At 66.2% G+C, this 55,671-nt stretch carries 53 protein-coding genes (2 of these 53 running past the window's edge); 32 read left to right on the forward strand and 21 right to left on the reverse strand.

Going from position 1 to position 55,671, the window contains the following annotated elements:
- The 3 genes from glpK to EDF74_RS10615 all read right to left on the reverse strand — a co-directional run.
- Positions 1-1,199, reverse strand: partial view of a glycerol kinase GlpK gene (gene glpK / locus EDF74_RS10605; protein WP_123730097.1) — the 5' portion only. Its footprint begins 301 nt before the window's first position; only the first 1,199 of its 1,500 coding nucleotides appear in the window; its start codon is at positions 1,197-1,199; the stop codon falls past the left edge of the window.
- A gap of 48 nt (positions 1,200-1,247) precedes the next feature.
- Positions 1,248-2,741 (reverse strand): glycerol-3-phosphate dehydrogenase, encoded by a 1,494-nt coding sequence (glpD, locus tag EDF74_RS10610; protein WP_123730098.1) that lies wholly within the window; start codon positions 2,739-2,741, stop codon positions 1,248-1,250.
- Between the two features lie 148 nt (positions 2,742-2,889).
- Positions 2,890-3,522: an OmpW/AlkL family protein gene (locus EDF74_RS10615; protein ID WP_123730099.1), complete on the reverse strand. Its 633-nt coding sequence runs from the start codon at positions 3,520-3,522 to the stop codon at positions 2,890-2,892.
- A 192-nt stretch (positions 3,523-3,714) separates the two neighbouring features.
- On the opposite strand from EDF74_RS10615, the gene EDF74_RS10620 reads away from it, so the two are divergent.
- From EDF74_RS10620 to lpdA, 4 genes are all read left to right on the forward strand, one after another.
- Positions 3,715-4,236, forward strand: coding sequence for a DNA-deoxyinosine glycosylase (locus EDF74_RS10620; RefSeq protein ID WP_123730100.1), 522 nt, complete (start codon positions 3,715-3,717; stop codon positions 4,234-4,236).
- A gap of 200 nt (positions 4,237-4,436) precedes the next feature.
- The gene (locus tag EDF74_RS10625; protein WP_123730101.1) at positions 4,437-5,843 is read left to right on the forward strand and encodes a dihydrolipoyllysine-residue acetyltransferase; all 1,407 of its coding nucleotides are present in this window, start codon (positions 4,437-4,439) and stop codon (positions 5,841-5,843) included.
- The gene (locus EDF74_RS10630; RefSeq protein ID WP_428999152.1) at positions 5,840-6,487 is read left to right on the forward strand and encodes a hypothetical protein; all 648 of its coding nucleotides are present in this window, start codon (positions 5,840-5,842) and stop codon (positions 6,485-6,487) included. Before EDF74_RS10625 ends, EDF74_RS10630 begins: the two co-directional genes overlap by 4 nt.
- A 17-nt stretch (positions 6,488-6,504) precedes the next feature.
- Entirely contained in the window at positions 6,505-8,319 is a 1,815-nt protein-coding gene (lpdA, locus tag EDF74_RS10635) for a dihydrolipoyl dehydrogenase (protein WP_123730102.1), read from the forward strand.
- 494 nt (positions 8,320-8,813) lie between these two features.
- Here lpdA and EDF74_RS10640 read toward each other — a convergent pair whose 3' ends face one another.
- Positions 8,814-9,632, reverse strand: coding sequence for a hypothetical protein (locus tag EDF74_RS10640; RefSeq protein WP_123730103.1), 819 nt, complete (start codon positions 9,630-9,632; stop codon positions 8,814-8,816).
- A 536-nt stretch (positions 9,633-10,168) separates the two neighbouring features.
- On the opposite strand from EDF74_RS10640, the gene EDF74_RS10645 reads away from it, so the two are divergent.
- The 9 genes from EDF74_RS10645 to EDF74_RS10685 all read left to right on the forward strand — a co-directional run bounded on the left by EDF74_RS10645 (position 10,169) and on the right by EDF74_RS10685 (position 17,357).
- A complete protein-coding gene (locus tag EDF74_RS10645; RefSeq protein ID WP_184997288.1) occupies positions 10,169-10,537 on the forward strand; it encodes a hypothetical protein in 369 nt (122 codons plus the stop codon).
- Positions 10,538-10,568: 31 nt separating this feature from the next.
- Positions 10,569-11,363 (forward strand): F0F1 ATP synthase subunit A, encoded by a 795-nt coding sequence (atpB, locus tag EDF74_RS10650; protein WP_123730105.1) that lies wholly within the window; start codon positions 10,569-10,571, stop codon positions 11,361-11,363.
- Positions 11,364-11,430: 67 nt separating this feature from the next.
- On the forward strand, positions 11,431-11,733 hold the full coding sequence (gene atpE / locus EDF74_RS10655; protein ID WP_017354883.1) for a F0F1 ATP synthase subunit C: 303 nt from the start codon (positions 11,431-11,433) through the stop codon (positions 11,731-11,733).
- Positions 11,734-11,844: 111 nt separating this feature from the next.
- Positions 11,845-12,315, forward strand: a complete 471-nt coding sequence (locus EDF74_RS10660) for a F0F1 ATP synthase subunit B (protein WP_123730106.1) — start codon at positions 11,845-11,847, stop codon at positions 12,313-12,315.
- A gap of 3 nt (positions 12,316-12,318) precedes the next feature.
- On the forward strand, positions 12,319-12,846 hold the full coding sequence (locus tag EDF74_RS10665; RefSeq protein WP_123730107.1) for a F0F1 ATP synthase subunit delta: 528 nt from the start codon (positions 12,319-12,321) through the stop codon (positions 12,844-12,846).
- Positions 12,847-12,890: 44 nt separating this feature from the next.
- Positions 12,891-14,438: a F0F1 ATP synthase subunit alpha gene (atpA, locus tag EDF74_RS10670; protein ID WP_123730108.1), complete on the forward strand. Its 1,548-nt coding sequence runs from the start codon at positions 12,891-12,893 to the stop codon at positions 14,436-14,438.
- Positions 14,439-14,514: 76 nt separating this feature from the next.
- Positions 14,515-15,378 carry a F0F1 ATP synthase subunit gamma gene (gene atpG, locus EDF74_RS10675; RefSeq protein ID WP_123730109.1) on the forward strand — a complete coding sequence of 288 codons (864 nt, stop codon included), beginning with the start codon at positions 14,515-14,517 and terminating at the stop codon, positions 15,376-15,378.
- Between the two features lie 37 nt (positions 15,379-15,415).
- A complete protein-coding gene (gene atpD / locus EDF74_RS10680; RefSeq protein WP_121040078.1) occupies positions 15,416-16,822 on the forward strand; it encodes a F0F1 ATP synthase subunit beta in 1,407 nt (468 codons plus the stop codon).
- 112 nt (positions 16,823-16,934) lie between these two features.
- The gene (locus tag EDF74_RS10685; protein WP_005411127.1) at positions 16,935-17,357 is read left to right on the forward strand and encodes a F0F1 ATP synthase subunit epsilon; all 423 of its coding nucleotides are present in this window, start codon (positions 16,935-16,937) and stop codon (positions 17,355-17,357) included.
- A gap of 82 nt (positions 17,358-17,439) precedes the next feature.
- Here EDF74_RS10685 and EDF74_RS10690 read toward each other — a convergent pair whose 3' ends face one another.
- On the reverse strand, positions 17,440-17,823 hold the full coding sequence (locus EDF74_RS10690) for a GtrA family protein (RefSeq protein WP_123730110.1): 384 nt from the start codon (positions 17,821-17,823) through the stop codon (positions 17,440-17,442).
- Between the two features lie 84 nt (positions 17,824-17,907).
- Here EDF74_RS10690 and glmU point away from each other — a divergent pair, with 84 nt between their 5' ends.
- Complete coding sequence (gene glmU / locus EDF74_RS10695) at positions 17,908-19,272, forward strand: bifunctional UDP-N-acetylglucosamine diphosphorylase/glucosamine-1-phosphate N-acetyltransferase GlmU (RefSeq protein ID WP_123730111.1); 1,365 nt, start codon at positions 17,908-17,910, stop codon at positions 19,270-19,272.
- A 90-nt stretch (positions 19,273-19,362) separates the two neighbouring features.
- Here glmU and EDF74_RS10700 read toward each other — a convergent pair whose 3' ends face one another.
- From EDF74_RS10700 to EDF74_RS10730, 7 genes are all read right to left on the reverse strand, one after another.
- Positions 19,363-20,706, reverse strand: a complete 1,344-nt coding sequence (locus EDF74_RS10700; protein WP_123730112.1) for a sensor histidine kinase — start codon at positions 20,704-20,706, stop codon at positions 19,363-19,365.
- The gene (locus EDF74_RS10705; RefSeq protein ID WP_123730113.1) at positions 20,703-22,043 is read right to left on the reverse strand and encodes a sigma-54-dependent transcriptional regulator; all 1,341 of its coding nucleotides are present in this window, start codon (positions 22,041-22,043) and stop codon (positions 20,703-20,705) included. The genes EDF74_RS10700 and EDF74_RS10705 overlap by 4 nt, the downstream gene beginning before the upstream one ends.
- A 79-nt stretch (positions 22,044-22,122) precedes the next feature.
- Entirely contained in the window at positions 22,123-22,542 is a 420-nt protein-coding gene (locus EDF74_RS10710; RefSeq protein WP_123730114.1) for a PDZ domain-containing protein, read from the reverse strand.
- 1 nt (position 22,543) lies between these two features.
- A complete protein-coding gene (locus EDF74_RS10715; protein WP_123730115.1) occupies positions 22,544-23,764 on the reverse strand; it encodes an ABC transporter permease in 1,221 nt (406 codons plus the stop codon).
- 16 nt (positions 23,765-23,780) lie between these two features.
- Positions 23,781-25,082: an ABC transporter permease gene (locus tag EDF74_RS10720; protein WP_123730116.1), complete on the reverse strand. Its 1,302-nt coding sequence runs from the start codon at positions 25,080-25,082 to the stop codon at positions 23,781-23,783.
- A gap of 8 nt (positions 25,083-25,090) precedes the next feature.
- Positions 25,091-25,816 (reverse strand): ABC transporter ATP-binding protein, encoded by a 726-nt coding sequence (locus EDF74_RS10725; RefSeq protein ID WP_123730117.1) that lies wholly within the window; start codon positions 25,814-25,816, stop codon positions 25,091-25,093.
- A gap of 42 nt (positions 25,817-25,858) precedes the next feature.
- On the reverse strand, positions 25,859-27,124 hold the full coding sequence (locus EDF74_RS10730; protein ID WP_123730118.1) for an efflux RND transporter periplasmic adaptor subunit: 1,266 nt from the start codon (positions 27,122-27,124) through the stop codon (positions 25,859-25,861).
- Positions 27,125-27,328: 204 nt separating this feature from the next.
- On the opposite strand from EDF74_RS10730, the gene glmS reads away from it, so the two are divergent.
- Both glmS and EDF74_RS10740 read left to right on the forward strand, forming a co-directional pair.
- Positions 27,329-29,170, forward strand: coding sequence for a glutamine--fructose-6-phosphate transaminase (isomerizing) (gene glmS, locus EDF74_RS10735; RefSeq protein ID WP_123730119.1), 1,842 nt, complete (start codon positions 27,329-27,331; stop codon positions 29,168-29,170).
- 386 nt (positions 29,171-29,556) lie between these two features.
- Positions 29,557-29,988: a CBS domain-containing protein gene (locus tag EDF74_RS10740; protein ID WP_123730120.1), complete on the forward strand. Its 432-nt coding sequence runs from the start codon at positions 29,557-29,559 to the stop codon at positions 29,986-29,988.
- 62 nt (positions 29,989-30,050) lie between these two features.
- Here EDF74_RS10740 and EDF74_RS10745 read toward each other — a convergent pair whose 3' ends face one another.
- The 3 genes from EDF74_RS10745 to EDF74_RS10755 all read right to left on the reverse strand — a co-directional run bounded on the left by EDF74_RS10745 (position 30,051) and on the right by EDF74_RS10755 (position 33,311).
- Entirely contained in the window at positions 30,051-31,502 is a 1,452-nt protein-coding gene (locus EDF74_RS10745) for a UdgX family uracil-DNA binding protein (RefSeq protein WP_123730121.1), read from the reverse strand.
- 1 nt (position 31,503) lies between these two features.
- The gene (locus EDF74_RS10750; RefSeq protein WP_123730122.1) at positions 31,504-32,802 is read right to left on the reverse strand and encodes a putative DNA modification/repair radical SAM protein; all 1,299 of its coding nucleotides are present in this window, start codon (positions 32,800-32,802) and stop codon (positions 31,504-31,506) included.
- Between the two features lie 74 nt (positions 32,803-32,876).
- On the reverse strand, positions 32,877-33,311 hold the full coding sequence (locus tag EDF74_RS10755; protein WP_123730123.1) for a VOC family protein: 435 nt from the start codon (positions 33,309-33,311) through the stop codon (positions 32,877-32,879).
- A 156-nt stretch (positions 33,312-33,467) separates the two neighbouring features.
- On the opposite strand from EDF74_RS10755, the gene EDF74_RS10760 reads away from it, so the two are divergent.
- A complete protein-coding gene (locus EDF74_RS10760) occupies positions 33,468-33,857 on the forward strand; it encodes a hypothetical protein (protein WP_148045944.1) in 390 nt (129 codons plus the stop codon).
- Positions 33,858-33,905: 48 nt separating this feature from the next.
- On the opposite strand, the gene gloA is transcribed toward EDF74_RS10760, so the two are convergent.
- On the reverse strand, positions 33,906-34,433 hold the full coding sequence (gene gloA / locus EDF74_RS10765) for a lactoylglutathione lyase (RefSeq protein WP_123730125.1): 528 nt from the start codon (positions 34,431-34,433) through the stop codon (positions 33,906-33,908).
- A gap of 109 nt (positions 34,434-34,542) precedes the next feature.
- Here gloA and EDF74_RS10770 point away from each other — a divergent pair, with 109 nt between their 5' ends.
- Positions 34,543-35,655, forward strand: a complete 1,113-nt coding sequence (locus tag EDF74_RS10770) for a PLP-dependent cysteine synthase family protein (RefSeq protein ID WP_123730126.1) — start codon at positions 34,543-34,545, stop codon at positions 35,653-35,655.
- Positions 35,656-35,773: 118 nt separating this feature from the next.
- Complete coding sequence (locus EDF74_RS10775; protein WP_123730127.1) at positions 35,774-37,807, forward strand: M3 family metallopeptidase; 2,034 nt, start codon at positions 35,774-35,776, stop codon at positions 37,805-37,807.
- A 127-nt stretch (positions 37,808-37,934) separates the two neighbouring features.
- Here EDF74_RS10775 and EDF74_RS10780 read toward each other — a convergent pair whose 3' ends face one another.
- Both EDF74_RS10780 and EDF74_RS10785 read right to left on the reverse strand, forming a co-directional pair.
- Positions 37,935-38,735: an SDR family oxidoreductase gene (locus tag EDF74_RS10780; RefSeq protein ID WP_123730128.1), complete on the reverse strand. Its 801-nt coding sequence runs from the start codon at positions 38,733-38,735 to the stop codon at positions 37,935-37,937.
- Positions 38,726-39,304 (reverse strand): DUF1415 domain-containing protein, encoded by a 579-nt coding sequence (locus EDF74_RS10785; RefSeq protein ID WP_123730129.1) that lies wholly within the window; start codon positions 39,302-39,304, stop codon positions 38,726-38,728. Before EDF74_RS10785 ends, EDF74_RS10780 begins: the two co-directional genes overlap by 10 nt.
- A gap of 210 nt (positions 39,305-39,514) precedes the next feature.
- On the opposite strand from EDF74_RS10785, the gene EDF74_RS10790 reads away from it, so the two are divergent.
- From EDF74_RS10790 to EDF74_RS10800, 3 genes are all read left to right on the forward strand, one after another.
- Positions 39,515-40,978: a benzaldehyde dehydrogenase gene (locus EDF74_RS10790; RefSeq protein WP_184997206.1), complete on the forward strand. Its 1,464-nt coding sequence runs from the start codon at positions 39,515-39,517 to the stop codon at positions 40,976-40,978.
- A 14-nt stretch (positions 40,979-40,992) separates the two neighbouring features.
- A complete protein-coding gene (locus EDF74_RS10795; RefSeq protein ID WP_123730131.1) occupies positions 40,993-42,120 on the forward strand; it encodes an NAD(P)-dependent alcohol dehydrogenase in 1,128 nt (375 codons plus the stop codon).
- 88 nt (positions 42,121-42,208) lie between these two features.
- On the forward strand, positions 42,209-43,309 hold the full coding sequence (locus EDF74_RS10800; RefSeq protein ID WP_123730132.1) for a helix-turn-helix domain-containing protein: 1,101 nt from the start codon (positions 42,209-42,211) through the stop codon (positions 43,307-43,309).
- A 285-nt stretch (positions 43,310-43,594) separates the two neighbouring features.
- Here the strand turns inward: EDF74_RS10800 and EDF74_RS10805 are convergent, their stop codons facing one another.
- A complete protein-coding gene (locus EDF74_RS10805) occupies positions 43,595-44,077 on the reverse strand; it encodes a YajQ family cyclic di-GMP-binding protein (RefSeq protein ID WP_123730133.1) in 483 nt (160 codons plus the stop codon).
- 79 nt (positions 44,078-44,156) lie between these two features.
- Here EDF74_RS10805 and EDF74_RS10810 point away from each other — a divergent pair, with 79 nt between their 5' ends.
- The 3 genes from EDF74_RS10810 (at position 44,157) to EDF74_RS10820 (ending at position 46,879) form a co-directional block, all read left to right on the forward strand.
- Positions 44,157-45,053 (forward strand): DMT family transporter, encoded by an 897-nt coding sequence (locus EDF74_RS10810; RefSeq protein ID WP_123730134.1) that lies wholly within the window; start codon positions 44,157-44,159, stop codon positions 45,051-45,053.
- A gap of 132 nt (positions 45,054-45,185) precedes the next feature.
- The gene (locus tag EDF74_RS10815) at positions 45,186-46,193 is read left to right on the forward strand and encodes a methionine ABC transporter ATP-binding protein (protein WP_123730135.1); all 1,008 of its coding nucleotides are present in this window, start codon (positions 45,186-45,188) and stop codon (positions 46,191-46,193) included.
- A complete protein-coding gene (locus EDF74_RS10820) occupies positions 46,190-46,879 on the forward strand; it encodes a methionine ABC transporter permease (RefSeq protein WP_123730136.1) in 690 nt (229 codons plus the stop codon). Before EDF74_RS10815 ends, EDF74_RS10820 begins: the two co-directional genes overlap by 4 nt.
- A 148-nt stretch (positions 46,880-47,027) precedes the next feature.
- On the opposite strand, the gene EDF74_RS10830 is transcribed toward EDF74_RS10820, so the two are convergent.
- Positions 47,028-47,639 carry a lipocalin family protein gene (locus tag EDF74_RS10830; RefSeq protein ID WP_123730137.1) on the reverse strand — a complete coding sequence of 204 codons (612 nt, stop codon included), beginning with the start codon at positions 47,637-47,639 and terminating at the stop codon, positions 47,028-47,030.
- A gap of 197 nt (positions 47,640-47,836) precedes the next feature.
- Between EDF74_RS10830 and EDF74_RS10835 the strand changes: the two genes are divergently transcribed.
- Complete coding sequence (locus EDF74_RS10835) at positions 47,837-48,169, forward strand: hypothetical protein (protein ID WP_123730138.1); 333 nt, start codon at positions 47,837-47,839, stop codon at positions 48,167-48,169.
- A 34-nt stretch (positions 48,170-48,203) separates the two neighbouring features.
- On the forward strand, positions 48,204-50,300 hold the full coding sequence (locus EDF74_RS10840; RefSeq protein WP_123730139.1) for a prolyl oligopeptidase family serine peptidase: 2,097 nt from the start codon (positions 48,204-48,206) through the stop codon (positions 50,298-50,300).
- A 166-nt stretch (positions 50,301-50,466) separates the two neighbouring features.
- Here the strand turns inward: EDF74_RS10840 and EDF74_RS10845 are convergent, their stop codons facing one another.
- Complete coding sequence (locus EDF74_RS10845) at positions 50,467-51,663, reverse strand: pyridoxal phosphate-dependent aminotransferase (protein ID WP_123730140.1); 1,197 nt, start codon at positions 51,661-51,663, stop codon at positions 50,467-50,469.
- A gap of 111 nt (positions 51,664-51,774) precedes the next feature.
- On the opposite strand from EDF74_RS10845, the gene EDF74_RS10850 reads away from it, so the two are divergent.
- From EDF74_RS10850 to EDF74_RS10870, 5 genes are all read left to right on the forward strand, one after another.
- Positions 51,775-53,892: a S9 family peptidase gene (locus EDF74_RS10850; RefSeq protein WP_123730141.1), complete on the forward strand. Its 2,118-nt coding sequence runs from the start codon at positions 51,775-51,777 to the stop codon at positions 53,890-53,892.
- A 123-nt stretch (positions 53,893-54,015) separates the two neighbouring features.
- Entirely contained in the window at positions 54,016-54,447 is a 432-nt protein-coding gene (locus tag EDF74_RS10855) for a YbaN family protein (protein WP_123730142.1), read from the forward strand.
- A 110-nt stretch (positions 54,448-54,557) separates the two neighbouring features.
- A complete protein-coding gene (lptM, locus tag EDF74_RS10860) occupies positions 54,558-54,803 on the forward strand; it encodes an LPS translocon maturation chaperone LptM (RefSeq protein WP_123730143.1) in 246 nt (81 codons plus the stop codon).
- Positions 54,796-55,650: a diaminopimelate epimerase gene (gene dapF, locus EDF74_RS10865; protein WP_123730144.1), complete on the forward strand. Its 855-nt coding sequence runs from the start codon at positions 54,796-54,798 to the stop codon at positions 55,648-55,650. Before lptM ends, dapF begins: the two co-directional genes overlap by 8 nt.
- Positions 55,647-55,671: the beginning of a DUF484 family protein gene (locus EDF74_RS10870; RefSeq protein WP_123730145.1), read on the forward strand. Its footprint extends 653 nt past the window's final position; the window shows 25 of its 678 coding nt (coding positions 1-25); it begins with the start codon at positions 55,647-55,649; its stop codon lies beyond the right edge, outside the window. The genes dapF and EDF74_RS10870 overlap by 4 nt, the downstream gene beginning before the upstream one ends.

Raw genomic sequence — 55,671 nt, forward strand, 5'->3', positions numbered from 1 at the left:
CCCGCGTCGGCCTGCATCGCCGCCAGCACGTCGCGGGTCTGGTACGCCATCGATTCCACCGCCGCGCGGATGAAGTGCTCCTTGGTGGTGCCGCGGGTCAGCCCGAACATCGCGCCGCGCACATCGCTGCGCCAGTACGGCGCCCCAAGCCCCACGAACGCGGGCACCAGGTACACGCCGCCATTGTCCGCGGCACGCTCGGCGTAGGCCTGGCAATCGCTGGACTTGCCGAACATGCGCAGCCCGTCGCGCAGCCATTGCACCACCGAGCCGGCGACGAAGATCGAGCCCTCCAGTGCGTACTCCACACGTCCATCGATGCCCCACGCGATGGTGGTCAGCAACCCATTGTCGGAGCTCACTGCCTTCTCGCCGGTGTTCATCAGCATGAAGCAGCCGGTGCCGTAGGTGTTCTTGGCCATGCCCGGTTCGAAGCAGGCCTGGCCGAACAGCGCGGCCTGCTGGTCGCCGGCGATGCCGGCAATGGGCAGGTGCTGATCGAAGAAGAACTGCGCCCGGGTGGTGGCATACACCTCGCTGGAACTGCGCACCTGCGGCAGCATCGCGCGCGGGATGTTGAACATCGCCAGCAGTTCATCGTCCCACTGCAGTGCATGGATATTGAACAGCAGCGTGCGCGCGGCATTGGTGACATCGGTGACGTGCGCCTGGCCGCCGCTGAGGTTCCAGATCAACCAGCTGTCGATGGTGCCGAACAGCAGCTCGCCGCGCTCGGCGCGTGCCTGTGCACCCTCCACGTGATCGAGGATCCAGCGGATCTTCGTCGCCGAAAAATACGCATCGATCAACAGCCCGGTCTTGCGCCGGATCAGCGGCTCGTGGCCGTCGGCCTTGAGCTGCTCGCAGATCGCATGGCTCTGCCGCGACTGCCACACCACGGCGTTGTGGATCGGCTGGCCGGTAGCCTTGTCCCACACTACCGTGGTCTCGCGCTGGTTGGTGATGCCGATGCCGGCGATCGTGCGCGGGTCGACCTGGTGGCGGTTCAACAGCTCGGTGATCGTGGTGTAGACGCTGGTCAGGATTTCGCGCGGGTCATGCTCCACCCAGCCCGGCTGCGGGAAGATCTGGGTGAACTCGCGTTGCGCGCTGCCGGCGATGCGCCCGGCACGATCGAACAGGATGGCGCGCGAACTGGTCGTGCCCTGGTCGATGGCGAGCACGTAGTGCTTGTCCATGGTCTGCTCCGTGGAAATCGATGCCGTGAGGCGTAACAGGCGTACAGCCTACGGCATCGAAACACGCGCCTGCAGCGTGGCGGCCAATGCCTCTCGTTGTGCCGCGTCCACGCGCAAGCCCAGGTGGCTGCGGCGCCACAGCACGTCGTCAGCCGTGCGGGCCCATTCGTGCGCGATGAGGTAGTCCAGTTCGCGGTCGTAGAGGCCGCCGCCGTGGTCCTGGCCCAGCGCGTCGAGTGTCTGTGCGCCGGCGAGCAGCCCGACCGCACGGGTGCCGTAGCTGCTGGCCAGACGCTGCAGCAGAGCAGGGGGCAGGCGAGGGTGGTCACGCTGCAGCGCCTCGGCCACTTCAGCGGCCGTGCCGCCATCGCCCCCCGGCAACGGCGGTCCACCGGCGGTCCACGCCGCGCCCATCTCCGGCAGCGCAGGTGAGAGCCGCCCCAGCGCGTCCTCGGCCAGTGCGCGGTAGGTGGTGAGCTTGCCGCCCAGCACGCTCAGCAGCGGCGCGCCAGCCGTATCCAGCTCCAGCCGGTAGTCGCGCGTGACCCGCGATGCATCGCGGTGATGATCGGCCAACAGGGGGCGCACCCCGCTGTAGCGCCAGACGATGTCCGCGGCGCGCACCGGAACGCGCACGAACCGGTTCACCGCCTCGAGCAGGTAGGTCTGGTCGTCGGCGCGGGGCTGCACCTGCGCCGGGTCGCCGTCGTAGTCGGTATCGGTGGTGCCGATCAGGGTGAAGTCCTGTTCGAACGGAATCGCGAACACCACCCGCTGGTCGGGTTGCTGGAACAGGTACGCACTGTCATGGGCGAACAGGCGCGGCACCACCAGGTGGCTGCCCTGCACCAGTCGCACTCCCAACGGCGCATCGAGTCCGGCCCGTTCCAGCACGGCACCGGCCCACGGCCCACTGGCATTGACCACGCAGCGGGCGCGGATGCGCTGCACGTCGCCGTTGGCGGTGCGCAGTACGGCCCACCAGTGATCGTGGTGGCGGATCAATTGTTCGCAGCGGGTGCGTGTGCGGATGTCGGCGCCGCGCTGATGGGCATCGAGCGCGTTGAGCACCACCAGCCGGGCATCGTTGACGCGTGCATCGGCGTAGGTGAAGCCGGTCCGGTAGGCGGGCTGCAATGCAGCGCCGCTCCGATCGCGCTGCAGGTCGATGCGCTGCGAGCGCGGGAAATGGGGATTGGCGTGGCCAAGGTGGTCGTAGAGCCACAATCCTGCGCGCAGCATCCAGGCCGGGCGCAGGTGGCGCGCATGCGGCAGCACGAAGCGGGTCGGGAGGATCAGATGCGGTGCAAGCCGGCGCAGCGTTTCGCGCTCGTTGAGCGCCTTGCGCACCAGCGCGAACTCGCCCTGCTGCAGGTAGCGCAGGCCGCCATGGATCAGCTTGGTGCTGGCGCTGGAAGTGTGCGCAGCCAGGTCATCCTGCTCGCACAGGCAGACCGACAGGCCGCGTCCTGCTGCGTCGCGGGCGATGCCGGCGCCGTTGATGCCCCCGCCCACTACCAGCACGTCGAAGGATTCGCTCATCGGCTCCCCGGGGCGGACCGGTCGGGTCCATCGTCACCCCAGTGTCGGCCACCGGCCGGCAACGCCCGATGAAAGTGGCGGGCCCCACAACGACAACGGGCCCGCGAGGGGCCCGTTGTGCGTACTGCGTGGACGCGGAACGGCGTGCTTAGAAGCGCGCGCCGATGCCGAAGCCTACGGTCCACGGATCCAGCTTGGCCTTGTCGCCGGTGCCTTCACCGTTGACGGTCAGCTCCGGGCGCGAATGCATGTAGCGGGCATCGGCACGGGCGAACCAGGTGCTGTTGATGTTCATGTCCACGCCGACGGTGCCGATCGCGCCCTTGGCGGTCTTCACGCCGATGTGGCCGATGTCGCTGGCGAGGTCTTCATTGCTGAAGTTGGACTCGTAGTAACCGGCGCCCACGAACGGACGGAACACGTTGTCGGCCTGGCCGAAGTGGTACTGGCCGCTCAACGCGATCGGCTGCTGCTCGACCGTGCCCAGGCGGGCGCCATCAGTGCCGCGCACGCGGTGATCGAACTTGTCGGCTGCGCCCCACAGTTCCACGGCCCAGTTGTCGTTGATGTAGTAGCTGAAGCTCAGGGTCGGGGCCGGGCCGCCGTCCACCTTGCGCACGCCATCGAGCGGATCGTTCTTCGGCTGCAGCAGCGAGACGCCGCCGACGACGGCGAAGTGCTTGCCAGAAGCGGTATCAACAGTGCTGTCCTGCGCGAAAGCAGCCGGCGCAAAAGTAAGAGCAGTCAGGGTAGCCAGGGTCAGGGTACGGATGGAGCGCATGGGGGAATCTCCTCAGGATGTTTTTGTTCTGGGCCCCGGTGTTGTGGGGCGAGGCAACCGTAGTCCTCGCAATCTGAATCGCGTCCGACGCACGTTAAAATTTAGTTGTTTCCATTCAGCGATCAGTGCAAAACCGCTGTATTTACAGGCGATCATGCAACTCCTGACATTCATGCATCTGGCGATGGTGTGATGAAAACGACAACGTGCATCGGCTTCCCTGCGCAGCTGAACGTCGACTGCCGCGTGCTGGTACTCGGTTCGATGCCAGGTGTCGCATCACTGCAGGCGGCGCAGTACTACGCCCATCCGCGCAATCGTTTCTGGCCGCTGATGGGCGTGCTGTGCGGAATCGACGCGACGCTTTCTTATCCGGATCGCGTGCGCGCATTGAACGCGCGCGGTGTGGGCGTGTGGGATGTGATCGGGCAGTGCGAGCGACGCGGCAGCCTGGATGCGTCGATCGTGCGCGGCAGTGAAGTGCCCAATGCGCTTGGGGCACTGATCGACGGATTGCCTGCGCTGCGTGCGATCGCCTGCAATGGCGGCACCGCGTACCGGGCGTTCCAGCGTTTCATCGTGCCGGCGCTGCTCGATGCGGCGCGCGAGGTGCCGGTCTGGTCGCTGCCCTCCACCAGCCCGGCCAACGCGGCCTGGCCGTTGCCCCGGCTGGTGGAGGCATGGCAACCGCTGGCCGATGCCATCCGGCGCTGAGGCGGGGACAGCGCTGGACAATACGGTACCGACTGGAAAATTCCGCTTTGCACTGTGCCAAGCCCAATCCGGCAAAAGCAGATGCCTGCAACAGCCTGTCCCGGGACAGCGGCGCTGAAAATTCGCCAAGCTGGTTGGCGCTGGCGCGCGAAGCCCCCACAATAGGCGATTCCCTACACCAGATTGCCGGAGTTTTCCCCATGGCCGAAATCAAGGAAGCACTTGTCCCCGATATCGGTGACTACAGCGATATCCCGGTAATCGAGGTGCTGGTCGCCGTTGGAGATACCGTCAAGAAAGACCAGGGTCTGGTGACGCTGGAATCGGACAAGGCTACGATGGAAGTGCCGTCCTCGGTGGCCGGTATCGTCAAGGAAATCAAGGTCAAGATCGGCGACAACCTCTCCGAGGGCAAGCTTGTGGCCCTGATCGAAGTCAGCGAAGCCGCCGCGGCGCCGGCTGCTGCTGCTGCCCCGGCTGCCCCTGCTGCCAAGGCCGAAGCCGCCGAGACCGCGACCAAGGTCGAGCCGGTCGCCACCCCGGCCGAGCCGGACAAGCTGGCCGCCCGTGATATCGAGCAGTCCGCCGCCAAGCCGACCCAGCCGGCCCCGGCCGCCGCTGCCCCGTCGGGTGGCTCGCCGACCAGCCCGCCGGTGGCCTTCAACGCCGACAGCGTGCTGCCGCAGAAGGTGCCCTACGCTTCGCCGGCCGTGCGCGTGTTCGCCCGCGAGCTGGGCGTGGACCTGAACCAGCTGAGCGGCACCGAGAAGGGTGGCCGCATCACCAAGTCCGACGTGCAGAAGTTCGTGAAGTCGGCCCTGGCCGGCGGCGGCGCTGCCACCGGCGGTACCGTGGCGGCCGGTGGCGGTCTGAGCCTGCTGGCCTGGCCGAAGGTCGACTTCAGCAAGTTCGGTGAGGTCGAGGTCCAGCCGCTGTCCCGGATCAAGAAGATCTCCGGCGCGAACCTGGCCCGCAACTGGGCGATGATTCCGCATGTCACCCAGTTCGAGCAGGCCGACATCACCGAGCTGGAAGCCCTGCGCGTGGCGCTGAACAAGGAAAACGAGAAGGCCGGCATCAAGCTGACCATGCTCGCCTTCCTGGTCAAGGCCAGCGCCGCGGCGCTGAAGAAGTTCCCGGAGTTCAACGCCTCGCTGGATGCCAGCGGCGAAAACCTGACCCTGAAGAGGTACTTCAACATCGGTTTCGCGGCCGATACGCCGAGCGGCCTGGTCGTGCCGGTGATCCGCGACGTCGACAAGAAGGGTGTGGTGCAGATCGCGCAGGAATCCGGCGAACTGGCCAAGAAGGCCCGCGACGGCAAGCTCGGCCCGGCCGACATGAGCGGTGGCTGCTTCTCGATCAGCTCGCTGGGCGGCATCGGTGGCACGGCGTTCACCCCGATCGTCAATGCACCGGAAGTGGCCATCCTGGGCGTGTCCAAGTCGTCGATCCAGCCGGTGTGGAATGGCAAGGAGTTCGCCCCGAAGCTGATGCTGCCGCTGTCGCTGAGCTATGACCACCGCGTCATCGACGGCGCACTGGCCGCCCGCTTCACCACCTACCTCTCGCAGGTGCTGGCCGACATGCGGCGCGTCCTGCTGTGAAGCAGGGCCTGGTCCTGGCCGGGCTGCTGATGGCGCTGCCGATGGCGCAGGCGGGCGCGCGCGAATGCGCGTCCGACCTGGGTCATGGCTGGCCACCGGCGGTCGGCAACTATGGCCAGGCAGTGGAAACCCTGTTCGACGGCAAGGCGCAGCCGGCGCTGTCGCTGGTCAGCCTGCCCAAGAGTGGCGTGGAGACCGGCGTGGCGTTGCTGCCCGGTACCCAGGACCAGGAGTGGACCCTGCGCTACAGCCGGGCCGACAAGCGCGTCTACACCTGGAACAGCGGTGCCCGCCAGGGCGGCGTGGAACTGCGCGTGGACCAGGAACCGGACCAGTACCAGGTCAGCATCCCGGCGCTGTTGGCGCAGCGTTTGCTGCACAGCTGGCAGGCCGCATTGGCCGCGCAGGTACCGGGCGACCGCAAGGCGCCGGTGCTGGAGGGTCACGTGCTGTCCTTCACCGTGGATGGCCAGCGATACAGCGGCACCCGGCCGGAGTGCGGTGCGGGCCGGCTGATGATGAAACAGGTGGCGCTGCTGATCGAAGCCAGCGACACCAAGGAAAAGAAGCTCGACCGTCGCTGGAAAGATCTGGACGAGTCGCTCGACGAACTGCAGCAACTGCTCGGCGGCAAGGCCGGCTGAGCACCAGGAGAACACGAATGGCCGCAATTGAAATCAAGGTTCCCGACATCGGCGATTACAGCGGTGTCCCGGTGATCGAACTGCTGGTCGCCGTGGGTGACACGGTGAAGAAGGACCAGGGTCTGGTCACGCTGGAATCGGACAAGGCAACGCTGGAGGTGCCGTCCTCGGCCGCCGGTGTGGTCAAGGAAATCAAGGTCAAGCTCGGCGACAACCTCTCCGAAGGCGACGTCGTGCTGCTGCTGGAGGCCGAAGGCGAGGCTGCCGCACCGGCTGCGCCGGCCAAGGCCGAAGCACCCAAGGCCGAGGCCGCCCCGGCCAGCAAGCCGCCGGTGACCCCGTCGCACCGCGCCCCGGCCGAACCGGCCGCGCCGCAGCCGGCGTTGTCCTCGGGCAAGCCGGCCGATATCGAATGCAGGATGGTGGTGCTGGGTGCAGGCCCGGGCGGTTACACCGCGGCCTTCCGTTCGGCCGATCTGGGTGTGGATACCGTGCTGATCGAGCGCTACGCCAGCCTCGGCGGCGTCTGCCTCAACGTGGGCTGCATCCCGTCCAAGGCGCTGCTGCATGCCGCGGCGGTGATCGATGAAGTCGCCCACGCCGGTGAGTTCGGCGTGGAGTTCGGCAAGCCGACCATCACCCTGGACAAGCTGCGCGGCTACAAGGAAAAGGTGGTCACCCAGCTGACCAAGGGCCTGGCGGGCATGGCCAAGCAGCGCAAGGTGCGCACTGTGCAGGGCCTGGCCAGGTTCGTCTCGGCCAACGAGCTGGAAATCGTCGGCGACGACGGCAAGACCCAGCTGCTGCGCTTTGAGCAGTGCATCATCGCGGCCGGTTCGCAGGCGGTGAAGCTGCCGAACTTCCCGTGGGACGACAAGCGCGTCATGGATTCCACCGATGCGCTGGAGCTGGCCGACGTGCCGGGTTCGCTGCTGGTGGTCGGTGGCGGCATCATCGGCCTGGAAATGGCGACGGTGTACGCGGCGCTGGGCAGCAAGGTGACCGTGGTGGAGTTCATGGACCAGCTGATGCCGGGCGCCGACAAGGACCTGGTCAAGCCGCTGGCGGACCGCCTGAAGAAGCAGGGCGTCGAGGTCCACCTGAAGACCAAGGCGACCGACGTCAAGGCCGACAAGGCCGGCATCACCGTGTCCTTCGAAGCCGCGGTGGAAGGCGAGAAGCCGGGTCTGGACGCCAGCACCTTCGACCGCGTGCTGGTCGCGGTGGGCCGCTCGCCGAACGGCAAGAAGATCGATGCCGAGAAGGCCGGCGTGCAGGTCACCGACCGTGGCTTCATTCCGGCTGACCGCCAGATGCGCACCAACGTGCCGCACATCTTTGCGATCGGCGACATCGTCGGCAACCCGATGCTGGCCCACAAGGCCACGCACGAGGGCAAGCTGGCCGCGGAAGTGGCTGCCGGCGAGAAGAAGGAATGGGTGGCGCGTGTGATTCCGTCGGTGGCCTACACCAATCCGGAAATCGCGTGGGTCGGCGTGACCGAAACCGAAGCCAAGGCCAAGGGCCTGAAGGTCGGCGTGGCCAAGTTCCCGTGGGCCGCCAGCGGCCGCGCGATCGGCATCGGTCGCACCGAGGGCTTCACCAAGCTGATCTTCGACGAAGAGACCCACCGCATCGTTGGTGGTGCGATCGTCGGCGTGCATGCCGGTGACCTGCTGGCCGAGATCGGCCTGGCGATCGAGATGGGTGCGGAGGCCGAAGACATCGGCCACACCATCCACGCCCATCCGACGCTGAGCGAATCGGTGGCGATGGCGGCGGAAATCTACGACGGCACGATCACCGATCTGTACATGCCGAAGAAGAAGTAATTGGTCGATCACCGCCGTTGGTGGTGGCTCCAGCTCAACGAAGAACCCCGGTGAAAGCCGGGGTTTTTTGTTGCTGAAGCTGAGGCTGAGGCTGGCGAAGCAGCATCTCTTGGGGCCGCTTCGCTGCACAGGCCGGGGCCCGCCGCGACCGGTAGGCCGTTCGGCAAATGTCCCCCGGCATCCGCCTGGTGGCGGCTGCCTCCTCCTTGATTTTGCCCAACGGCCTACCGGCCGCGGCGGGCCCCGGCCTGCGCAGCGAACGCCTGACGCTCTCCTGCAGACCACCACCGGAATTTTTCGAGGCGGGCATGGATACCCTGTGGGGCGAAATCAAGGAGGAGGTGACGGCCACAGGCCGTCGCCGGGGGACATTCGCACGACAGGGTGTCCCTGCCCGCCACTCGACCAAGCCGCCCTTCAACCCTAAGCGCACAAAAAACGCGGCCCCCGATATCCCGGAGGCCGCGCTTGGAGAGAGCGGTGTTGCGAAGGGCTTAGAAGACGAAGCTGACGCCAGCCACCGGACCCTTGAACTCCTGCTTCAGACCGATCGTGCCATCGCTGCCGCTCTGGTCCACGTCCAGCTTGAACCAGTCGTAGCCGGCGAACACGCCGAAGTTCTTGGTGAAGCGGTAATCGACGATCGCATTGGCACGGCTCAGATCGCCGTCGTAATCGTCGAAGTTGCCCCACTTGGTGTTCAGGTACTGACCCTGCAGCGTGATCATCCACTTCTCGGACGGATTGAAGCTCAGGCGGGCACCGACCACCGGCGCCACGCCGTCGGCCTTCTCGTCCAGGAACTCGCCCTGGTACAGATCACCCACGTCGGCGTACGCCTTGGTGCTGACCTTGGCGTACTCGGCACCGAGCTGCAGGCCGAGGTCGAACTTCTCGGTGTCCACGACGGAGTAGTCGTACACCAGGCTGGCGACCTGATACTTCAGCTCACCCTTGATGAAGCTGCCGGCCGGCACGTTGGTATCACCGAAGCTCACGCCCTGATCGAGCGTCTCGCGGCGATCCTTGTCGTACTTGAAGTAGTTGAACAGCAGGCGCTGGCGGTTGCTGATGCGGAACATGCCGTCAATGCGCGGCTCCCATTCCTTGCCACCGAGGCCGAAATCTTCGGAGAAGCCAACGTCCTGGCCCGCGATGTTGGTGTTGCCGCGGATCGTGTTGTCCGAATCGATCTGCATCGCACCCAGACGCAGCGCGAAGCGGTCATCGCCTTCGGCAGCGTGGGACGGAGCGGCATAGGAGAGTGCGGCCAGAGCAACTGGCACGGCAAGCAGGGAGAGCATCGGGCGCATCGGGGGTCCTTGCGGTGGTTCTAGTGATGTGGCGTCACATTGCCCACTGCGACGTCCACCATTCGTGAAGGTATGGTGGAGGCTGTGTGTACCGTTCATGCGCGCCGAACACCCGCAGGTCCGCGCACTGGCCGTTTTCGGCTCGAGCCACCGTTCAGGGCGGGTCGGCGTCACCGGGTCCGTGATCACGCCCCCGGCGCTGAAAAAAGAGGGTGGCCCCGGAGAGGGCTTCGGGGCCACCCTGTACCAGCCCGCTCGCGGGACGCCGACGAGGATTCAACGGCAGGCTCATCGATGTGACCGGTCGTCGTCGCCAAAGTTCAACATGCTGCACTGCCGCATCGGCTCACTCCCGCGCAAACCGATTGGACCGCAGGTGGCACAGGCGGGCAGGAGGCCCCAACGGCGGGGCCATATCCGGGATGAACAGGCAGCGGTTGTCTCTCAAATTGTCCCATTGCTATAATTTGGCGGCTCGACGAGGCGTTTGCTTGCGGCCTCGGCCTTTCCTACTCACAACCATGCAGGACATTCACGTGCTGAACTCCGTTGACGCGGGTCGGCGACTGATGCTGCGCGCAGCGGTTTACCCGCTCGCTGCAGTGGCTGTCCTGGCTCTTGGCCTGCTGTTCTGGGGAGGCCCGAAGGCCGCCCTGGGGGCGCTGCTCTCTGGTGTGGCAGTCTCGGCAGCCGGTTGGGTTGCTGCGCGCATGGCGCTCGGTGGCGGTGTGCAGGCGGCAGGATCGGCGATGACCCGCCTGATCCTGGCGGTGGTGGCAAAGTGGGTGCTCGTATTCGGCGTCCTGATGGTGGGGTTCCTGGTCTTCAAGCTGCCTGCATTGGCGCTGCTGGCCGGTATCGCCGTCGGGTTGATGTTCCAGGTCCTGGCTCTGGCCAGGCGCTGATCCAATTTATTTAACTCAAGGTTCCGGACACATGGCAGGCGAGGCGCTGACACCCACCTCCTACATCCAACATCACCTGCACAACCTGACGTTCCATATGCAGGAAGGTGGTTTCTGGGCGATTCACGTCGACACCATTGTGACTTCGGTCCTGATGGGTTTGTTGATGGTGTTTGGCTTCTGGATGGCAACCCGCAAGGCGACTGCCGGCGTTCCGGGCAAGTGGCAGGCGTTCGTCGAGATCTGTCTGGAGTTCGTTGACCGCCAGGCCAAGGACACCTACCACGGCACCAGCAAGCTGGTGACCCCGATCGCGATCACCCTGTTCTTCTGGATCCTCATGATGAATCTCATCAAGATGATCCCGGCCGACTTCATCGCCAAGCCGCTTGAGCTGATGGGCGTGCCTTACTGGAAGCCGGTTCCCACCGCCGACGTCAATGCCACCCTGGGCATGTCGATCAGCGTGTTCTTCCTGATGCTGTTCTTCGCGCTGCGTTCCAAGGGCCTGGGTGGCTTCACCAAGGAATTCCTGACCGCGCCGTTCGGCAAGTGGATGATGCCGTTCAACCTGATCCTCAACATCGTCGAATGGCTGAGCAAGCCGATTTCGCTGGCGATGCGACTGTTCGGCAACATGTTCGGCGGCGAGATCGTCTTCCTGCTGATCTGGGTGCTGGGCGGTGCGGGTATCGCCGGTGCCATCGCAGGCGGTGCATTCGGCCTGGGCTGGATGCTGTTCCACCTGCTGGTGATTCCGCTGCAGGCGTTCATCTTCATGATGTTGTCCATCGTGTACCTGAGCCTGTCGGAAGACGCTCACTGAGTTTTCGCTTCACCCTTCATCCGTTTGTTTCTAAACCCTTAGCTATTCAAAGTTCCAGGAGAAAACCATGTACTTCGCCGTCCTGACCAACCTCGCCCAAGTCCAGAGCTCCACCGTCCTCGCCGTCGGCATCATGATCGGCCTGGCCGCGCTGGGTGCCGGTCTCGGTCTGGCCATCATGGCCGGTAAGTTCCTGGAATCGGCTGCCCGTCAGCCGGAACTGATTCCGGTTCTGCAGGTCCGCATGTTCATCACCGCCGGCCTGATCGACGCCGCGTTCATCATCTCGGTCGCCGTCGGCCTGCTGCTGGCCTTCGCCAACCCGATGATCGGCGAGTTCGTTGCACGCCTGCCGCAGGTTGCTGGTTAATCCAGCAACAGCGAAACGATCAGGCGCCTTGTGCGCCTGATCGCGGATGAAGGATCGGATGCGCCGCCACGGCGGCCCATCCACCCCGTCACCCCCGATTGAGCGAACCCCATGGATATCGGTTTTACCCTCGTTGCCCAGGGACTGGCATTTGCCGGTCTGATCTGGATCATCGCGACCAAGATCTGGCCGCCGTTGATGAACGCCATCGAAGAGCGTCAGCAGAAGATCGCTGAAGGCCTCGCCGCTGCTGACCGCAGCCAGAAGGATCTGGCCCAGGCGCAGGAAAAGGTCAACGATGCCCTGAAGGATGCGCGCACCAAGGCCAACGAGATCATCGATCAGGCCCACGCCCGCGCCAACCAGATCGTTGATGCTGCCAAGAACGAAGCCATCGTCGAAGCCACCCGCCAGAAAGATCTGGCCTACGCCGAGATCGAAGCTGCCGCCAACCGTGCCCGTGAAGATCTGCGCAAGCAGGTGTCCGCGCTGGCCGTGAGCGGTGCCGAAAAGCTGCTCAAGCGCGAAATCGACGCCAACGCCCACAAGGCGCTGCTCGACGAGCTGGCATCGGAGATCTGATCGATGAGCCAGGCCCTCACGCTTGCACGCCCGTATGCCCGCGCCGCGTTCGCGACCGCGCGCGACGAAGGCACGTTCGCGCCGTGGTCGGACGCGCTTGCGTTCTCCGCCCACGTAGCTGCCGACCCGCGCGTGGCGGCCCTGCTGTCGAACCCGGAGCTGGAGCGCGACGCCGCCGTCGCGTTGCTGGTGCCGGAATCGTCCAGCGAGACCTTCGGTCGCTTCCTGGCCGTGCTGGCCGACGCGCACCGTCTGCCGCTGCTGCCGGAAATCGCCGGCATGTACGACCAGCTGCGCGCTGAAGCCGAACACGTGGTCAAGGCCACCGTGACCTCGGCCTCGGAACTGTCCGGCGCCGAACTGGACGCCATCAAGGCCGCGCTGCGCAAGCGCTTCGGCCGCGAGGTGGACGTGACGACCGCGGTCGATGCGTCGCTGATCGGCGGTGCCGTGATCGACGCCGGCGATGTGGTCATCGATGGCTCGCTCAAGGGCAAGCTGTCGCGCCTGCAGACCGCGCTCGCTAACTGAATTCATTTAACGTCCGGCGTGACCGCCGGCACTAGGACTTGACGATGGCAACCACGCTCAACCCCTCCGAAATCAGCGAACTGATCAAGAACCGCATCGAGAAGGTCAAGCTGGCCGCGGAATCGCGCAACGAAGGCACCGTGACCAGCGTGTCCGACGGCATCGTGCGCATCTTCGGTCTGGCCGACGTGATGCAGGGCGAAATGATCGAACTGCCGAACAACACCTTCGCCCTGGCCCTGAACCTGGAGCGCGACTCGGTCGGCGCCGTGGTCCTGGGTGATTACCAGAACCTGCGCGAAGGCGACGTGGCCAAGACCACCGGTCGCATCCTGGAAGTGCCGGTGGGTCCGGAAATGCTGGGTCGCGTGGTCAACGCGCTCGGTGAGCCGATCGACGGCAAGGGCCCGATCGCGGCCAAGCTGTCCGCTCCGGTGGAGCGTGTGGCCCCGGGCGTGATCTGGCGCAAGTCCGTCGACCAGCCGGTGCAGACCGGTTACAAGTCGGTCGACTCCATGATCCCGATCGGCCGTGGCCAGCGCGAGCTGGTCATCGGTGACCGCCAGACCGGCAAGACCGCCCTGGCCATCGATGCGGTGATCAACCAGAAGGCGACCGGCATCAAGTGCGTGTACGTCGCGATCGGCCAGAAGGCCTCGACCGTCGCCAACATCGTGCGCAAGCTGGAAGAGAACGGCGCCCTGGCGCACACCGTGGTGGTCGCTGCGACCGCGTCCGAATCGGCCGCGATGCAGTACATCAGCGCCTACTCGGGCTGCACCATGGGTGAGTACTTCATGGACCGCGGCGAAGACGCGCTGATCGTGTACGACGATCTGTCCAAGCAGGCCGTTGCCTACCGCCAGATCTCGCTGCTGCTGAAGCGTCCGCCGGGCCGTGAAGCCTACCCGGGTGACGTGTTCTACCTGCACTCCCGCCTGCTCGAGCGCGCTGCCCGCGTGTCCGAAGAGTACGTGGAGAAGTTCACCAACGGCGCCGTCAAGGGCAAGACCGGCTCGCTCACCGCGCTGCCGATCATCGAAACCCAGGCCGGTGACGTCTCGGCGTTCGTGCCGACCAACGTGATCTCGATCACCGACGGCCAGATCTTCCTGGAAACCGATCTGTTCAACTCCGGCATCCGCCCGGCCGTGAACGCCGGTATCTCGGTGTCGCGTGTCGGTGGTGCGGCCCAGACCAAGATCATTAAGAAGCTGTCCGGCGGCATCCGTATCTCGCTGGCCCAGTACCGCGAGCTGGCTGCGTTCGCGCAGTTCGCTTCGGATCTGGACGAAGCCACCCGCAAGCAGCTCGAGCGCGGTCAGCGCGTCACCGAGCTGATGAAGCAGAAGCAGTACGCGCCGATGTCGATCGCCAACCAGGCGCTGACCATCTACGCCGTCAACGAGGGTTACCTCGACGACGTCCCGGTCAGCAAGCTGCTGGCGCTGGAAGAAGGCCTGCATGCCCACTTCGCCAATACCCAGGGCGAGCTGATCGAAAAGGTCAACGCCACCGGCGGTTGGGACAACGACATCGAGGCTGCCTTCAAGAAGGGCATCACCGAGTTCAAGACCACCGGCAGCTGGTAAGCCGCATGTAGAGCGGGGCTCAGCCCCGCTTCACTGTGACAAAGCGGGGCACCCCTCCGCTCTACGGGAATAAGAGATGGCAAGCGGACGCGAAATCAAAACCAAGATCAAGAGCGTGCAGAACACCCGCAAGGTGACGCGCGCGCTCGAAATGGTCTCGGCCTCCAAAATCCGCAAGGCGCAGGAGCGGATGAAGACGTCGCGTCCGTACGCGCAGGCGATGAAGCAGGTGATCGGTCACCTGGCCCAGGCCAGCACCGATTACCAGCATCCGTTCCTGGTCCAGCGTGACGAGGTCAAGCGGGTCGGTTACATCGTGATCTCCTCCGACCGCGGTCTGGCCGGTGGCCTGAACAACAACCTGTTCCGCAAGATGCTGGGCGAAGTGCGCCAGTACCAGGAAAAGGGCGCCGAGATCGATGTGGTCACCGTCGGCCAGAAGGCCTCGACCTTCTTCCGCCGGGTCAAGGTCAACATGGTCGGCAGCGTCACCCACATGGGCGATGTGCCGCACCTGGAACAGCTGATCGGCGTGATCAAGGTGATGCTCGATGCCTTCACCGAGGGCAAGGTCGACCGCGTGTACCTGGTCTACAACCGCTTCATCAACACGATGACGCAGAAGGCCAGCTTCGATCAGCTGCTGCCGTTGCCGGCCGCTGAGAAGCAGGTCGCGCACCACGACTGGGACTACCTGTACGAACCCGACGCCGCGACCGTGCTCGAGCACGTGATGACGCGTTACGTCGAGTCGCTGGTGTACCAGGCCGTGCTGGAAAACGTGGCCTCCGAGCATGCGGCACGCATGGTGGCGATGAAGTCGGCCAGTGACAACGCGAACAAGCTGATCGGAACCCTGCAGCTGGTCTACAACAAGGCCCGCCAGGCAGCGATCACCCAGGAAATCTCCGAAATCGTCGGCGGCGCGGCAGCAGTCTGACGCGCACAGTCAAAGCACACATTAGAGGATTGCAGCAATGAGTCAGGGCAAGATCGTTCAGATCATCGGCGCCGTCGTCGACGTCGAATTCCCCCGCGAGTCGGTGCCGAAGGTGTACCACGCGCTGAAGGTGGACAACACCGAAATCACGCTGGAAGTGCAGCAGCAGCTGGGTGACGGCGTGGTCCGCTGCATCGCGCTGGGCTCCACCGACGGCCTGAAGCGCAACCTGGTCGCCACCAACACCGAACGCGCCATCTCGGTGCCGGTCGGCGCGGGTACGCTGGGCCGCATCATGGACGTGCTGGGTCGCCCGATCGACGAAGCCGGTCCGGTCACCGCCAGCGACACGTGGGAAATCCATCGTGCCGCGCCGTCGTACGAAGACCAGTCCCCGGCCACCGAGCTGCTGGAAACCGGCATCAAGGTCATCGACCTGATGTGCCCGTTCGCCAAGGGCGGCAAGGTCGGCCTGTTCGGCGGCGCCGGCGTCGGCAAGACCGTCAACATGATGGAACTGATCAACAACATCGCCAAGGCGCACAGCGGTCTGTCCGTGTTCGCCGGCGTGGGTGAGCGTACCCGTGAGGGCAACGACTTCTACCACGAGATGAAGGACTCCAACGTCCTGGACAAGGTCGCGATGGTGTACGGCCAGATGAACGAGCCGCCGGGCAACCGTCTGCGCGTTGCGCTGACCGGCCTGACCATGGCCGAGTACTTCCGCGATGAGAAGGACGAAAACGGCAAGGGCAAGGACGTGCTGCTGTTCGTCGACAACATCTACCGCTACACCCTGGCCGGTACCGAAGTGTCGGCACTGCTGGGCCGTATGCCGTCGGCCGTGGGTTACCAGCCGACCCTGGCCGAGGAAATGGGCGTCCTGCAGGAGCGCATCACCTCGACCAAGAATGGCTCGATCACCTCGATCCAGGCCGTCTACGTGCCCGCCGATGACTTGACCGATCCGTCGCCGGCCACCACGTTCGCCCACTTGGATTCGACCGTGACCCTGTCGCGCTCGATCGCCTCGCTGGGTATCTACCCGGCCGTGGATCCGCTCGATTCGACCAGCCGCCAGATGGACCCGCTGGTCATCGGCCACGAGCATTACGACACCGCCCAGCGCGTCCAGCAGACCTTGCAGAAGTACAAGGAACTGAAGGACATCATCGCGATCCTGGGCATGGACGAACTGTCCGAAGAAGACAAGCAGGCCGTGACCCGCGCCCGTAAGATCGAGCGCTTCTTCAGCCAGCCGTTCCACGTGGCCGAAGTGTTCACCGGTTCGCCGGGCAAGTACGTGTCGTTGAAGGACACCATCCGTGGCTTCAAGGCCATCGTCGATGGCGAATACGACCACCTGCCGGAACAGGCGTTCTACATGGTCGGCAGCATCGAAGAAGCGGTCGAGAAGGCCAAGAAGATGGCCGAGAAGGCCTGATGCGGCAGGGGCGGACTCCGGTCCGTCCCGACCGTGACACGGGGTGGGCATCTGCCCACCGCTGCGGAACACCTGCGGTGGGTTCAACCCGCCCCCTAGCGAAGAGAGTTACATGAGCACCATTCGTTGCGACATCGTCAGCGCCGAGCAGGAAATCTTCCGTGGTGAAGCGACCCTGGTCGTGGCCACCGGCGAGCTGGGCGAGCTGGGCATCGCGCCCAAGCATGCCCCGCTGATCACCCGCCTGAAGCCGGGCAAGGTGGTAGTGACCACGCCGAACGGCGAACAGCTCGATTTCGCCATCTCCGGCGGCATCCTCGAGGTGCAGCCGCAGGTCGTGACCGTGCTGGCAGACACCGCGATCCGTGCCCAGGACATCGATGAAGCCTCGGTCCGCAAGGCCAAGGAAGAAGCCGAACGCATCCTGGCCAATCGTGGCGAAGCGATGGAAGTGGCCGAAGCCCAGCAGAAGCTGGCCGAAGCCGTGGTCCAGCTGCAGGCGCTCGAACGCCTGCGCAAGACGCTCAAGCACTGAGTGGAGCGGCGCGACGGCGCCATCCACGAAGGGAAAACGCCGGCTTGCCGGCGTTTTTTTTTGCCCGCCGGCGGCGGATGCCTCAGCGGAAGATCAACGTGCGCATCAGCAGGAACGACACCGCCGCCAGGCCGCCCTCCACCAATGGTTTGGCCAGCCACGCATAGCGCAGGCCGAGATGCTCGGCGGCCAGCGTCACCAGCAGCGTGCTGATCGCTGTCAGCACCGCCCACAGCAGCAGGAAGCGTGCGAACCGTGCCCAGCCGAGCCGATGTGCGCCCTCGTGCGCGAACGTGTAGCGACCGTTGAGCCAGAACCCCAACAGCATGCCCGCCACGCGCCCGAGCAGATTGCCCGGCACCGTCGGCATGCCCAGCGCGGTCGCACCGACGAACACCGCCCAATCCAGCACAAGCTGGACCAACCCGATGATGAGGTAACTGCTGCCCTGGCGGAGGAGGCTCATGAGTGATTCGCGGCGGACAATCCCACATGTTAACGATCGGCGCACTAGAATTCCCCTCAACGATTCCCGGAACCCGATCTGCCCATGACCCAGCCCCTGCACGTGATCATCCTGGCCGCCGGTGCCGGCAAGCGCATGAAGTCGGCCCTGCCCAAGGTGCTGCAGCCGATTGCCGGCCGCCCGATGCTTGCCCACGTGATCGAGACCGCGCGCCAGTTGCAGCCCGAAGCGATCCATGTGGTGTACGGCCATGGCGGCGAAGCCGTGCGGCAGGCGTTCGCTGACCAGCCCGACCTGCGCTGGGCCGAGCAGAGCCAGCAGCTGGGTACCGGCCATGCGGTGCTGCAGGCCATGCCGGAGGTGCCGGATGCGGCGACCGTGCTGGTGCTGTACGGCGACGTGCCGCTGATCCGCGGGGAAACGCTGCGCCACCTGCTGTCGCAGCCGGGCCGCTTGGCCGTGCTGGTGGCCGAGGTCGCCGATCCGACCGGCTATGGCCGCATCGTGCGCAATGCCGAGGGCAAGGTCGGCGCGATCGTCGAGCAGAAAGACGCCACCGACGAGCAGCGCAGCATCCGCACCATCAATACCGGCATCATCACCGCCGAATCCACGGCACTGCGCCGTTGGTTGTCCCAGCTCTCCAATGCGAACGCGCAGGGCGAGTATTACCTGACCGACATCTTTGCCGCGGCGGCCAGCGATTACACGCCGGCCGAGATGGCCTTCGTGCAGGATCCGCAGGATGCCGAAGGCGCCAACGATCCGTGGCAGCTGGCGCAGCTCGAACGCGCCTGGCAGCTGCGTGACGTGCGTGCGCTGTGCGCACAGGGCGCACGCGTGCTTGATCCGTCGCGGCTGGATATCCGCGGCACGGTCACGGTCGGCAGCGACGTGCAGATCGACGTCAACGTGATTCTGGAAGGGCGCGTGGTGCTGGGCGACGGTGTCAGCATCGGGGCATTCACCCGGCTCAAGGACGTCACCTTGGCGGCGGGCACCGTGGTCAAGCCGCACTGCGATCTGGACGGCGTGATCAGCGAGGGCGCGGCCGAGATTGGTCCGTTCGCCCGCCTGCGTCCCGGCACCGTGCTGGCAGAAGGTTCGCATGTCGGCAACTTCGTGGAGACCAAGAAGGTCGTGCTGGGTGCGGGCAGCAAGGCCAACCACCTCACCTATCTGGGCGATGCGGTGATCGGCAGCAAGGTCAACATTGGCGCCGGCACCATCACCTGCAACTACGACGGCGTGAACAAGTCACAGACCACCATCGGTGATCGTGCCTTCATCGGCTCCAACAGCTCGCTGGTGGCGCCGGTCGTGATCGGTGAGGGCGCTACCGTGGCAGCCGGTTCGGTGATCACCCGCGGCGCACCGGCGGACAAGCTGACCGTCGCACGTGCCCGCCAGGAAACCATCGACGGCTGGAAGCGCCCCACGAAGAAGTAGTGCCGGCCGCTGGCCGGCAACCAGGCAATCCCGGGTTCACGACGGTGCCGGCCAGCGGCCGGCACGACCGGGCGTGCAAGCCGGCTTGACTCAACCCGCGGGCAGGAAGATCGCGACGCACAGGCCGCCTTCGCGGCGGTTCTGCAGTGAGATCCGGCCACCATGGGCTTCCACGATCTCCCGGGTCAGCGCCAGTCCCAATCCGGTCCCGTTGCGCTTGGTGGAATAGAACGGCATCAGCGCGTTCTGCAGCACGGCCTCGTTCATGCCCTTGCCACGATCGAGCACCTCCAACCGCAACCACTGCGGCAGGCGGGTCAGGCGCACCTCCACGTCATCGGTGGGCGGTTCGGCGTCGGCACACGCCTCGTGTGCGTTCTTGAGCAGGTTCAGCAGTGCCTGGCCCAGCTGGGCGATGTCCACCCGGCTGTGCAGGTCGTCTGGAATCTCCGCCATCCGGAACGGAATCTGGTGCTGCAGCCCGGTGAGGAACATATTCCACTGCACGGTCTGCAGCTGCGGCTGCGGCAGCTTGGCGAACCGCGCATAGCCGCGGATGAAGCCTTCGAGGTGACGTGCGCGGTCTTCGACGGTGGCAAAGACCTCCTCCAGGCGTTCGACCTTGCCACGCCGGACCAGCTCGCCGCCGGAGTGCGCCAGCGACGCGATCGGGGCCAGGGAGTTGTTGAGCTCGTGGCTGATCACCCGTATCACCTTTTTCCAGGTCTGCACTTCCTGCCGGCGCAGTTCCGCCGTCAACAGGCGGATCAACAACAAGTCATGCGGGCGACCATTGAGGTGGAAGTTGCGCCGTGACAGGTGGTAGACCTGTTCGTCGTCCTCATCGCCGTCCTCTTCGCGCACCGCGAACAGACTGTCGCCGCCGCGCGCGATGGCATCGCGCAGCTCAACGGGCATCGTCTCCATGACATCGTGCATGCGCTGGCCCTCCAGCTTCCAGCCGTTGTGCAGCAGCTTGCGCGCGGCCAGGTTGGAAAACACCACCCGCTGCACCCCATCGCCACCGTGCGCCAGCAGCAACATCGACACCGGCGTGTTCTGCACCATCGTATCGAGCAGCAGTTCGCGCTGGACCAGCTCCTGACGTTGCGCCCGCAGCACATCACCCAGCTCGCGATGGGCCTGGACCAGATCGCCCAGCTCGTCGTTGGAGGGCCAATAGATGCCGAAGTTGTACTCGCCATCGCGGTAGCTGCTGGTCGTGCCGGACAGGGCGCGCAGCAGTGAGCGGATCGGCGCGGTGGCACGGCGCAGGCTCCACCACATCAGCGACAACAGGATGATCGTCGAGATGAACGTCACGGCCCAGCCGTGGTCCAGCCAGAATGCCAGGTACCACGGGAATGCCGCGGCCAGCGCCAGCACCGGCAGCAGGCGCAGGAACAACCGGAAGGTGAACGAACGCCGCTTCATTCGCGCGGGATGCCGTAACGGTCCATGCGCCGGTACAGCGCCTGGCGGCTGAGCCCGAGTTCGGCGGCGGTCTGCGCAATGATGCCGTGGTTGTGGGCCAGCGCGTTCTCGATCCGGCTGCGGTCCGGATCCACCACCGGGCTGGCCGCACGCGGCGCGGCAGTGCGCGGCAGGTTGAGATCACCCACCTCGATGCGCGGACCGGTGGACAGCAGTTCGGCGCGTTGCAGCACATTGCGCAGTTCGCGCACATTGCCCGGCCACGGGTGGCGCTGCAGCGCGGTGGCCGCGGCCGTGGACAGCGGCTTGCCACTGTCCAGGAAGCGCTCGGCCAGCGGCAGGATGTCGCCGGGGCGGTCGGCCAGCGGTGGCAACGCCAGCTCGACGGTATTGAGGCGGTAGTACAGATCCTCGCGGAACTGGCCGTCGCGGATCATCGCCGGCAGGTCGGCGTTGGTAGCGCTGATGACGCGCACTTTGACCTGCCGCTCGCGGTTGGAACCCAAGCGTTCGAAACGACCGGTTTCGAGCACGCGCAGCAGCTTCATCTGGCCGCTGGGGGAGAGATTGCCGATCTCGTCCAGGAACAGCGTGCCGCCATCGGCGGCCTCGAACTTGCCTTCGCGCGCCTTGTTGGCGCCGGTGTAGGCACCGGCGTCGGCACCAAACAGCTCGGCTTCGATCAGCTCGGAGGGAATCGCACCGCAGTTGAGCGCAACGAACGGGCCCTTGGCGACCAGCGAATTGGCCTGGATGATCTCGGCGATCTTCTCCTTGCCCGCGCCATTCGGGCCGGTGATCAGCACCGGCAGTGCCGAGCGTGCGACCTGGCAGGCCAGGCTCACTACGCGCTCGCTGGCGGCATCGGCGACGACTGCGCCGCGCAGATCGTAGCGGGCTTCCAGTGCAGAACGGTTGCGTTGCTCACGGTCGCGGCGGCGATCGAGTTCCCGGCGGGTTTCAGACAGTTCCAGCAGGTTGTTGACCGTTATCAGCAGCTTACGGTCGTCCCATGGCTTGGCCAGGTAATCGGCGGCGCCGGCCTTGACCAGATCGACCGCGCTGCTCAGATGCGTCCAGGCGGTCAACAGGATCACCGGCAGGTCCGGGTGGCGTGCACGGATCTGCAGGAACAGTGCTTCGCCTTCTTCGCCGGAGGTCGTGTCTTCGGTGAAGTTCATGTCCTGGATCACCAGGTCCACCGGCTGCTGTTCCAGCAGGGCCAGGCCCTGCTCGGGCGAGAGCGCGTGCAGGGTGTCGATGTCATGCAGCGAGAACAGCACGTTCAGTGCGGTGCCGACGCTGGCGTTGTCGTCAATGATCAGGATCGAGGGCATGCGGCAGCGTAGGACCGGAAGTGGGATCAAGAGTACCGGAGCGCCGGGCCAAGAGGCAGATGGCCCGGCGTGGCTGCCCTCAGCCGCCGGCGCGGGGTGCCTGCGGAATGGCCGGGGTTTCCACCGCCAGCGCTTCGCTCCAGGCGGCGCTGTCGACGTAGACGGTCTTCTGGTTGCCCTTGCGCAGCACCGTGACGGGCACACGGGAGCCCTTGTTGCCGCCGAGGGTGTGGGTCAGGTCGGCGATCCTGCGCACCTGCTGGTCGCCCACGCGGATGATCCGGTCACCGCTGCGCAGGCCAAAGTAGGTGCTCGGCTCGGTGGTGGTGACCCGCACGATGCCATCCTGCGCATCGACCACCAGGTGGTGGCCGGCATCACGCCATTCCAGGCGTGAGGTGTCGGTCTGGGCGGCCGCCAGCGCGGGGGCACCGGCCAGCAGGAGGGACAGCAACAGGGTGGTGATTTTGGTCTTGGTCTTGGTCTTGGTCTGGCGCATTTCAGGCACTCCGGGTGGCAACAGCGGGTGGAACGGCGGCGGCACGACGTGCCGGGCCGAAGACAGCGATCTGGCCCAGCAGCCACAACAGCACCGCGCCGATCGGCAGGTAACTGATGGGCATGCGCGGCAGCTCGTAGTTGTTCATCAGCCACAGATTGATCGTGTAGGCCATCAACATGCCCAGCACGATGCCGACCGTGGCCAACAGGAAGTTCTCGGTCTGGAAGTAGCGCAGGATCTGGCTGCGCGTCGCGCCCAGCGCCCGGCGGATGCCGATCTGCTTGGTCCGCTGCTGCACCCAGAAACTGGCCAGGCCGACGATGCCCAGCGCGGTGACCACCAGCAGCGCAACGCAGACGGTTATCAGCAGGCCGACCATGGCGCGGTCGTTGGCAAACGTCTTGTGGCGGACCTGCTCATAGGTGAGCTTCGCGCGCACCATGCGGCTGGGGTCCACCCGTTCCAGTGCAGCAACCGCCGCTTTGAGGACCTCATCGCGGCGGGCGGGGTCGGTGACACGGATCAGGTAGAACCCCATGTCATAGCTCATCCGGATCGGCAGCAGCATCGAGTGATGCGTGTCGCCCTCGACGTTGCCCGGGCGCGCGAGCGCTTCGACCACGCCGGTCACGCGCAATGGCATGCGGCCGCTGTAGACCGTCTTGCCCAGTGCATCGCCCTCCGGGTACAGCTTTTCGGCGGCCGAACGGGTCAGGATGACGGAACTGCCCTTGGAATCGGCTGTCTCGTCGGCGACCACCTCGCTGTACTCACGGTACTCGCCGGGCTGGAAATCGCTGCCGGCCACCAGCTTCAGTCCCAGCGTTTCCAACACGCCTTCGCGGGCGAAGTACTGCGATGCGCTCAGCGTCGGGCGCTCCTGGTCGGGCACCCGGGACAGGCTGGAGTTCCACGAGTTGCGGCGGAACGGCAGCTGGTTGATGGTCACCACGCTCTTGACGCCGGGCACGCTGCGCAGCGCAGCCAGGTCCTCACGGGTGCGGGCTTCCACGTTCACCTGCTTACCGACACCGCCCAGGCGGATCTCCATCAGTTCGGTTTCGGCGATGCCGCTGGGCTGGTTGATCTTCTCGATCCGCTGGCCGATCAGGAACAGCGCGTTGCAGACGATCGCGCAGGTCAGTGCGATCTCCAGAACGATCAGCGCTGCGGCGGTCTTGTGCCGACGCAGGGTGGAAAGAATGGGGCGGATATCCATGATGTGCTCCGGATCCTTACTGCGATTTGAGTTGGATGGCGGGGGTGACCTGCATGGCGCGCAGCGCAGGCAGGAAGCCTGCCAGCAGGCTGGCGACGAGGGTCAGCGCGAAGGTCATCAGCAACATCTGTCCATCCAGCGTCGCCAGCTTGGCGTAGTCCACCGGTTGCTGACGCACCGCGTACAGCCCCAGCAGCGCCAGCAGCAGGCCGAGCAGGCCACCGGCCAGGCCCACCGTGCCGGCTTCGACCAGCGATTGCAGGAAGATCTGCCCACGGCTGGCACCGAGCGCGCGACGCACACCAATCTCACCGCTGCGGCGTAGGAACTTGGCCAGCAGCAGGCCGACCGTGTTGATCAGGCACACCAGCAGGAAGCCCATCGCCAGCCACAGCTGCAGGCGCACATCGCCCGGCACGACCTGCTTGTGGTCCAGCCAGTCCATGACGCTGCGCAGGCGCACATTCGGTGCGCGCTCAAAGCGGCCTGCGGACTTCTGCTGGGCCGAGTAGTTCTCCAGGTAGGCGCGGTAGTCGGCGGCATCGGCCGGCGAGGCCAGTTCCACCCAGTACTGCATCCAGGTGCACGGTGCATTGACCGCCGTTTCATCGCCACCGGAGTTGTCCCAGCAGTTCATGTTCCCGTTGCGGCCCAGCTTGAGCTCCAGCGCGGTGGAGAGGGGTATGTAGCTGTCCTCGCTGCCACCGTATCTGCCGGTCTCCAGATCATAGAAGTGTGGGTTCGGATTCCACTCGTCCAGCACGCCCACCACCGTGAAGGTGTGGCCGTCCATGCGCAGCGGTTTGCCGACGCTGTTGGCGCCATCGAACAGCTTCTGGTTGAGCGCCTGCGAAATGACCACCACGCGGCCGCGCCCGTCGTCGTCGGCCACCGGCCAGGCACGACCGTACTGGAACGGCGTATCGAACATCGGGAAGAAATCGGTGGAGGTGTAGCGTGCATCGGTATCGAACGGACGCAGCGAGGCCTTGTCCGGCTCGATGGTCACGCCACCACCGGTCATCAGGGCCTGGTGTTTGGCATGCTTCTCACGCAGCAGTGCCTCGCCATCGAAGCGGGTCAGCTGCTCCTCCGGTTCCTCTCCAGGCTGGTAGCCCAGCATCGGTCGCGGATCGACCTGCACGGCGAACAGCCGATCGCTCTTCTGCGGAATCGGATCGCCGGACAGCACGTGGAACACGGTCAGTGTGGTCATCGACGCGCCGATGCCCAGCGCGATGGCGACCACCATCAGCGCGGTCAGCACCTTGTTGCGCCGGAAGCTGCGCAGGGCCAGTCGGAAGTAGTAGGCGAGCATGGCGGGCCTCAGTCGTTGGCAATGGCGGCGGCGACGGACGGACGCGGCGTGGCAAGCACCGGATCGCGCAGCAGATCAGTGACCTGGCCATCGACGATATGCACGTTGCGCTTGGCGCGCGCGGCCAGCTCCGGGTCATGGGTGACCATGACGATGGTGGTGCCCTTGGCGTTGATTTCTTCCAGCAGCTCCATCACGCCACGCGCCATCTGGCTGTCCAGGTTGCCGGTCGGTTCATCGGCCAGCAGCAGGCGGGGGCTGCCCGCAAGCGCACGCGCGATCGCGGCGCGCTGCTGCTGACCGCCCGACAGTTCGGCCGGGTAGTGCTTCATGCGCGAGCCCAGGCCCACCTGGGCCAGCGCATGTTCGATGCGCTGCTTGCGCTCTGCCGCCGGCATGCCGCGGTAGCGCAGCGGCACATCGACGTTGTCGAACAGGTTCAGATCGGAGATCAGATTGAAGCCCTGGAAGATGAAGCCGATCTTCTGGTTGCGCAGCCGGCTGCGCGCGTCGTCGCCGAGCTGGCTGACGTCCTGGCCATCCAGCAGGTAGGTTCCGCTGGTGAAGGTCTCCAGCAGGCCGGCGATGTTGAGGAAGGTGGTCTTGCCCGAACCGGACGGACCGGTCACGGCGACGAACTCACCTTCGCGCACGTGCAGATCCAGCGACCGCAGGGCATGGGTTTCCACCTGTTCGGTGCGGAAGACTTTGGCGACCGAGCGCATTTCAAGCATGGCTGTGTTCCTTTGAATGTCGGGAAGATCGAAAGGGGTGAATCAGTTGATGGACACGCGCTCGGCATCGCCGAACAGATCGCTGCCGGACACCACGACACGATCGCCGGGTTGCAGGCCAGAGAGGATTTCCACTTCGCCCAGGCTGCTCACACCGAGCTTGACCGGGCGGCGGACGGCACTGCTGCCGTCCATGACGTAGGCGTAGCCGTTGCCCTGTTCAACGAACGGGCCACGCTCGATCTTCAGTGCGTTGCGGCGGGTATCGAGCAGTACGCGTGCCTGCATGCGCTGGCTCTGGCGCAGACCCTGCGGCTGCTTGTCGGAGAAGCGGATGCGGGCGTTGACCTCGCCGGCGACTACCTCCGGGGAGACGGCGGAGATCTCACCGGCAAACTGGCCGCTGCCGCCGGTGAGCTGGGCGGGCATGCCGATCGACAGCTCGCGGGCGAAGCTCTCCGGCACCTTGATCTCGATCTCGAAGCGGGACAGATCGACCACGCCCAGGATCGGTGCATTGGCGACCACGTTGGTGTGCTGGGTGGCCTGCACCTGGCCGACCTGGCCATCGAACGGGGCACGCAGGGTGAGCGCATCGACCTGACGTTCGACTTCGGTCACCACGGCGCGCTGGCGATCGGCCAGCAGGCGCTTGTTGCGCGCGTCCAGATCGGCACCCTGTGCTTTCAACATCGCATCCTTGCGGGCATGTTCCAGCTGGATGTCGCTCTTCTTGACCGTGTCTTCGGCCTTGGCGACATCGACCTGCGGCACCGCGCCGCCATCGAAACCGCGCTTGTAGCGCTCCAGATCGCGCACTGCGGCCTGGCGTTCGATCACGGCCTGGTCGGTGTCTTTCTGGGCAGTGGCGCGGGCGAGGGTGGCATCCAGGGTGGCGCGGCTGGCCTCGGCCTGCAGGCCGGCCAGCGTGGCCTGTTCCTGGGCCAGTTTGCTGCGCAGTTCCGGGCTGTCGATCACGGCCAGCTCCTGGCCCTGCTTGACCACGTCACCGGCGACCACCTTCAGGGTCACGGTGCCGGCGGAGATGGCGTAGAGCACCGGATTGTTGGCGGCGATCACGCGGCCGTCGGCGGCGATATCGCGGACCATGTCGCCCCGGGTGACCTCGGCGACGCGGACACGGGCGCTGTCAAAGGAGCGGCTGGCGCCGAGCCACGCGCGGGCGGCGAAGCCGATCGCCAGCAGCACGACCAGGGCGGCGACCGCCGGCCACAGCCAGCGCTTCCACGGGGCGGGCGCGGCGTGCGAGGAAAGGGTCTGGTCCTGGGCGGAAGTGTCGCGGATCATCGGGCTCGTTCGCGGTTGGGTTGTGAAGTAACAAAGCAGACTTCGTGCCAACTTTTAACCCTTTGAAAACAAGGGCTTGCGAATCCTGCGGCGTGTCCGGGTGTCCGCGGACACGGGACCGGACACTTTCGTTAAGCGGACAGCGCCCAAGCCGCCTTGGTCGCCACGCTAGAATGCGAGGCTAACCAGCAGGGATCTGAATCTATGTGCGGCATTGTGGGGGCGATCGCCCATCGCGACGTGGTACCGGTACTCATCGAAGGATTGAAGCGACTGGAATACCGGGGCTACGACTCCTCCGGCATTGCGGTGATCGATACCGCTGCCGCTGAAGCTGACGTCCGTCGTGTGCGCCGTACCGGCCGCGTGGCCGAGATGGAGAAGGCCGCTGCGAGCGAAGGCTTCCAGTCGCTGCTCGGGATCGGCCACACGCGCTGGGCTACCCACGGTGGCGTGACCGAAGCCAACGCCCACCCGCACATCAGCCACGGTGTGGCGCTGGTGCACAACGGCATCATCGAGAACCATGAAGAGCAGCGCGAGAAGCTGCGCGCGCTGGGCTACACCTTCGAGTCGCAGACCGATACCGAAGTGATCGCGCACCTGATGCACCATCACCTCAAGGAAGGCGACAGCCTGCTCTCGGCGCTGCAGCGCACGGTCAAGGAGTTGACCGGTGCCTACGCGCTGGCGGTGATGAGCCGTGCCGAGCCGGACCACTTCGTCTGCGCGCGCATGGGCTGCCCACTGCTGGTCGGCCTGGGCGAGGGCGAGAACTTCGTCGCCTCCGACGTCTCGGCGATCATCCAGGCCACCCGCACCGTGATCTTCCTGGAAGAGGGCGATACCGCCGACATCCGCCGCGACGGCGTGCAGGTGTACGACGAGCACAACCAGCCGATCGTGCGCGATGTGCACCTGTCGGATGTCTCGCTCGCGTCGCTGGAGCTGGGTCCGTACCGCCACTTCATGCAGAAGGAAATCCACGAGCAGCCGCGCGCGCTCGGCGACACCATCGAGGCGGCGATCGACGCCGGTGGCTTCCCGGCGACGCTGTTTGGCAAGAACGCTGAGGCGGTGTTGTCGGGTATCGAAGGCGTGCAGATCCTCGCCTGCGGCACCAGTTACTACGCCGGCCTGACGGCACGCTACTGGATTGAATCCATCGCCGGCCTGCCGTGCAGCGTGGAGATCGCCAGCGAGTATCGCTACCGTGCGGCGTACGCCAATCCCAAGCATCTGATCGTCACCATTTCCCAGTCCGGCGAAACGCTGGATACGATGGAAGCGCTCAAGTACGCCAAGTCGCTTGGTCATCTGCATACGCTGTCGATCTGCAACGTGCCCGAGAGCGCGATTCCGCGCGCGAGCGAACTGGTCTGCTACACCCGCGCCGGTGCCGAGATCGGTGTTGCCTCGACCAAGGCCTTCACCACCCAGCTGGCAGCGTTGTTCCAGCTCACCGTGGTACTGGGCAAGCTGCACGGCCGCATCGATGCTGCGCAGGAAGCGGACTACCTGGAGCAGCTGCGCTTCCTGCCGGGCAGCGTGCAGCACGCGCTCAACATGGAGCCGCAGATCGCCGCATGGGCCGAGCGCTTCGCGCGCAAGAGCAGTGCACTGTTCCTGGGGCGCGGCCTGCACTACCCGATCGCGCTGGAAGGCGCGCTCAAGCTCAAGGAGATCACCTATATCCACGCCGAGGCGTACCCGGCCGGTGAGCTCAAGCACGGCCCGCTGGCGCTGGTGGATGAGGACATGCCGGTGGTGGTGATCGCCCCGAACGACAGCCTGCTGGAGAAGGTCAAATCCAACATGCAGGAAGTGCGTGCGCGGGGCGGCGAACTGTTCGTGTTCGCCGACCAGGACAGCAACTTCGTGGAGTCCGACGGCGTGCACGTGATCCGCACGCCGCGCCATGTCGGCGCGCTGAGCGCGGTCGTGCATACCATCCCGGTGCAGCTGCTGGCGTACCACACCGCACTGGCGCGCGGGACAGATGTGGACAAGCCGCGCAACCTGGCCAAGAGCGTGACGGTGGAGTGATGTGTCCGCTGCCGAGGCGGCGCTGACACGTATCTAGGGTGGCCCTGCGGGTCCACCCTTTTTTGTGCGATCACCCCGTTGTAGAGCCACCCATGGGTGGCTGCGGGAGCCGGAGCGAAGAACAGCCACCCCATGGGGTGGCTCTACACGGCCGTCGGCACCGGAACTTTAGTCTCAGTCTGCTGAGGCATTCAGCGACGGTTTTAACGACGGTGCCATTCTCAGGGTCGTGCACCGCGTTCCACGACGAACCGTCCCAGATTTGCAAACTCCTGGGCCCGGGTGCGGTCGTAGAATCGAGTGACCGAGGCACGGCGGTCTCACTGCCGACCTCGCTGCAATCAGGCGCATCTCTCGACTTCAGTACCCTGCATCAGGAAACAAGAATGAACGTCCGCGAACTCCTGCAATCCAAGAAAGAAACGATCGTCACCATCGATGTGGAAGACACCATCGGTGCGGCGGCCCACAAGATGAGCGCGCACAAGATCGCTGCCCTTGTGGTCATGAAAGATGATGCGCCGGTGAGGATCATTTCCGAGAAAGACATCGTGCGCACGCTGGCCGACGACGGCCCGCAGGCCGGGCGCCGGGTCATTTCCACGCTGCCGTCGGCAGGGTTGGAAGGCATCGGACCGGACGCCACCCTCAAGCAGGCGATGGCGCTCATGACCTACTCGCGTCACCGCCACCTGATGGTGACCGAAGACGCCAAGCTGGTCGGCATCCTGAGCCTGGGCGACATCGTCAAGAATCTGCTCAGCGAGCTGGAGCTGGAAAAGGCGGTGCTGCAGGACATCTACATGGCGGCGCACTGAAACTGCCCGTGTCCAGCTGACGGGTAACGCCGGCTGCCGGCCGGCAACCCCACGCTGGAGAATCAACGTCGGCCGTCAAGGCCGTTCAGCTGCTGAAGGTCCGACAGCAGCAGCCGATAGGCTGCCTGCTGTGGCTCACCTGCCGGCTGCCGTAACACCCACGACGGATGCACCGTGGCGAATGCACGGGTGCCGTCCTCCAGTGAGTGCCAGCGTCCGTGGTTTGCCATCAGGTTGAACCCGGCGCCGAACACCGCGGTGGCTGCACTCGCCCCCAGGCAGACGATCACCTGCGGTCGCACGTTCTCGATCTCGCCCATCAGCCACGGCCGGCACGCGTTGATGTGGGTGATCTGCGGCTTGCTGTGAATGCGACGCTTGCCGCGCCGTTCGAAGCGGAAGTGCTTGACCGCGTTGGTCAGGTAGAGCGTGCGGCGATCAATGCCAAGCTCGCGCAGGGCGCGATCCAGCAGCTGTCCGGCGGGACCGACGAACGGGTGCCCGCTGAGGTCCTCGCTGTCGCCGGGCTGCTCGCCCACCAGCATGATCCGTGCGTCCTGTGGGCCTTCGCCGAACACGGTCTGCGTGGCCGGCTCCCAGAGTGGGCAGCGTCGGCACGCGGCAGCCGCATCGCGCAGGGCATCGAGTGTGGCAGGTGGGGCATCCGCTACCGGCGTGGGTGAGGCGATGGCCGCGGGGATACGCCGTCGCGGGGCCTGTGCCTCACGGTCGTGCATCTCCTGCACCCGGTCACCGGCATCACGGACCAGCTGCGGCAGCAACGACGCCTCGGGCAGGTGTTTCCAGTATCTGGCCGGCATCTCCTGCTGCATCATCCGCGTGTTGAGCCGTGCCGGATTGAAGATGTTGGCGTAGTAGGTGCGCCACAGTTCTTCGCGCGCATCCTCAACGGGCGCATCGCTCTGGTGGCCACCCGGACCAAACGACAGCGCCTGCCCATCCCAGTGCACGCTGCGGTACGGCGTCAGGATCGCCCAGCGCATGCCGGCGAAGCGCCGCGCGAAGAACGGTGCCACGCGGTCCACGATCTGGTGATCCGGTTCGAACCACGCAATGAAGGCATCCTGCTCGCCGGGCACTTCGCGGAAGCGGACGAACGCTTTCATTTTATGCGTGTCGCGGCGGACTGCCTGGCTCAGGGCCATGGCGCGCAGCACGTCGGGATCGGCGGGGTTGGACAGCAGGCTGCGCTCGCCATGCGTGATGCGCCAGAGCATGCGGTAGAGCAGCGACATCCGTTGCGGATCGCGATGGCACAGGCAGATGGCAGCCAGCTCGACAAACGCCTTGGAGACATACATTTGCGGCTCGGCCAGTGGCGTGCGGCCATCGTCCAGCGAGGTCAGTGACGGGGCATCAAGCAATGAAGCCCCCTGATCCTGCAGCCAGTCCAGCTGATCCGGTGGCACCGCGTGGCGCAAGGCCAGCCGCGCGGCCGCGCGCCATGCATCCAACGACCATGCCGGCTCGACACGCACACTCCAGCGTGACATGTCAGTGGGCAGCAGCGTCGGGGAACAATGCGCCCTGTCGCGGCGGTGGCGCCAGCCGCGCCCGCAGCGCCGCCGGATCATCCAGTGCACGCCGCGGATGATGGTCGGCCAACTGCACGAACGGCAGCAGCTTGCTCATCGGTGCACGCAGACGGGCCACATCGGCCACGCGCAGGCGTCCATGTCGCCGTGCCATCAGCACCCGTTTGACGTTGCGCACGCCAAGCCCGGGTACGCGCAGCAGCAGCTCCTTGGGCGCGATATTGAGATCGACCGGGAAGCGCTCGGGGTGGCGGATCGCCCAGGCCATCTTCGGGTCGATGTCCAGATCCAGCATGCCGCCCTGGGTGGTATCGGTGATTTCCTCCACACCGTACCCGTAGAAGCGCAGCAGCCAGTCGGCCTGGTAGAGGCGATGCTCGCGTGCCAGCGGTGGCGCCTGCAGGGGCAGCGCCTTGCTGGCATCGGGAATAGGGCTGAAGGCGGAGTAGTAGACGCGGCGCATCCGATAATTGCCGTACAGATTGTCGGCCGCGCTGAGGATCTGGTTGTCGCTGGCACCGTCCGCACCGACGATCATCTGGGTGCTCTGCCCGGCAGGGGCGAAGCGGGGGGCACGCGCACGCCGCCCGCGCGGGGCCGGTGACGGTGCGGATACCGCAGTACTGGCTGGATCGGACTTGCGCGCCTCTTTGGCTTCCTCGATCTGCCAGCGCAGCTCACCCATGGCGCCCCGGATCGAGGGCAGTGACTTCTCCGGTGCGAAACTGGCCAGCCCGGCTTCGGTGGGCAGCTCGATGTTGATCGACAGCCGATCGGCATGGCGCCCGGCGGCGGCAAGCAGTTCCGGCGATGCTTCGGGGATGGTCTTGAGGTGGATGTACCCGGCGAACCGGTGTTCCTCGCGCAGCACCCGCGCCACTTCCACCATCCGTTCCATGGTGTAGTCGGCGTTGCGGATGATCCCACTGGAGAGGAACAGGCCTTCGATGTAGTTGCGCTTGTAGAAATCCATCGTCAGCGCGACCACTTCGTCCACGCTGAAGCGGGCCCGCTGCACGTTGCTCGACACGCGGTTGACGCAGTACGCGCAGTCGTAGATGCAGAAGTTGGTCAGCAGGATTTTCAGCAGCGACACACACCGGCCATCCGGCGTGTAGCTGTGGCAGATGCCCATGCCCTCGGTGCTGCCGATGCCACCGGACGCACGCGAATCGCGCTTGCCCGCGCCGCTGGAGGCGCAGGACGCATCGTACTTCGCGGCATCGGCAAGGATGGCCAGTTTGCGGATCGTCTCCATGGAGCGACCGTACCGGGGCGCCGTCTCATCCAGTGAGACGGGTCAGCCCGCGCCTGAAGAGTTCAGATTGCGGCTCAGCTGTCGAAGCTCACCTTCACTGATTCCGCGCTGTACCTCGCCGGCCCATGGAACACCACCTCGATGTTGTTGCCATCCGGATCCAGCGCGAATGCCGCGTAGTAACCGGGATGGTAAGGGCGTTCGCCCGGCGCACCGTTGTCCTTCCCGCCATTGGCCAATGCGGCCCGGTGGAAGGCGTCCACGGTCGCGCGGTCGCGGGCCTGGAAGGCGAGATGATGGCGGCCGGTGAGTTGGCCGAGCGCTGCTTCACTGTCCGCCGTGGAAATGAACAGCTCATCGGCCCAGAAATAGGTGTCGCCTTCACCGGCAATCGGGATCCCGATCGTGTCGAACACGGCCTGGTAGAAGCGGCGGCTGGCGGCGAGATCCTTGACCACCAGCTGCAGGTGATCGATCAGGCGGCCGCGGTGCAGTTCCATGGTTTCCATACCGACTCCGTTGGGTGGGTGGACGGTCCGCAGGTATACCACTGGATGCGGTTGGACACGGTGCCGCCGTCTCGACCTTGCTGACCACGCGCGTGGACCTGTCGGCCGCGGCCCTTCCGCCAGCCCACGCGCTGACCTACGCTGCGCGCTGGCGTCATGAACGCGCAGACGGAGGAGGGAACGATGCTGTGGATGGTGATGATGGCCCAGGCGGTCGCAGGCGACGCCGGCTATGAACAGGTGCGCGCACTGGCGCAGCGTGATGAAGCCAGCTTGGCGCCGGCGGCGTACACGGAAATGCTGGACAGCATGAGCCGGGTGGGCGGCGCGAGTTTCGCGCGGTGCATGCCGAAACCCGCGCCGGAGACGCTGGCACCGTTCACAGTGGTGCTGCAGCTGGATGCGCAGGGCAAGGTGGTGCGGACGTGGCGCGAAGGCGACGAAACGGTCGCACGCTGTGTCGATGCGGGGTTTGCCGGGAAGACCCTGTTCGTACCACCGAAGGCGCCGTTCCATGCGGCCTTCGAGTTCCAGGTCCAGCCATGACGCCCACGACGCGCCGGTACCTGCCGGCGCATCGCGGAGCGGCCGGGATCAGGCGATCGGGGTGTTGGAGATGATCTCCACCCAGTAGCCGTCCGGGTCCTTGATGAAGGCCAGGTGCTTCATGCGGCCATCTTCCAGGCGCTTCTGGTAGGGCACCTGCAGCGCATCGAAACGCTTGCAGGCGGCCTGGATGTCCGGCACGGACACGCAGATGTGGCCGAAGCCGCGCGGATCGCTGTTGCCGTCGTGATAGACCGCGCCGGCCTGGGTTTCAGTGCCGTGGTTGTGGGTCAGCTCCAGCACGCCGGGAATCCCGGCCATCCACACGCGGCGGGCGTCGTCGCCCTCGGGGATCTGCGTGCCGGCCGGCAGCAGGGCCAGGAAGTACAGGCTGAATTCGGCGTCGGGGAAGTGGCGCAGATCGATCAGGCGGAAGCCGAGCACGCCGGTATAGAACGCCAGCGAGGCGGCAGCATCCTTCACGCGGAGCATGGTGTGGTTGAACACGAAACCGGTGGTTTCGGCCGGCGGCTGGGCGGCGACACCCGGCTGGGTCTGGAAAGCGGCAAGGGACATGGGGATCCTGGGGGCGGGGCCGCATCGGCGCGGCGGACACGTCATGTTACCGGTCCCGGCCGGGCGGGGTGGCGGGTAGAATGGTGTGTCTCCCTGACCAGCGTTCATCATGTCTCAGCGTGAATGGGTGGCGTCCGCCATCCGCAAGATCGAAGCCGATTTCAACCGTTCGGCCGATACCCACCTGATCCCGATGGACCTGCCGGGGTTCAATGGCATCGACCTGTATTTCAAGGACGAATCCAGCCATCCCACCGGCAGCCTGAAGCATCGTCTGGCCCGGTCGCTGTTCCTGTACGCGCTGACCAACGGCTGGCTGCGTGAAGGGCGCCCGGTGATCGAAGCGTCCAGCGGCTCCACGGCCGTATCCGAGGCGTATTTCGCACGGCTGCTGGGCCTGCCGTTCATCGCCGTGATGCCGGCCACCACGTCCCCCGAGAAAATCGCGGCGATCGAGTTCCACGGCGGCCGCTGCCATCTGGTGGAGCGCGCCTGCGACCTCAACTGCGATTCCGAAGCGTTGGCCCGCGAAACCGGTGGCCACTTCATGGACCAGTTCACCTACGCCGAGCGCGCCACCGACTGGCGCGCGAACAACAACATCGCCGAATCGATCTTCAAGCAGATGGCCGAGGAGCCGCACCCGGTGCCCGAGTGGATCGTGTGCAGCCCGGGCACCGGCGGCACCGCGGCCACGCTGGGCCGCTACGTGAGCTACCGCCGGCATGACACGCGCATCCTGTGTGCGGACCCGGAAGTGTCGGTGTTCTACGACGGCTACTGCGCCGCGCTGGCCGGGCAGCCCTGGCGCGAGTTGACCTGCAGTGGCGGCTCGCGCGTGGAGGGCATCGGGCGGCCGCGGGTGGAATCCAGTTTCATTCCGACCAGCGTGGATGCGATGGTCAAGGTGCCCGATGCGCTGAGCCTGGCCGCGATGCGCCATGTCAGCCGCCAGCTGGGCCGTCGCGTCGGCGGTTCCACCGGCACCAATTTCATCGGCGTGCTGCAGGCCGCGCAACTGATGCGCGATGCCGGACGCAGCGGCTCGATCGTCACCATCCTGTGCGACAGCGGCGAGCGCTACGCGCACAGCTACTACAACCCCGAGTGGTACCCGAAGCAGGGCATCGACGTGGAGGGCGCCGATGCCCAGCTCGCCGCGGCGGTGGCGGGGCAGGGCCTGCCGGTGCTGCCCTGCGTTTCGCTGGAAGCGTTGTACTGAGCGGGACACCGGGCGTGGCGTGAACCTGGCCCATCGGTGCACGCCGGGGCCTTGTGCGGGGCAGGGGGCAATGCCATATCGTGGGGTGATGCCGCTGCAGCGGCCCCGTTGTCTGGAGATGCCTGTGACCCCCACCAACCCCCTGCTCGATTTTTCCGGTCTGCCGCGTTTCGATGCGATCCAGCCTGAGCACATCGCCCCGGCGATCGACGCCCTGCTGGCCGAGGCCGAGGCGGCGGTAACGACCGCCGAGACCGTCACCCCGGTGACCTGGGCGACCTTCGCCGATCCGCTGGACGATGCCACTGAGCGCCTGTGGCGTGCGTGGGGCCAGGTGGGCCACCTGCAGGCTGTGGTGAATACCCCGGCGCTGCGCGAGGCCTACAACGCCAACCTGCCCAAGGTGACGCGCTTCGGCAGCGCATTGGGCCAGAACCTGGCGCTCTACCAGCAGTACCGCGCCCTGGCCGCTGCGCCGGAAGCGGCGCAGTACGATCCGGCACGCCGCAAGGTGCTGGAGAACGCCCTGCGTGATTTCCGGCTGGGCGGTGCTGAACTCGATGACGCCGGCAAGGCGCGCTACAGCGCGATCCGCGAGGAACTGTCCGCGCTCTCGGCGACGTTCTCGCAGAATGTGCTCGATGCGACCGATGCCTGGTCGCTGCACGTGGAAAACCGCGCCGAACTGGCTGGCCTGCCGGACGATGTGATCGCCGCTGCCCGCGCTGCCGCAGAGAAGGATGGCCTGCCCGGCTGGAAGCTGACCCTGCAGATGCCGTGCTATATCCCGGTGCAGACCTACGCCGAACATCGCCCGCTGCGTGAGGCGCTGTATCGCGCCAACGCGGTCCGCGCCTCCGAATTCGGCGATGCCGCGCTGGACAACAGCGGCAACATCGATCGCGTGCTGGCGCTGCGTGCGGAGCTGGCCGCACTGCTGGGCTTTGCCAACTACGCCGAGTATTCGATCGCCACCAAGATGGCCGAAGATGCGCCGCAGGTGCTGGGTTTCCTGCGCGATCTGGCGGCGCGTGCCAAACCGTATGCACAGCGCGACCGTGCCGAGCTGGAGGCCTTCGCGCGCGACGAACTGGGTCTGGCCGCGCTGGAAGCATGGGATCTGGCCTTCGCGGCGGAGAAGCTGAAGCAGGCGCGCTACAGCTATTCCGAGCAGGACGTGAAGCAGTACTTCACCGAGCCGAAGGTGTTGGACGGCCTGTTCAGTGTGATCCGCAGTCTCTACGGGCTGGAGGTACAGCCGGACAGCGCGCCGGTGTGGCACCCGGACGTGCGCTTCTTCCGGGTGGTCGATGCGCAGGGCGCGCTGGTGGGTCAGTTCTACCTGGACCTGTACGCGCGCGAAGGCAAGCGTGGTGGCGCGTGGATGGACGATTGCCGCAACCGCCGCGAGACCGCTGCCGGTGTACAGACGCCGCTGGTGTACCTGGTCTGCAACTTCGGCAAGGGCGCCGCGGGGCAACCGGCGACCTTCAGCCACAGCGATGTGACCACCCTGTTCCATGAAATGGGGCATGGGCTGCATCAGTTGCTGACCCGCATCGGCGAGCTCGGCGTGGCCGGCATCAACGGTGTGGAGTGGGACGCGGTGGAGCTGCCGAGCCAGTTCATGGAAAACTTCTGCTGGGAATGGGAGCGCGTGCAGGCGATGACCGCACACGTAACTACCGGCGAGCCGCTGCCGCGTGCGCTGTTTGACCGCATGCTGGCCGCACGCAATTTCCAGAGCGGCATGTTCACTGTGCGCCAGCTCGAGTTCGCCCTGTTCGACATGCAGCTGCACAGTGATTTCGACCCGAGCCAGGACAGCGTGCAGGCCCTGCTGGAGCGTGTGCGCGATGAGGTGGCGGTCAACCGGCCGCCGGCCTGGAATCGGTTCCCCAATCAGTTCAGCCACATTTTTGCCGGTGGCTATGCGGCGGGCTACTACAGCTACAAGTGGGCCGAGGTGCTCAGCGCCGATGCCTATGCCGCGTTCGAGGAAGCCCCGGACAAGGTGACCGAGACCGGTCAGCGGTTCCGCGATGAAGTGCTCTCGCGGGGCGGCAGCCGGAGTGCGGCAGAAAACTTCGCTGCGTTCCGTGGGCGCGCGCCGACCGTGGACGCGCTGCTGCGGCACAACGGGATGGTGTGACCCCGGTTACGGTAGTGCCGGCCGCTGGCCGGCTCTGCATCCTGCCGCCAGGGGCGGGGTGTCATGCAACGTGAGGAGCCGGGCAGCGGCCGGCACTACCCGGCAGCGTGATCGGACCGGACGTGGCTCATTCGGCGTAGATCATCTTGCGGGTCATGCCGCCGTCGACGATGTGGTCCTGGCCGGTGATGAAACCGGCCAGGTCCGAGAGCAGGAACACCGCCAGCGCGCCGATGTCCGGCGGCTGGCCAACCCGGCCGACCGGATGCTGCGCCTGATCGCGGCGCGAGAGCTTGGGCGTGCGCCGGCGTGAGGGTGCCTGCCAGGCATCGGTGGTGATCCAGCCGGGGCTGATGCTGTTGACCCGCACCGCCGGCCCTTCGCTCAACGCGAGTGCATGGGTGAAGGCGACCAGCCCGCCCTTGGCCGCGGCATAGGCTTCACTGTCCGGTTCGGACTGCCATGCACGCGTCGAGGCGATGTTGAGGATGGCCCCGGTGTGCTCGCGCAGGGCGGGCAGGGCGTGTTTGCTGCACAGGAAGGCGCCATGCAGGCTGGAGAGGCGGCGTTGCCACTCAGCCAGCGGCATCTCCGCCAACGGCGTGCCATGGGCACTGGCGATGCCGGCATTGTTGACCAGGCCATCCATGCGGCCAAAGCGCTTCAGCGTCGCCTTCATCAGCGCCTGCACACTGCGCTCGCTGGCCACGTCCGCGCGCTGGAACGCCGCGCGCTCCGGCAGCGCCCATTCGGTCAAACAGGCCTTGCCGGCATCGGCATCCAGGTCGGCGATCATCACGCTTCCGCCAGCGCCCAGCACCGACTGCGCGATGCCACGGCCCACCCCCTGCGCACCCCCGGTGATCACCACCACGCGATCGCGCAGCGGCTGTGCCGGCCAGTCGAGAATGGCCGGAGTCAGTGGCACGGCGGCATGTCGTTGCGGCCCAGCAGGCGCGTCCAGCCTTCGATGCCGAGCTTGTCCAGCGTTTCGATGTTGCGCTCCACGATCACGTCCGGATCCGGGAACGCGGCGACCGCACGCTCGACGCTGTCTTCGCGCAGCAGGTGCAGAGTCGGGTAGGGCGCGCGGTTGGTGTAGTTGCTCACGTCATCCGGCGCCGCGCCGGCGAACTGGTACTGCGGATGGAAGCTGGCCACCTGCAGGATGCCCTGCAGGTCCAGTGCTTCGATCGCCGCATCGGCGTTGTCGAGGAAATCGTTGTAATCCAGGAAATCGGTCAGCACGTCCGGATGCACGATCAACGTGGTGTCGATCTGTTCGGCCGGCGTGTCACGCAGCAGGATCAGCTCTTCGGCCAGTTCTTCGACCAGCGCTTCCGGTGTGGTCGCATCGCTGAGCACGAAGCGCACCTGGTCCTTCACGTACACCGCTTTGGCGAACGGGCACAGGTTCAGGCCGATGACGATCTGCTCCAGCCATTTCCGGGTCTCGGCAATGGGATCGTGGGTGGCAGTGAGGGACGCATCGTTCATGGCGGGCGGTGTCGCTGGCTGGGCTGTTGATTGTACGGCGCGGCGGTGAAGCGGGTGGGTGATCGGCTCCACTGTCCATTAACTGGACACCGGTCATCCTGATAAATCCTTATCCGGCAATCACTTGCAGTGATCGAGCCAACGGCCAATAGGCAGTGGCCCGCCGCAGGTATCCAATGGCCGGGTACACGACGCAAGGAGTTTTCCGTGATGGCAACACATGCATTCCTGCCGACGGCCACGTGGTCCGGCAAGCTGTTCGAGGGTCAGTGGAGCCCGGGTGCCGGCACCCAGGACGTGGTCGAACCCGCCACCGGCGAGCGGCTCGGTGAGATCGCGATGGCCGACCCCGCGCAGATCGCACGCGCGGCCGCCACTGCCGCCAGCGCACAGCGCGATTGGGCCAGTGCCCCGTATGACACTCGCGCGCAGGTCCTGCGCCGTGCCGCGCAGCTGGCCGAAGAGCACAACGACGAGATCGTGCAGTGGCTGGTCCGCGAAAGTGGCTCCACCCAACTCAAGGCCGGCTTCGAGGCCAAGGTGAACACCAAGGCGCTGCATGAGGCGGCGGCACTGCCCTCGCGCTGCATCGGTGAAGTGCTGCCGTCCGAACCGGGCCGTCTGAATCTGGCGCGCCGCCGCCCGCTCGGCGTGGTCGGTGTGATTGCGCCGTTCAATTTTCCGCTGTATCTGGCCATGCGCGCCGTCGCCCCGGCACTGGCGCTGGGCAATGCGGTGGTGCTCAAGCCCGATCCGCGTACCGCCGTGTGCGGTGGCTTCGTGATCGCACGCCTGTTCGAACTGGCTGGTCTGCCTGCTGGCCTGCTCCATGTGTTGCCGGGCGATGGTGCGGCCGGTGCGGCGCTGACCAGTGACCCGAACATCGCGATGATCCAGTTCACCGGGTCCACCGGTGCCGGGCGCAAGGTGGGTGAAGCGGCGGGTAAACACCTGAAGAAAGTGTCGCTGGAACTGGGCGGCAAGAACTCGCTGATCGTGCTCGACGATGCGGACATGGATCTGGCCATCGCCAACACGGCGTGGGGCGTCTACCTGCATCAGGGCCAGATCTGCATGGCCACCGGCCGCGTGCTGGTCCAGCGCAGCATCCATGCGCGCTTCCTGGAAAAGCTGGTGGCCAAGGCGAAATCGCTCAAGGTCGGCAATCCGGCCGACGGCGAGGTGGCGATCGGGCCGTTGATCAATGCCCAGCAGCGCGACCACGCCGCGCGCATCGTCGCCGAGGCGCAGGCCGCCGGTGCCACCCTGGCCACCGGTGGTGGCTACAAGGATCTGTTCTTCGAGCCGACCGTGCTCAGCGATGTGAGCCGCGACAACCCGGCTTTCCACGAAGAGATCTTCGCGCCGGTCGCGGTCGTGGTGCCGTTCGATACCGATGACGAGGCGGTGGAGCTGGCCAACGACAGCGAGTACGGCCTGTCGATGGCGATCGTGTCCAGCAACGTGGGCCGCGCGCTGAAGCTGGGCGAACGGCTGCGCACCGGCCTGCTGCACATCAACGACCAGACCGTGAACGATGAGGTGATCAATCCCTTCGGTGGCGTTGGCGCCTCGGGCAACGGCACCAGCATCGGTGGCCCGTCCAACATCGACGAGTTCACCCAGTGGCAGTGGATGACCGTCAAGGGCGAAGCGCCCGCGTACCCGATCTGATCCAGGAGATTCTCATGACCGCAACAGCAGAACTGCGCGACATCACCGTGGCCGTGGTGCGCGAAAAAGAACAGCCCTTCACGATCGAGAAGGCGCGCATCCGTGGCCCGCAGGACGATGAAGTGCTGGTCCGCGTAGTCGCCACCGGCCTGTGCCATACCGACCTGATCGTGCGAGACCAGTACTACCCCGTGCCGCTGCCGGCGGTGCTCGGCCATGAAGGCGCGGGCATCGTCGAAGCGCTCGGCCCGGGCGTGAAAGACCTCAAGGTGGGCGACCATGTCGTGCTGACCTACGGCGCCTGCGGTCACTGCAATCCCTGCAGCGGCGGCCACGGCGCCTACTGCAAGGATTTCTTCGGCCTGAACTTCGGTGGCGGTGCGCTGGACGGCTCCACCGCGATCCAGGACCCGGACGGCAACCCGCTGCACGATCACTTCTTCGCGCAGTCCTCGTTCGCTACCTACGCACTGAGCCGCGAAAACAACGCGATCAAGGTGCCCGACGATGCGCCGATCGAACTGCTCGGCCCGCTTGGCTGCGGCATCCAGACCGGTGCCGGTGCGGTGATCAACTCGCTCAAGGTGACCGCCGGCAGCAGCTTCGCCAGCTTCGGTGCCGGCGCGGTCGGGCTGAGCGCGGTGATGGCCGCACGCGTGGCCGGTGCGACGACCATCATCGCCATCGATGTGGTGCCTTCGCGCCTGGAGCTGGCCAAGGAACTGGGCGCCACGCACGTGATCAACAGCCGCGAGGTCGATGTGGTTGAAGCGGTGCGCGGGATCACCGGCGGCGGCGCGAACTTCGCACTGGAATCCACCGGTCGTCCGGAGGTGCTCGCGCAGGGCATCGAGGCCCTCGGCGGGCTGGGGGTGATCGGCGTGGTAGGCGCGCCGAAGCTGGGCACCAAGGCCGAGTTCGACGTCAACAACCTGCTGCTCGGCGGACGCAGCATCCGTGGCATCGTCGAGGGCGACAGCGTGCCCAAAGTGTTCATTCCGCAGCTGGTGCAGCTGTATCAGCAGGGCCGCTTCCCGTTCGACAAGCTGGTCAAGTTCTACCCGCTGGATCAGATCAACCAGGCCGCCGAGGACAGCACCCGCGGTGTCACCCTCAAGCCGATCCTGACCATCGGCGGGTGAAACGGTCCGTCGCAGGCATGCATGCCTGCGACGACGTACCAGTCAGCTTTGCGGGAGTAGGCTGTCGGTTCGAGGTGGAGATCGACCGATGGCCGCGATGGTTCTGGAACAGCAGCAGGTATTGGCCGCCGCCCGTCAGCGTTTCGCCGAGGGCGGCGCGTTGATGGACAGCGTGGTCAGCCCGCCGGTGCAGCGCTCCTGGGAGCGCTCGCGCCAGGCCGGCGTGCAGCCGCGGCAGGAGCCGTACTACGCGCCTCTTGCCGCGGCTGCCATGCGCCTCGACGACCCTGCCGACCGCCGCCTCGCACGCTGTGTGCGCGAGGACATGGACCACCTCTGGGCCGCCTTCGGTGGCCGCCAATGGACCCTGTTCTGCGTCAACGCCGACGGCCTGGTCGTCGCCCAGCGCGAACATGGCCTGGCCGACGTGCCGGTGCTGCGCCCGATCCAGATCGGTCGCCGCCTGCGCGAGATCGACATCGGCACCACCGCACCGGCCTGCAGCCTGGCCGAAGACGCGCCCGCCTTGGTGCGCGGCAACGAGCACTATCTCGACCGCTTCGCCTCGGTGTTCTGCCTGAGCGTCCCGCTGCATGGGTTGGATGGCGAAGTACTGGGCACACTGGACATCACCGGCACCGGCGAGCGCGATGCCGAGCTGTTGCACGGCTACTTCCGCCAGGCCGCGCTGTCGGCCGAGAACCGCCTCATGCAGGACCACCGCCCCTGCCACCTGCTGGCCGTGCAACACGACACCCGCTGGCTGCACTCACCGCTGCAGGGCCTGCTGGCCATCGAAGAAGACGGCCATGTGCGCGCCGCCAACCGCGTCGCCCGCCGCCTGTTCGGACTGCCGCGTCGCGGCCACTTGCCCGTTCTCACCCTGGACGGCCTGTTTGCCGGCGCCAGCCCCCACCAGCGCCGCCGCCTGCTGCAGAGCGGCCCTGCCCATCGCGTCCGCCTGGATGACGACACCGCCGTGCACGTGCAGTACCTGCGCGGACCACTCGCACCGCATGCAAGCGTGAAGCTCGATGTGCAGCATGCCAACGCCACGAACGCATCACTGCGCGCGCAGAACACACAGCACGTCCGCGAGACCGTGGCCGCCCACCAGGGCAACGTCAGCGCCGCCGCACGTCAGCTCGGCATCTCACGCACCACCCTGTACAAGCTGATTCGCGCGTAATGACCAGCGCCCGGCGGTACATACGCCGGAAGCCGCATCTTTTCGATCTGCGCAACGAGGTTGCCGGCCACGGGCCGGCACTACCGCTTTGCTCGCCGATCCGGTGACGCATTGTCGGGGCGGCGGGTAGGGCCAGGCCTTGCCTGGACCATGAGCGGCATGGATGCCGCGACATGAGCCCCCATGGATGGGTTCACGGCGGGTCCGGGCAAGGCCTGGCCCTACCCGACGCAGCGCGCCAGCAATGAATCGCCAGCGCTTTTCGCTACAGTCCTTCGGCCAAGATCAATCGCGGAAATTATCGAACTGCAGCGGCACCTCGAACGTCTCCTTCCGCAACAGCGCCATCGCATCCTGCAGATCATCGCGCTTCTTGCCCGTCACCCGCAGCTTGTCGCCATTGATCTGACTGTCCACCTTCAACTTGGCCTCCTTGATCTTCGCCGCGATCTTCTTGGCCACCTTCTGCTCGATCCCCTGCTTGACCGTGATCTTCTGCCGCGCGCCGGCCAGATTCGACTCGATATCACCGAACTCCAGGCACGCCGCATCGATCTTCCGCGCCGTCAGGCGCTGACGCAGGATGTCCGTCATCTGCTGCAACTGGAAATCGCTCGGTGCGGACTGACTGATCACGCTGTCTTCCAGCACGTACTTGGCGTCCACCCCCTTGAAATCGAAGCGCGTGGACAGCTCGCGGTTGGCCTGGTCGACCGCATTGGTCAGCTCGTGGGTGTCGACTTCGGAAACGACGTCAAAAGAGGGCATGGGGAGAACTCCAACGGGTGAATGCCCCATTCTAACCAACCCGCCATGGACGGCCCGTCCCCGGCGGCGATAATGGGCCATGAACACCCAACGCTCCCCCTCCCGCGCCGTTGCCTGGATGCTGATGGCCGTGGCCTGCTTCTCGCTGATGGATGCCGGCATGAAGCAGCTGGCCACCAGCTACCCCACCCTGCAGGTCACCTTCCTTCGCGGCGCGGCCTCGCTGCCGTTCGTGCTGGTCTGGGTGCTGGCCACCGCCGGCCCGCGTTCGCTGGTGCCCAAGCGCTGGGTCCTGCACCTGCTGCGCGGCGTGCTCGGCATGGCGATGATCGGCTGCTTCGTGTACGCCCTGCGCAGCCTGCCGCTGTCCACGGCCTACACCATCTATTTCGTTGCCCCGTTGCTGATTGCCGCGCTGTCGGTGCCCCTGCTCGGGGAGAAGGTCGGCCCGCGCCGCTGGATCGCCATCGGGATCGGCCTGGTGGGCGTGCTGGTCGTGCTGCGGCCCGGCGTCGGCGGCTTCATCTCGCTGCCCGGGCTGATGGTCCTGCTGGCTGCGACCGCCTACGCACTGGCCGCGATCACGGTCAGCATGCTGACCCGCACCGACACCCCCCAGTCGATGGTGGTGTGGTTCCTGGTGATCATGGCCGTCGGCGCGGGTCTGCTGGCGATCCCCGACTGGCGGCCACTGCAGCTGGGCCATGCCGCGCTGATCGCCGGCATGGGCCTGGCCGGGGCAGGGGGGCAGGTGGCCCTGACCCGCGCCTTCCAGCTGGGCGAAGCCTCCATGATCGCCCCCCTCGAGTACACCGGGCTGGTCTGGGTGATCGGCTGGGATCTGCTGTTCTGGGGCGCGCTGCCCGACTCGGTCACCTGGCTGGGCGCGGCGATCATCGTGGCCTCCGGCCTGTACCTGCTGCACCGGGAGCGGGTCCGCCAGATCCAACCGCCCAGACCGCTGGACCACCCCTGAGCCGGCCCGGGTGGGCCATGACGCCGCCTTATAATCAAACGGAATATGATTCGATCCTGCCGCGCGGGCCAAGGCCGTCCCGCGCTGGTAGGCTGCACGCCCCCTCCCGTCGATGCCCCGGTTGACCGCGAAGTGATCGAGTTCCAGCGCCTGCACAAATCCTATGCCGTCGGCGGCCGCGCGATTGCCGCGCTGCAGCCGCTGGATCTGACCATCGAGGCCGGCGAAGTGTTCGGCATCATCGGCCATTCCGGCGCGGGCAAATCGACCCTGATCCGGCTGATCAACCGGCTGGAGGAGCCCACCGGCGGCCGCCTGCTGATCAATGGCGAGGATGTCACCGCGCTCGATGCCGAGGGTCTGCGCGTGCTGCGCCGGAAAATCGGCATGATCTTCCAGCACTTCAACCTGCTCTCGTCGCGCACGGTGGCCTCCAACGTCGCCTTCCCGCTGGAGCTGGCGGGGACGCCGCGGGCGGAGATCGACGCGCGCGTCAACGAACTGCTGCATACCGTCGGCCTGGAAGCGCACGCCAACAAGTACCCGGCGCAGCTGTCCGGTGGCCAGAAGCAGCGCGTCGGCATCGCCCGCGCCCTGGCCACCCGCCCGCAGATCCTGCTGTGCGATGAGGCCACCAGCGCACTGGACCCGCAGACCACCGCCTCGGTGCTCAAACTGCTCGGCAAGATCAACCGCGAGCTGGGCCTGACCATCGTGCTGATTACCCACGAGATGGACGTGATCCGCCGTGTCTGCGACCGCGTTGCGGTGCTCGATGCCGGCCACCTGGTCGAGACCGGCCCGGTCACCGAGGTGTTCCTGCACCCGCAGCACCCGACCACCCGCCGCTTCGTGAGCGAGTCCGAACAGGTGGACGAGGGCGAGCTGCACAAGGACTTCGAGGCCGTCGCCGGGCGCATCGTGCGCCTGACCTTCCTTGGCGCGGACACCTACGAACCGCTGCTGGGGCGCATCGCGCGCGAGACCGGCGTGGACTACAACATCCTGTCCGGCCGTATCGACCGGATCAAGGACACCCCGTATGGCCAGTTGACCGTGTCGCTGGTCGGGGGCGACGTGCAGGCCGCACAGGCCGGCTTTGTCGCTGCCGGTGTCCACCTTGAGGAGCTGCGCCGATGATCCTGGCTACCGCAGGCGGGTTCTTCCGCCATCTCGACGCCGGCAAATGGGCTGATATCGGCCAGGCCACGCTGGATACCCTGCTGATGCTCGGCGGCTCGCTGCCGCTGACCCTGCTGATCGGCCTGCCGCTGGGCGTGCTGCTGTTCCTGACCGGCTCGCCGCAGCTGCACCGCAAGCCGGTGCTGTATGGCGCGCTCGCGCTGCTGGTGAACCTGCTGCGTTCGGTCCCCTTCATCATCCTGATGATCGTGCTGATCCCGCTCACCCTGTGGATGATGGGTACCTCGCTCGGCGTCCGCGGTGCGATCGTGCCGCTGGTGATCGGCGCGGCGCCGTTCTATGCGCGCCTGGTCGAAACCGCGCTGCGCGAAGTGGACCGCGGCGTGATCGAAGCCACCCAGGCGATGGGCGCGACCACCTGGCAGCTGGTCACCCGGGTGCTGCTGCCTGAAGCGCGGCCTGGCCTCATCGCTGGCGCCACCGTCACCGTGATCGCCCTGATCGGCTTCACCGCGATGGGCGGTGCGATCGGCTCGGGTGGCCTGGGTGACCTGGCGTTCCGCGACGGCTATCAGCGTTCGCATACCGACGTGGCCCTGGTCACCGTGGTGCTGCTGCTGGTGCTGGTACAGATTCTGCAGATGATCGGCGACCGCCTGGTGGGGCATTACAGCCGGAAGTAACCGGTAGGTACCGACCATTGGTCGGTACGCCATCCTCGACGCCGCGTCGTGGCTGGCCCTCCAGGCCGAGTACGATCTGAAGACGCTGCCGACCCGGCAGGAAATCGAGCGCAGGGTGCAGCCGCGCGAGGCGCCCTGACCGCCGCCCTTATCGGACGTTCGGCACTTCAAAGCCCAGCCGGTCCACCTGCTCGGGGTGCTGCGGCACGCGCTTGAGCTTGTCGGTGTTGACCCCGTAATCGTCACGCAGGCGGGTGGCGAGCTCCTTGTAGAGCTCCTTGTCCATGTCCGGCTGGCGCGCGAACACCCAGGCCATCTCGCGGCCCGGGTAGCCGAGCATCGCCCACGAATAATCCGGCGCGACTTCCAGCACGCGGGTGTGGGTCGGCACGACCTTGTAGAACCAGGTGCGCCAGTTGTGGTTGCCGCTCTTTTCGTCCACTGAAGCGCGCACCGTCAGCTCCTGCAGCGGTTCGGAGAAGCCGTTGCGGTAGCGGTAGGTGATGGACACTTTCTGGTCGCCACGCAGGCGGAATTCGTTGACGCTGGCGACGTGGCCGCGTTCGATGGGATTCGGCACCCGGCCGATCACATACCAGGTGCCCATGAAACGCTGCAGGTCGATCGGCGCACCGGCGCTGTCGACGGCGACCGGGGTCGGCGCGGGTTCCGGCTTGGTCTCATGGCGGAACGCACAGGCAGACAGCAATGCCATCGAGGAGACCAACAGGACAGCGCGAAGCGGGCGGTTCGAAGACATGCGGCGGGTGGCTCCAGTGGCTGGCAGAGGCATGGTGGGTGGGACAGCGGAGAACGTCAATGGCGGCGCAGCGGTTGCGTGACCGATTCACACTGACGCGACACCGGCGACCCTTCCGACACCGTGCCGTACAAGGTCGCAGCCCTTGAGATGGCGGCGCGGCAAGGTGACGCATCACTTTCGCACGGAGCTGTGTCATGACCCTGTCGTCTTCCCCGCGTTTGTCCGACCGTCCGGATCCCCGGGTGCTGCGTTGCGTCAGGCAGGTTGCCCTCGCCGGGATGGCCCTGGTCCTGGTCTGGCCGGCCGCGCGGGGGCATAGCGAGTGGATCGGCTGGCTGCCGATGTGGCTGATCGGCATGCCGCTGATGGCCTGGTGGAGCCTGCATCGCTTCCGCCTGCCGCTGGCCGGCCTGCTCAACCGGACCGCCCGCCGCCGCCGCGGGCCGCAGGCCCTGCGCCGGCGGCGCCCGCTGGTGCGTCCGGCGCGGCCTGACCTTCGACACGTGAGCCGCGGCCAGCCGGTGTGATAGCGTCCCAAGGCTATGAACGCCTGGAGCTGCAATGTCACGATTCGCTTCCGCCTGCCTCGTGGCAGGTCTGATCTCCGCCGGTGCGGCGGGAACCGCCATGGCCGCTGACGCCCCCGCGGATAAGTACGCCTGGCTTGAAGACGTCACCGGCGACAAACCGCTGGCGTGGGTCAAGGAACAGAACGCCAAGTCCGAAGGCCGCCTGGCCTCGACGCCGGCCTTCAAGCAGATGGAGACCAGCATCCGCGAGGTGCTCGATTCCGACGCCAAGATTCCCGGCGTGCAGAAGATCGGTGACTACTACTACAACTTCTGGAAGGACAAGCAGCACGAGCGCGGCCTGTGGCGCCGCACCACGCTGGCCGAGTACCGCAAGGCCTCGCCGCAGTGGGAAACCGTGCTGGACCTGGATGCACTGAACAAGGCCGAGGGCGAGAACTGGGTCTGGCACGGCGCCGACTGCCTGCGCCCGGACTATTCGCGCTGCCTGATCGCGCTGTCGCGCGGCGGCGCCGATGCCGATGTCACCCGCGAGTTCGACCTGGCCAACAAGACCTGGATCAAGGACGGCTTCTTCCGCCCCGAGTCCAAGGGCGGCCTGAACTGGATCGACCGCGACACCGTGTTCGTCTATACCGATTTCGGTACCGGCACGATGACCACCTCCGGTTATCCGCGCGTGGCCAAGCTGTGGAAGCGCGGCACCCCGCTGACCTCGGCCTCGGTGGTCTACGAAGGCAAGCCCGATGACATGTACATCGCGGCCATGCACGACGATACCCCCGGCTACGAGCGCAACCTGGTCAGCCGCACGCTGGCCTTCTACAACAACGAGCTCTACCTGCGTGCCGACGATGGCAAGCTGACCAAGATCGATGCGCCGAACTCGGCCGAAAAGGGCCTGCGCAAGCAGTGGCTGACCCTGGAGCTGCGCGAGCCGTGGACCGTGGGCGGCAAGACCTACGCCGCCGGCTCGCTGCTGGCCACCAAGCTGGACGATTACCTTGCCGGCGAGCGTGACTTCGACGTGCTGTTCGCGCCGACCGAGACCACCTCGCTGGCCGGCACCAGCTGGACCAGGAACCATCTGGTCCTGAACGTGCTGGACGACGTGAAGAGCCGCCTGAGTGTCCTGACGCCGGGCGACACCGGCTGGAAGACGACGGCCTTCACCGGTGCGCCGTCGTTCGGCACCGTGGCCGTCGGCGCGGTGGATGCCGATGACAGCGATGCGGTGTGGATGACCGTCACCGATTACCTGACCCCGACCACTTTGGCCATTGCCGAGATCGGCAAGCAGCCTGAAGTGCTCAAGACCATGCCGGCGTTCTTCAACGCCGATGGCAAGGTGATCGAGCAGCACTTCGCCACCAGCAAGGATGGCACCCGCGTGCCGTACTTCGTGGTGCATCGCAAGGACATGAAGCTGGACGGCTCCAACCCGACGCTGCTGTATGGCTACGGTGGCTTCGAGATCTCGCTGACCCCGTCCTACTCCGGTGGCATGGGGCGCGCGTGGCTGGAGAAGGGCGGCGTGTACGTGGTCGCCAACATCCGCGGCGGTGGCGAGTATGGTCCGCGCTGGCACCAGGCGGCGCTCAAGCAGAACCGTCACAAGGCGTATGAAGACATGGCCGCGGTCGCACGCGATCTGGTCAGCCGCAAGATCACCTCGGCCAAGCACCTGGGCGTGCAGGGTGGCAGCAACGGTGGCCTGCTCACCGGCAACATGCTGACCCAGTACCCGGAGCTGTTCGGTGCGGTGGTGGTGCAGGTTCCGCTGCTGGACATGAAGCGTTACAGCCACCTGCTGGCCGGCGCGTCGTGGATGGCCGAATACGGCAATCCGGATACGGCCGATTGGGCGTTCATCAAGACCTTCTCGCCGTACCACCTGTTCGATGCCAGCAAGACTTACCCGCCGGTGCTGTTCACCACCTCCACCCGCGATGACCGTGTGCATCCGGCGCATGCCCGCAAGATGGCGGCCAAGATGATCGACGCCGGCAAGGACGTGACTTACTACGAGAACATCGAAGGTGGTCACGGCGGTGCGGCGAACAATGCGCAGGCCGCGCATATGTCGGCTTTGGCCTATAGCTTCCTGTGGGAGCAGCTCTCCAAGTAAGCTCGGGGTGCTCGACGGCCAGGGGCGGTCGAGCAGCCGGCAGGGAGTGAGCCTGCCGCAGACGTTGTAGCCCCCTGGAGAAGACTCCGGGTGGTGGGGCGTCAGGTTGGCTCCACCCCATGTTCAGCGCCACGCAGCGATGCGTGGCGTTTTTTTTATGGGCCGCTCACCGCACCCATGTTTCCAGCCCGCGCGCGATGCGCCGCACCGCTTCTTCCAGGCGAGGCACGTCCTGCGTGTAGGCCAGCCGCACATGCGCGTTGGCGCGGTGGTGGCCAAAGTCCAGGCCCGGCGTGAACGCCACATGCTCCGTTTCCAGGAAATGCGCACAGAACGCCTGCGCATCATCGGTGAAGGCGCTTACGTCGGCGTAGAGATAGAACGCGCCTTCCGGCTCCACTGCGATGCGGAAGCCCAGCGCACGCAGCGCTGGCAGCAGGTAATCGCGACGCTCGCGGAACGCCGCGCGCCGCTGCTCGAAGATCGCGATCGCGTCCGGCTCGAAACACGCCAGCGCCGCATGCTGGGCGATGCTCGAGGCGCTGATGTACAGATTCTGCGCGAGCTTCTCCAGCTCACGGACCGCCTGCGGCGGCGCCACCAGCCAGCCCAGGCGCCAGCCGGTCATCCCGTAGTACTTGGAGAAACTGTTGAGAACGAACGCTTCATCATCGACCTGCAGCACGCTGGCGGCGTCCATGCCGTAGGTGAGGCCGTGGTAGATCTCATCCACCACCAGATGCCCGCCGCGTGCCTTCAGGGACTGCGACAGCGCCGCGAGCTGCGCCGCCGAGAGCACGGTGCCGGTCGGATTGGCCGGGGAGGCGACCAGCGCACCCACGCTGTCCGCGTTCCACTGCCGTGCCACCAGCTCCGGTGTCAGCTGGTAGGCCGTCTCGGGCCCGACCGGGACCAGCTGCGCGGCCCCTTCCACCAACCGCAGGAAGTGCCGGTTGCACGGGTAGCCGGGATCGGCCAGCAACCAGTGCTTGCCGGGATCGACCAGCAGACTGCTGGCCAGCAACAGCGCGCCCGAGCCACCCGGCGTGACCAGGATCCGCTCGGGGTCGATGTGTACCTGGTAGCGATCCTGATAAAACCCCGCAATCGCCTCGCGCAGCGCGGGCAGGCCGCGGGCCGCGGTGTAGCGGGTGTGGCCGGCCGCGAGCGCGGCTTGGCCGGCGCGCACGATCGGTGCGGCGGTGGTGAAGTCCGGCTCGCCGATCTCCAGGTGGATCACATCGTGGCCAGCCTGCTCCAGCGCCTGCGCGCGGGCCAGCAGCGACATGACGTGGAAGGGTTCGATGTCCTGGCTGCGGCGGCTGTAGCCGGTGCCGGTCGGGGGCGTGCGGGAAGTATCCATGGCCTGATGATAGGCGCAGTGACCAACGACAGGCTTGCTGCTGGCCCACCCGCCAGCACAGACTGCACGGACACGGACGCCATTGCATTCCCCCGCCAGGAACCTTATCTCGTGAAACCCGCCCTTTGTTTACTGGTTGCCAGCCTCATGACCTCCAACGTGCACGCCGCCCCCGCGCTGACTCCGCCCGACGCCGAGAAGCACCCGCACACGGTGAAGGCTCCCTTTGGCGCGACCCGCAGCGACGATTACTACTGGCTGCGCGACGACAAGCGCGAAGACACGAAGATGCTGGCCTACCTGAATGCGGAGAACGCCTACACCGATCAGGTGGTGGCCCCGCTCAAGCCACTGGAAGACACCCTGTACAAGGAGATCGTCGCCCGCATCAAGCAGGACGATGCCAGCGTGCCCTCGCGTGACCGCGGCTACTGGTATTACACCCGCTTCGAAACCGGCAAGGACTACCCGATCCAGGCGCGCCGCAAGGGCAGCATGGAGGCGCCGGAAGAGATCCTGCTCGACATCAACACGATGGCCGAGGGCAAGGGCTACTTCAACGTGGGCGATGCCGATGTCAGCCAGGACAACCACCTGTTGGCCTGGGCCGAGGACGATGTCGGCCGCCGCCAGTACGTGATCCGTTTCAAGGACCTGCGCACCGGTGAGGTGCTGCCGGATCGCATCGAGAACGTCTCGCCCAACGTGGTCTGGGCCGATGACAACCGCACCCTGTTCTATGTCGAGAATGATCCGGACACCCTGCTCACCGTGCGCGTCAAGAAGCACGTCCTGGGCACCCCGGCCAGCAGCGATGTGCTCGTGTATGAAGAGAAGGACGACAGCTTCTACATGGGCGTCGGCCGCACCCGCGATGATCGTTTCCTGACCATCGAGCTGCACAGCACGGTGAGCTCGGAAACCCGCTACGCCCCGGCTGCCGACCCGCAGGCGTTCACGGTGCTGGCGCCGCGTGCGCGCGATGTGGAATACGACGCCGACCACTTCAACGGTCGCTGGGTGATCCGCACCAACGCTGCGGATGCGAAGAACTTCAAGATCGTCACCGCACCCAGCGATGCCACCGCGCGCAGCCAGTGGAAGGACTGGGTCGCGCACGATGACGCCGTGCTGATCGAAGGCTTCGAACTGTTCGACGGCTTCACCGCGATCGCCGAGCGTTCCAACGGCCTGGAGCGCGTGCGCCTGCTGTTCCCGGATGGCCGCCAGGATTATGTCAAGGCGGATGAGCCGGCCTATTCGATGGGGTTGGCCGCCAACAGCGAGCACGACACCCCGTGGCTGCGTTACGCCTACACCTCGCTGACCACGCCGACCACCACCTACGAGCTCAACACCGTCACCGGTGAACGCCGCCAGCTCAAGCAGCAGCCGGTGATCGGCTATGACCCGTCGCAGTACACCACCGAGCGCGTGTGGGTGACGGCCCGCGATGGCGTCAAGGTGCCGGTGTCGCTGGTCTACCGCAACGGTTTCAAGAAGGACGGCACCGGCGCGCTGTACCAGTACGCCTACGGCAGCTACGGCATGTCGATGGATCCGGGTTTCAACCAGACCGTGGTCAGCCTGCTCGATCGCGGCGTGGTGTATGCCATCGCCCACATTCGCGGCGGCCAGGAAATGGGCCGTGCGTGGTATGAGGACGGCAAGCTGCTCAAGAAGCAGAACACCTTCAACGATTTCGTCGATGTCACCCGCGAGCTGGTCCGTCAGGGCTATGCCGCCAAGGATCGCGTCGCCGCCTCCGGTGGCAGCGCCGGTGGTCTGCTGATGGGCGCGGTGGCCAACCAGGCGCCGCAGGACTATCGCGTGATGGTCGCGCAGGTGCCGTTCGTCGATGTGGTCACCACCATGCTCGACGCCAGCATCCCGCTGACCACCAACGAGTACGACGAGTGGGGCAACCCGGAGCAGCGCGAGTATTACGACTACATGCTCACGTACTCGCCCTACGACAACGTCAGCAAGCAGGCGTACCCGGCCCTGTTCGTCGGCACCGGCCTGTGGGATTCGCAGGTGCAGTACTGGGAGCCGGCCAAGTGGGTGGCCAGACTGCGCGATGACAACACCGGCCACTTCCCGATCGTGTTCCGCACCAACATGGAAGCCGGCCACGGTGGCAAGTCCGGCCGCTTCCAGCGTTACCACGAGCTGGCCGAGTCGTACGCGTTCGTGCTCGACCAGCTTGGCGTGACCACATCCCGGTAATGCCGGCCGGCGGCCGGCAACCTCGGCGGGTCGGCGATTTCCGTTGGCCGACGATCTCGTGTCGTCGGCCAATGCAGTGAGGCCGCCATCGCGGCGGCCGGTCCGGGTCGCTATGCTGGCACCATGTCCCGGCCCGAACGCCCCGTGGTTTCCGAAGCGCCGGCTGAGCGGCGACGGGTGCGTTTCCGCTGGGCGTGGTGGCTGCTGGCCTATGTCAGCCTGGGCACCGGCATCGTCGGCATCTTCGTGCCGGGCCTGCCCACCACCGTGTTCATCCTGATCTCGGCCTGGGCCGCCTCGCGCGGCTCCGAGCGCCTGCACAACCGTCTGCTGGCGCACCCGCAGTTCGGCCCGGCGATCCGCAACTGGCAGGCGCACGGCGCGGTCAGCCGTCGCGGCAAATGGATGGCGACCCTGACCATGGCGGTGTGCGCGGGCATCATGCTGTGGTGCGTGCCGATCGCCTGGGTGAAGTGGCTCTCCATCGGCAGCATGACCTGCGTGGCGCTGTGGCTGTGGTCCCGGCCGCTGCCGCCGCAGGATGGGCTCCGGTAGTGCCGGCCAGCGGGCGGCACTACCAGGGTGCCTCCAAGGGCGTGATTGCTGCGCTGCCCGTTCATCCTGCCAGCACCCAAGCGCTCAAACACCGCGGCTATACTCGGAGGATGAAGACATCCCCCCGTACCCTCATCTCCCTGACGCTGGCCGCCTCGGCGCTGCTGGTGCTGTCGGCCTGTGGCAACAAGGGCCCGCTGGTCCTGCCGCAGAAGCCGGTCCCGGTCGAAGAACAGCTGGTTGAACCGGCCGCCGACGACGCCACGCCGCCGGCTGCCGATGCCGATACCGATTCCCCGGTGGTTCCTGATCCCGTGGAAGCCCCGGCGCTGAAGGCCGATGACGGGAATGAGTAAGCCGAACACCTCCGCGGCGCTGCGCTTCACCAAGATGCATGGCGCCGGCAATGATTTCGTGGTGTTGGACCTGCGAGATGGGAGCGCGCCGCCGGATGCTGCGCTGGCCGCGCGTCTGGCCGATCGCCACACCGGCGTGGGCTGCGACCAGATACTGACCATCGAGCCGCCCAAGGCAGAAGGCTCGGTCGCCTCGTACCGGATCTGGAATGCCGATGGCAGCATGTCCGAGCAATGCGGCAACGGCGCGCGCTGCGTCGCGGCCTGGCTGGTGCGTGATGGCGCGGCTGCCGGCAGCACCTTCGCTATCGACAGCCCGGTCACCACCCATGCAGTCGAACGGCTGGGCGAAGACCAGTACGCGGTGGCCATGGGTGTGCCGCGTTTCGAGCCGGAGAACGTGCCGCTGATCGGCTTCGCCCGCGCCCGCGAGGAATACCTGCTGCCGCTGCAGGGCGACACGGTGCGCTTCGGCGCGGTCTCGATGGGCAACCCGCATGCCGTGATCGAAGTGGGCCTGGTCGACGCCGCCCCGGTCGAGCGTTTGGGCCCGCTGCTGCAGCAGCACGCCTCGTTCCCGAAATCGGTCAACGTAGGTTTCGTGCAGGTGCTCAGCACGCAGCACGCGCGCCTGCGCGTTTATGAGCGTGGCGCCGGAGAAACGCTGGCCTGCGGCAGTGGTGCCTGCGCCGCAGCCGTGGTGATGATGCAGCGCGGTCGCCTGCAGCGCGATGCCACGATGTCGCTGCCCGGCGGCGATCTGCGCATCCGCTGGCCGGCCGACGATGCACAGATCGTGATGTCTGGCCCCGCAGCCTTCGTCTTTGATGGAGAGTGGAACGCATGAGCGAGACCGCCGAGAAAATCG

The organism is Stenotrophomonas rhizophila (genome assembly GCF_003751305.1).
GTDB lineage: Bacteria > Pseudomonadota > Gammaproteobacteria > Xanthomonadales > Xanthomonadaceae > Stenotrophomonas > Stenotrophomonas rhizophila_B.

What these genes read in the sequence shown, in the direction of transcription:
- EDF74_RS10760 (WP_148045944.1), top strand. Translation starts at nt 33,468, where the DNA reads ATGAACGCGCAGACGGAGGAGGGAACGATGCTGTGGATGGTGATGATG.
- EDF74_RS10830 (WP_123730137.1), bottom strand. Translation starts at nt 47,639, where the DNA reads ATGTCTTCGAACCGCCCGCTTCGCGCTGTCCTGTTGGTCTCCTCGATG.
- EDF74_RS10775 (WP_123730127.1), top strand. Translation starts at nt 35,774, where the DNA reads ATGCCTGTGACCCCCACCAACCCCCTGCTCGATTTTTCCGGTCTGCCG.
- EDF74_RS10665 (WP_123730107.1), top strand. Translation starts at nt 12,319, where the DNA reads ATGAGCCAGGCCCTCACGCTTGCACGCCCGTATGCCCGCGCCGCGTTC.
- EDF74_RS10785 (WP_123730129.1), bottom strand. Translation starts at nt 39,304, where the DNA reads ATGAACGATGCGTCCCTCACTGCCACCCACGATCCCATTGCCGAGACC.
- atpA (WP_123730108.1), top strand. Translation starts at nt 12,891, where the DNA reads ATGGCAACCACGCTCAACCCCTCCGAAATCAGCGAACTGATCAAGAAC.
- EDF74_RS10845 (WP_123730140.1), bottom strand. Translation starts at nt 51,663, where the DNA reads ATGGATACTTCCCGCACGCCCCCGACCGGCACCGGCTACAGCCGCCGC.
- EDF74_RS10705 (WP_123730113.1), bottom strand. Translation starts at nt 22,043, where the DNA reads ATGCCCTCGATCCTGATCATTGACGACAACGCCAGCGTCGGCACCGCA.
- EDF74_RS10750 (WP_123730122.1), bottom strand. Translation starts at nt 32,802, where the DNA reads ATGGAGACGATCCGCAAACTGGCCATCCTTGCCGATGCCGCGAAGTAC.
- EDF74_RS10725 (WP_123730117.1), bottom strand. Translation starts at nt 25,816, where the DNA reads ATGCTTGAAATGCGCTCGGTCGCCAAAGTCTTCCGCACCGAACAGGTG.
- EDF74_RS10625 (WP_123730101.1), top strand. Translation starts at nt 4,437, where the DNA reads ATGGCCGAAATCAAGGAAGCACTTGTCCCCGATATCGGTGACTACAGC.
- EDF74_RS10820 (WP_123730136.1), top strand. Translation starts at nt 46,190, where the DNA reads ATGATCCTGGCTACCGCAGGCGGGTTCTTCCGCCATCTCGACGCCGGC.
- glpD (WP_123730098.1), bottom strand. Translation starts at nt 2,741, where the DNA reads ATGAGCGAATCCTTCGACGTGCTGGTAGTGGGCGGGGGCATCAACGGC.
- EDF74_RS10660 (WP_123730106.1), top strand. Translation starts at nt 11,845, where the DNA reads ATGGATATCGGTTTTACCCTCGTTGCCCAGGGACTGGCATTTGCCGGT.
- EDF74_RS10795 (WP_123730131.1), top strand. Translation starts at nt 40,993, where the DNA reads ATGACCGCAACAGCAGAACTGCGCGACATCACCGTGGCCGTGGTGCGC.
- EDF74_RS10835 (WP_123730138.1), top strand. Translation starts at nt 47,837, where the DNA reads ATGACCCTGTCGTCTTCCCCGCGTTTGTCCGACCGTCCGGATCCCCGG.
- atpG (WP_123730109.1), top strand. Translation starts at nt 14,515, where the DNA reads ATGGCAAGCGGACGCGAAATCAAAACCAAGATCAAGAGCGTGCAGAAC.
- lpdA (WP_123730102.1), top strand. Translation starts at nt 6,505, where the DNA reads ATGGCCGCAATTGAAATCAAGGTTCCCGACATCGGCGATTACAGCGGT.
- EDF74_RS10740 (WP_123730120.1), top strand. Translation starts at nt 29,557, where the DNA reads ATGAACGTCCGCGAACTCCTGCAATCCAAGAAAGAAACGATCGTCACC.
- EDF74_RS10685 (WP_005411127.1), top strand. Translation starts at nt 16,935, where the DNA reads ATGAGCACCATTCGTTGCGACATCGTCAGCGCCGAGCAGGAAATCTTC.
- EDF74_RS10710 (WP_123730114.1), bottom strand. Translation starts at nt 22,542, where the DNA reads ATGCGCCAGACCAAGACCAAGACCAAGACCAAAATCACCACCCTGTTG.
- atpD (WP_121040078.1), top strand. Translation starts at nt 15,416, where the DNA reads ATGAGTCAGGGCAAGATCGTTCAGATCATCGGCGCCGTCGTCGACGTC.
- EDF74_RS10745 (WP_123730121.1), bottom strand. Translation starts at nt 31,502, where the DNA reads ATGTCACGCTGGAGTGTGCGTGTCGAGCCGGCATGGTCGTTGGATGCA.
- EDF74_RS10715 (WP_123730115.1), bottom strand. Translation starts at nt 23,764, where the DNA reads ATGGATATCCGCCCCATTCTTTCCACCCTGCGTCGGCACAAGACCGCC.
- EDF74_RS10690 (WP_123730110.1), bottom strand. Translation starts at nt 17,823, where the DNA reads ATGAGCCTCCTCCGCCAGGGCAGCAGTTACCTCATCATCGGGTTGGTC.
- atpB (WP_123730105.1), top strand. Translation starts at nt 10,569, where the DNA reads ATGGCAGGCGAGGCGCTGACACCCACCTCCTACATCCAACATCACCTG.
- glmU (WP_123730111.1), top strand. Translation starts at nt 17,908, where the DNA reads ATGACCCAGCCCCTGCACGTGATCATCCTGGCCGCCGGTGCCGGCAAG.
- EDF74_RS10620 (WP_123730100.1), top strand. Translation starts at nt 3,715, where the DNA reads ATGAAAACGACAACGTGCATCGGCTTCCCTGCGCAGCTGAACGTCGAC.
- dapF (WP_123730144.1), top strand. Translation starts at nt 54,796, where the DNA reads ATGAGTAAGCCGAACACCTCCGCGGCGCTGCGCTTCACCAAGATGCAT.
- EDF74_RS10790 (WP_184997206.1), top strand. Translation starts at nt 39,515, where the DNA reads ATGGCAACACATGCATTCCTGCCGACGGCCACGTGGTCCGGCAAGCTG.
- lptM (WP_123730143.1), top strand. Translation starts at nt 54,558, where the DNA reads ATGAAGACATCCCCCCGTACCCTCATCTCCCTGACGCTGGCCGCCTCG.
- EDF74_RS10615 (WP_123730099.1), bottom strand. Translation starts at nt 3,522, where the DNA reads ATGCGCTCCATCCGTACCCTGACCCTGGCTACCCTGACTGCTCTTACT.
- EDF74_RS10640 (WP_123730103.1), bottom strand. Translation starts at nt 9,632, where the DNA reads ATGCGCCCGATGCTCTCCCTGCTTGCCGTGCCAGTTGCTCTGGCCGCA.
- glmS (WP_123730119.1), top strand. Translation starts at nt 27,329, where the DNA reads ATGTGCGGCATTGTGGGGGCGATCGCCCATCGCGACGTGGTACCGGTA.
- EDF74_RS10800 (WP_123730132.1), top strand. Translation starts at nt 42,209, where the DNA reads ATGGCCGCGATGGTTCTGGAACAGCAGCAGGTATTGGCCGCCGCCCGT.
- atpE (WP_017354883.1), top strand. Translation starts at nt 11,431, where the DNA reads ATGTACTTCGCCGTCCTGACCAACCTCGCCCAAGTCCAGAGCTCCACC.
- EDF74_RS10730 (WP_123730118.1), bottom strand. Translation starts at nt 27,124, where the DNA reads ATGATCCGCGACACTTCCGCCCAGGACCAGACCCTTTCCTCGCACGCC.
- EDF74_RS10770 (WP_123730126.1), top strand. Translation starts at nt 34,543, where the DNA reads ATGTCTCAGCGTGAATGGGTGGCGTCCGCCATCCGCAAGATCGAAGCC.
- gloA (WP_123730125.1), bottom strand. Translation starts at nt 34,433, where the DNA reads ATGTCCCTTGCCGCTTTCCAGACCCAGCCGGGTGTCGCCGCCCAGCCG.
- EDF74_RS10720 (WP_123730116.1), bottom strand. Translation starts at nt 25,082, where the DNA reads ATGCTCGCCTACTACTTCCGACTGGCCCTGCGCAGCTTCCGGCGCAAC.
- EDF74_RS10810 (WP_123730134.1), top strand. Translation starts at nt 44,157, where the DNA reads ATGAACACCCAACGCTCCCCCTCCCGCGCCGTTGCCTGGATGCTGATG.
- EDF74_RS10805 (WP_123730133.1), bottom strand. Translation starts at nt 44,077, where the DNA reads ATGCCCTCTTTTGACGTCGTTTCCGAAGTCGACACCCACGAGCTGACC.
- EDF74_RS10755 (WP_123730123.1), bottom strand. Translation starts at nt 33,311, where the DNA reads ATGGAAACCATGGAACTGCACCGCGGCCGCCTGATCGATCACCTGCAG.
- EDF74_RS10700 (WP_123730112.1), bottom strand. Translation starts at nt 20,706, where the DNA reads ATGAAGCGGCGTTCGTTCACCTTCCGGTTGTTCCTGCGCCTGCTGCCG.
- EDF74_RS10855 (WP_123730142.1), top strand. Translation starts at nt 54,016, where the DNA reads ATGTCCCGGCCCGAACGCCCCGTGGTTTCCGAAGCGCCGGCTGAGCGG.
- EDF74_RS10840 (WP_123730139.1), top strand. Translation starts at nt 48,204, where the DNA reads ATGTCACGATTCGCTTCCGCCTGCCTCGTGGCAGGTCTGATCTCCGCC.